At 67.5% G+C, this 56,915-nt stretch carries 53 protein-coding genes and 2 pseudogenes (2 of these 55 running past the window's edge); 27 read left to right on the forward strand and 28 right to left on the reverse strand.

Annotated elements, in window-relative coordinates:
- A protein-coding gene (locus tag O9271_RS14555; protein ID WP_298271130.1) for a M6 family metalloprotease domain-containing protein crosses the window boundary here: on the forward strand, positions 1–1,418 show its 3' portion. It extends 856 nt beyond the left edge of the window; 1,418 of the gene's 2,274 nt are visible here — the last part of the coding sequence; its start codon lies off the left edge, out of view; its stop codon occupies positions 1,416–1,418.
- Between the two features lie 102 nt (positions 1,419–1,520).
- Entirely contained in the window at positions 1,521–2,375 is an 855-nt protein-coding gene (locus tag O9271_RS14560; protein ID WP_298271133.1) for a hypothetical protein, read from the forward strand.
- Between the two features lie 31 nt (positions 2,376–2,406).
- Here the strand turns inward: O9271_RS14560 and O9271_RS14565 are convergent, their stop codons facing one another.
- Positions 2,407–3,681, reverse strand: coding sequence for a hypothetical protein (locus tag O9271_RS14565; protein ID WP_298271136.1), 1,275 nt, complete (start codon positions 3,679–3,681; stop codon positions 2,407–2,409).
- Between the two features lie 471 nt (positions 3,682–4,152).
- The gene (locus O9271_RS14570) at positions 4,153–4,806 is read right to left on the reverse strand and encodes a DUF642 domain-containing protein (protein ID WP_298271139.1); all 654 of its coding nucleotides are present in this window, start codon (positions 4,804–4,806) and stop codon (positions 4,153–4,155) included.
- 471 nt (positions 4,807–5,277) lie between these two features.
- On the opposite strand from O9271_RS14570, the gene O9271_RS14575 reads away from it, so the two are divergent.
- Complete coding sequence (locus O9271_RS14575) at positions 5,278–5,958, forward strand: PEP-CTERM sorting domain-containing protein (protein WP_298271141.1); 681 nt, start codon at positions 5,278–5,280, stop codon at positions 5,956–5,958.
- A gap of 49 nt (positions 5,959–6,007) precedes the next feature.
- On the opposite strand, the gene O9271_RS14580 is transcribed toward O9271_RS14575, so the two are convergent.
- A complete protein-coding gene (locus tag O9271_RS14580; RefSeq protein ID WP_298271144.1) occupies positions 6,008–8,728 on the reverse strand; it encodes a serine/threonine-protein kinase in 2,721 nt (906 codons plus the stop codon).
- An 834-nt stretch (positions 8,729–9,562) separates the two neighbouring features.
- Here O9271_RS14580 and O9271_RS14585 point away from each other — a divergent pair.
- The 3 genes from O9271_RS14585 (at position 9,563) to O9271_RS14595 (ending at position 13,128) form a co-directional block, all read left to right on the forward strand.
- Positions 9,563–10,786, forward strand: coding sequence for an alpha/beta fold hydrolase (locus O9271_RS14585; protein WP_298271147.1), 1,224 nt, complete (start codon positions 9,563–9,565; stop codon positions 10,784–10,786).
- 317 nt (positions 10,787–11,103) lie between these two features.
- On the forward strand, positions 11,104–12,078 hold the full coding sequence (locus O9271_RS14590; RefSeq protein ID WP_298271150.1) for an AraC family transcriptional regulator: 975 nt from the start codon (positions 11,104–11,106) through the stop codon (positions 12,076–12,078).
- 168 nt (positions 12,079–12,246) lie between these two features.
- Positions 12,247–13,128, forward strand: coding sequence for a hypothetical protein (locus O9271_RS14595; protein ID WP_298271153.1), 882 nt, complete (start codon positions 12,247–12,249; stop codon positions 13,126–13,128).
- 107 nt (positions 13,129–13,235) lie between these two features.
- Here the strand turns inward: O9271_RS14595 and O9271_RS14600 are convergent.
- The 4 genes and pseudogenes from O9271_RS14600 to O9271_RS18480 form a co-directional block, all read right to left on the reverse strand.
- A pseudogene (locus O9271_RS14600) lies at positions 13,236–13,573 on the reverse strand (IS30 family transposase); the annotation flags it as partial.
- A 112-nt stretch (positions 13,574–13,685) separates the two neighbouring features.
- On the reverse strand, positions 13,686–14,825 hold the full coding sequence (locus O9271_RS14605) for a cyanophycinase (RefSeq protein ID WP_298271156.1): 1,140 nt from the start codon (positions 14,823–14,825) through the stop codon (positions 13,686–13,688).
- 47 nt (positions 14,826–14,872) lie between these two features.
- A complete protein-coding gene (locus O9271_RS14610; RefSeq protein ID WP_298271158.1) occupies positions 14,873–17,818 on the reverse strand; it encodes a hypothetical protein in 2,946 nt (981 codons plus the stop codon).
- 448 nt (positions 17,819–18,266) lie between these two features.
- A pseudogene (locus O9271_RS18480) lies at positions 18,267–18,424 on the reverse strand (addiction module antidote protein, HigA family); the annotation flags it as partial.
- 73 nt (positions 18,425–18,497) lie between these two features.
- On the opposite strand from O9271_RS18480, the gene O9271_RS14615 reads away from it, so the two are divergent.
- Both O9271_RS14615 and O9271_RS14620 read left to right on the forward strand, forming a co-directional pair.
- Positions 18,498–19,271: a hypothetical protein gene (locus O9271_RS14615; RefSeq protein WP_298271160.1), complete on the forward strand. Its 774-nt coding sequence runs from the start codon at positions 18,498–18,500 to the stop codon at positions 19,269–19,271.
- Between the two features lie 145 nt (positions 19,272–19,416).
- Positions 19,417–20,493 carry a cytochrome P450 gene (locus O9271_RS14620; RefSeq protein WP_298271163.1) on the forward strand — a complete coding sequence of 359 codons (1,077 nt, stop codon included), beginning with the start codon at positions 19,417–19,419 and terminating at the stop codon, positions 20,491–20,493.
- Between the two features lie 152 nt (positions 20,494–20,645).
- Here the strand turns inward: O9271_RS14620 and O9271_RS14625 are convergent, their stop codons facing one another.
- The 9 genes from O9271_RS14625 to O9271_RS14665 form a co-directional block, all read right to left on the reverse strand.
- Positions 20,646–20,834, reverse strand: coding sequence for a hypothetical protein (locus O9271_RS14625; protein ID WP_298271166.1), 189 nt, complete (start codon positions 20,832–20,834; stop codon positions 20,646–20,648).
- An 81-nt stretch (positions 20,835–20,915) separates the two neighbouring features.
- Positions 20,916–21,449 carry a family 20 glycosylhydrolase gene (locus tag O9271_RS14630; protein ID WP_298271168.1) on the reverse strand — a complete coding sequence of 178 codons (534 nt, stop codon included), beginning with the start codon at positions 21,447–21,449 and terminating at the stop codon, positions 20,916–20,918.
- A complete protein-coding gene (locus tag O9271_RS14635) occupies positions 21,373–21,765 on the reverse strand; it encodes a hypothetical protein (protein ID WP_291267297.1) in 393 nt (130 codons plus the stop codon). The genes O9271_RS14630 and O9271_RS14635 overlap by 77 nt, the downstream gene beginning before the upstream one ends.
- Positions 21,766–21,921: 156 nt before the next feature.
- The gene (locus O9271_RS14640) at positions 21,922–22,110 is read right to left on the reverse strand and encodes a hypothetical protein (protein WP_298271170.1); all 189 of its coding nucleotides are present in this window, start codon (positions 22,108–22,110) and stop codon (positions 21,922–21,924) included.
- A 62-nt stretch (positions 22,111–22,172) separates the two neighbouring features.
- Entirely contained in the window at positions 22,173–23,195 is a 1,023-nt protein-coding gene (locus tag O9271_RS14645) for a hypothetical protein (RefSeq protein WP_298271173.1), read from the reverse strand.
- A 1,192-nt stretch (positions 23,196–24,387) separates the two neighbouring features.
- The gene (locus O9271_RS14650; RefSeq protein ID WP_298271176.1) at positions 24,388–25,674 is read right to left on the reverse strand and encodes a hypothetical protein; all 1,287 of its coding nucleotides are present in this window, start codon (positions 25,672–25,674) and stop codon (positions 24,388–24,390) included.
- 11 nt (positions 25,675–25,685) lie between these two features.
- Positions 25,686–27,812, reverse strand: coding sequence for a hypothetical protein (locus O9271_RS14655; protein ID WP_298271178.1), 2,127 nt, complete (start codon positions 27,810–27,812; stop codon positions 25,686–25,688).
- A 522-nt stretch (positions 27,813–28,334) separates the two neighbouring features.
- The gene (locus tag O9271_RS14660; protein WP_298271180.1) at positions 28,335–28,817 is read right to left on the reverse strand and encodes a DsrE family protein; all 483 of its coding nucleotides are present in this window, start codon (positions 28,815–28,817) and stop codon (positions 28,335–28,337) included.
- Position 28,818: 1 nt separating this feature from the next.
- On the reverse strand, positions 28,819–28,974 hold the full coding sequence (locus O9271_RS14665; RefSeq protein WP_298271182.1) for a DUF1059 domain-containing protein: 156 nt from the start codon (positions 28,972–28,974) through the stop codon (positions 28,819–28,821).
- Between the two features lie 452 nt (positions 28,975–29,426).
- On the opposite strand from O9271_RS14665, the gene O9271_RS14670 reads away from it, so the two are divergent.
- Positions 29,427–30,476 (forward strand): serine hydrolase domain-containing protein, encoded by a 1,050-nt coding sequence (locus tag O9271_RS14670; protein WP_298271184.1) that lies wholly within the window; start codon positions 29,427–29,429, stop codon positions 30,474–30,476.
- Positions 30,477–30,657: 181 nt separating this feature from the next.
- Complete coding sequence (locus O9271_RS14675; RefSeq protein WP_298271185.1) at positions 30,658–31,167, forward strand: hypothetical protein; 510 nt, start codon at positions 30,658–30,660, stop codon at positions 31,165–31,167.
- A gap of 27 nt (positions 31,168–31,194) precedes the next feature.
- Here the strand turns inward: O9271_RS14675 and O9271_RS14680 are convergent, their stop codons facing one another.
- Positions 31,195–31,857, reverse strand: a complete 663-nt coding sequence (locus O9271_RS14680; protein ID WP_298271187.1) for a TMEM175 family protein — start codon at positions 31,855–31,857, stop codon at positions 31,195–31,197.
- A gap of 211 nt (positions 31,858–32,068) precedes the next feature.
- Here O9271_RS14680 and O9271_RS14685 point away from each other — a divergent pair, with 211 nt between their 5' ends.
- The 7 genes from O9271_RS14685 to O9271_RS14715 all read left to right on the forward strand — a co-directional run bounded on the left by O9271_RS14685 (position 32,069) and on the right by O9271_RS14715 (position 40,639).
- Positions 32,069–33,889 (forward strand): GMC family oxidoreductase, encoded by a 1,821-nt coding sequence (locus O9271_RS14685; protein ID WP_298271190.1) that lies wholly within the window; start codon positions 32,069–32,071, stop codon positions 33,887–33,889.
- Positions 33,890–33,902: 13 nt separating this feature from the next.
- A complete protein-coding gene (locus tag O9271_RS14690) occupies positions 33,903–34,967 on the forward strand; it encodes a ferritin-like protein (protein ID WP_298271192.1) in 1,065 nt (354 codons plus the stop codon).
- Between the two features lie 2 nt (positions 34,968–34,969).
- Positions 34,970–35,449, forward strand: coding sequence for a hypothetical protein (locus tag O9271_RS14695; protein ID WP_298271195.1), 480 nt, complete (start codon positions 34,970–34,972; stop codon positions 35,447–35,449).
- Positions 35,450–35,466: 17 nt separating this feature from the next.
- Positions 35,467–36,363 carry a myo-inosose-2 dehydratase gene (gene iolE / locus O9271_RS14700; protein WP_298271198.1) on the forward strand — a complete coding sequence of 299 codons (897 nt, stop codon included), beginning with the start codon at positions 35,467–35,469 and terminating at the stop codon, positions 36,361–36,363.
- A gap of 261 nt (positions 36,364–36,624) precedes the next feature.
- A complete protein-coding gene (locus O9271_RS14705) occupies positions 36,625–37,062 on the forward strand; it encodes a PPC domain-containing DNA-binding protein (RefSeq protein WP_298271201.1) in 438 nt (145 codons plus the stop codon).
- Between the two features lie 17 nt (positions 37,063–37,079).
- Entirely contained in the window at positions 37,080–37,961 is an 882-nt protein-coding gene (locus tag O9271_RS14710) for a sugar phosphate isomerase/epimerase family protein (RefSeq protein WP_298271203.1), read from the forward strand.
- Positions 37,961–40,639 carry a hypothetical protein gene (locus O9271_RS14715; RefSeq protein WP_298271206.1) on the forward strand — a complete coding sequence of 893 codons (2,679 nt, stop codon included), beginning with the start codon at positions 37,961–37,963 and terminating at the stop codon, positions 40,637–40,639. The genes O9271_RS14710 and O9271_RS14715 overlap by 1 nt, the downstream gene beginning before the upstream one ends.
- A 150-nt stretch (positions 40,640–40,789) precedes the next feature.
- On the opposite strand, the gene O9271_RS14720 is transcribed toward O9271_RS14715, so the two are convergent.
- Positions 40,790–41,239 (reverse strand): cupin domain-containing protein, encoded by a 450-nt coding sequence (locus tag O9271_RS14720; RefSeq protein WP_298271210.1) that lies wholly within the window; start codon positions 41,237–41,239, stop codon positions 40,790–40,792.
- Positions 41,240–41,259: 20 nt separating this feature from the next.
- Positions 41,260–41,886, reverse strand: coding sequence for a DJ-1/PfpI family protein (locus O9271_RS14725; RefSeq protein ID WP_298271212.1), 627 nt, complete (start codon positions 41,884–41,886; stop codon positions 41,260–41,262).
- 169 nt (positions 41,887–42,055) lie between these two features.
- Here O9271_RS14725 and O9271_RS14730 point away from each other — a divergent pair, with 169 nt between their 5' ends.
- Positions 42,056–42,205 carry a hypothetical protein gene (locus O9271_RS14730; RefSeq protein WP_298271214.1) on the forward strand — a complete coding sequence of 50 codons (150 nt, stop codon included), beginning with the start codon at positions 42,056–42,058 and terminating at the stop codon, positions 42,203–42,205.
- On the opposite strand, the gene O9271_RS14735 is transcribed toward O9271_RS14730, so the two are convergent.
- The 7 genes from O9271_RS14735 to O9271_RS14765 form a co-directional block, all read right to left on the reverse strand.
- Complete coding sequence (locus O9271_RS14735) at positions 42,192–42,599, reverse strand: hypothetical protein (protein ID WP_298271217.1); 408 nt, start codon at positions 42,597–42,599, stop codon at positions 42,192–42,194. The two genes, O9271_RS14730 and O9271_RS14735, sit on opposite strands and share 14 nt — an antisense overlap.
- Before the next feature lie 292 nt (positions 42,600–42,891).
- Positions 42,892–43,239 carry a transposase gene (locus tag O9271_RS14740; protein ID WP_298271220.1) on the reverse strand — a complete coding sequence of 116 codons (348 nt, stop codon included), beginning with the start codon at positions 43,237–43,239 and terminating at the stop codon, positions 42,892–42,894.
- Positions 43,240–44,269: 1,030 nt separating this feature from the next.
- Complete coding sequence (locus tag O9271_RS14745; RefSeq protein WP_298271223.1) at positions 44,270–44,620, reverse strand: ArsC family reductase; 351 nt, start codon at positions 44,618–44,620, stop codon at positions 44,270–44,272.
- A 54-nt stretch (positions 44,621–44,674) separates the two neighbouring features.
- Positions 44,675–46,051 (reverse strand): pyridoxal-dependent decarboxylase, encoded by a 1,377-nt coding sequence (locus O9271_RS14750; protein WP_298271226.1) that lies wholly within the window; start codon positions 46,049–46,051, stop codon positions 44,675–44,677.
- Positions 46,052–46,378: 327 nt separating this feature from the next.
- Positions 46,379–47,476, reverse strand: coding sequence for a membrane dipeptidase (locus O9271_RS14755; protein WP_298271229.1), 1,098 nt, complete (start codon positions 47,474–47,476; stop codon positions 46,379–46,381).
- Between the two features lie 394 nt (positions 47,477–47,870).
- Positions 47,871–48,047 (reverse strand): hypothetical protein, encoded by a 177-nt coding sequence (locus O9271_RS14760; RefSeq protein ID WP_298271233.1) that lies wholly within the window; start codon positions 48,045–48,047, stop codon positions 47,871–47,873.
- 283 nt (positions 48,048–48,330) lie between these two features.
- Positions 48,331–48,519 (reverse strand): hypothetical protein, encoded by a 189-nt coding sequence (locus tag O9271_RS14765; protein WP_298271237.1) that lies wholly within the window; start codon positions 48,517–48,519, stop codon positions 48,331–48,333.
- A 47-nt stretch (positions 48,520–48,566) separates the two neighbouring features.
- Here O9271_RS14765 and O9271_RS14770 point away from each other — a divergent pair, with 47 nt between their 5' ends.
- From O9271_RS14770 to O9271_RS14795, 6 genes are all read left to right on the forward strand, one after another.
- Complete coding sequence (locus O9271_RS14770; protein WP_298271240.1) at positions 48,567–48,689, forward strand: hypothetical protein; 123 nt, start codon at positions 48,567–48,569, stop codon at positions 48,687–48,689.
- On the forward strand, positions 48,686–49,450 hold the full coding sequence (locus tag O9271_RS14775) for a transporter substrate-binding domain-containing protein (protein WP_298271243.1): 765 nt from the start codon (positions 48,686–48,688) through the stop codon (positions 49,448–49,450). Before O9271_RS14770 ends, O9271_RS14775 begins: the two co-directional genes overlap by 4 nt.
- Before the next feature lie 181 nt (positions 49,451–49,631).
- Complete coding sequence (locus tag O9271_RS14780; RefSeq protein WP_298271248.1) at positions 49,632–50,429, forward strand: carbon-nitrogen hydrolase family protein; 798 nt, start codon at positions 49,632–49,634, stop codon at positions 50,427–50,429.
- A 91-nt stretch (positions 50,430–50,520) separates the two neighbouring features.
- Complete coding sequence (locus O9271_RS14785) at positions 50,521–50,652, forward strand: hypothetical protein (protein WP_298271251.1); 132 nt, start codon at positions 50,521–50,523, stop codon at positions 50,650–50,652.
- Positions 50,653–50,708: 56 nt separating this feature from the next.
- Complete coding sequence (locus tag O9271_RS14790; protein WP_298271253.1) at positions 50,709–50,993, forward strand: hypothetical protein; 285 nt, start codon at positions 50,709–50,711, stop codon at positions 50,991–50,993.
- The gene (locus O9271_RS14795; protein WP_298271255.1) at positions 50,990–51,847 is read left to right on the forward strand and encodes a sterol desaturase family protein; all 858 of its coding nucleotides are present in this window, start codon (positions 50,990–50,992) and stop codon (positions 51,845–51,847) included. Before O9271_RS14790 ends, O9271_RS14795 begins: the two co-directional genes overlap by 4 nt.
- Positions 51,848–52,131: 284 nt before the next feature.
- Here O9271_RS14795 and O9271_RS14800 read toward each other — a convergent pair whose 3' ends face one another.
- A complete protein-coding gene (locus O9271_RS14800) occupies positions 52,132–52,938 on the reverse strand; it encodes a BTAD domain-containing protein (RefSeq protein WP_298271259.1) in 807 nt (268 codons plus the stop codon).
- Between the two features lie 649 nt (positions 52,939–53,587).
- Between O9271_RS14800 and O9271_RS14805 the strand changes: the two genes are divergently transcribed.
- The 3 genes from O9271_RS14805 (at position 53,588) to O9271_RS18485 (ending at position 56,497) form a co-directional block, all read left to right on the forward strand.
- A complete protein-coding gene (locus O9271_RS14805; RefSeq protein ID WP_298271281.1) occupies positions 53,588–54,340 on the forward strand; it encodes a transposase zinc-binding domain-containing protein in 753 nt (250 codons plus the stop codon).
- A gap of 783 nt (positions 54,341–55,123) precedes the next feature.
- Complete coding sequence (locus O9271_RS14810) at positions 55,124–55,270, forward strand: hypothetical protein (protein ID WP_298271262.1); 147 nt, start codon at positions 55,124–55,126, stop codon at positions 55,268–55,270.
- 969 nt (positions 55,271–56,239) lie between these two features.
- Positions 56,240–56,497 carry a hypothetical protein gene (locus tag O9271_RS18485; protein ID WP_343213923.1) on the forward strand — a complete coding sequence of 86 codons (258 nt, stop codon included), beginning with the start codon at positions 56,240–56,242 and terminating at the stop codon, positions 56,495–56,497.
- Here the strand turns inward: O9271_RS18485 and O9271_RS14815 are convergent.
- Positions 56,443–56,915 carry the 3' portion of a DinB family protein gene (locus tag O9271_RS14815; RefSeq protein ID WP_298271265.1) on the reverse strand. 115 nt of this gene lie beyond the right edge of the window, so only the last 473 of its 588 coding nucleotides appear in the window; its start codon lies beyond the right edge, outside the window; the stop codon is at positions 56,443–56,445. The genes O9271_RS18485 and O9271_RS14815 overlap by 55 nt on opposite strands.

Genomic DNA, 56,915 nt, shown 5'->3' on the forward strand with positions numbered 1-56,915 from the left:
CGGGCAGCACCGACATCACCGTTACGGCGCGCGGGAGCGGTGGCGGCTTCGTCGCGGCGGAGCTGACCACCACGATCCGCGTCACCGTTTCGGCGGCCATCAGTTCGATCACGATCGAGCCCGGCGCGCTGTCACTGGCCCGCGGTCTGGCGGCGCAGGCCACCGCGGTGCTCCGCAATGCGGCCGGCGCCATTCTCACCGACCAGGCCGTGCAATGGAGTTCGTCGGATACGAGTGTGGCGCGGGTGGATGCAAACGGGCTGGTGGCGAGCGGTCGCACCGGCAGCGCGGTCCTGGAGGCCATCAGTGGCGGCGTGCGCGGCTCGGCCACGGTGACCGTCACCGCGCCGCCGCCGAATGCCGCGTGCCGACTGCCGTCGCGCACCGGATCGGTGAGCTTCGGCTTCCCCCGCAACTCGGCGCGCCTGCGCAGCACCGGCACCGTGCGTGCCACGGTGCTCTTCGTCGACTTCAGCGATGCTCCAGCCACGCGCACGACGCAGAGCGTCCTCGACATCATTCAGCCCACGGCCGGCGCGTTTTTCGCGGCGCAGTCCTACGGGGCGATGTCGCTGGTGCTCGAACCGCAGCAGCGCTGGCTGCGCATGTCGAAGCCTTCCACGCAGTACGGATGGCCGAGCAACGTCACGTTTGAGGCCCATCGCCTGCTCCTGCAGGAAGCGGCCGATCTGGCGGCACCCTTCACCGACATGTCGGCGGCCGACCTGCTGGTCGTGATGACCAACCCGGATGCCGGCGCGATCACGTTCGGCCCCGCGTTCACACCGAACACCGGGAGCGGCATCCGCGTGCCGGGGCGGGCGACCACGATCGATAACGCCACGAATTCCGCCCGCGATCTCAGGACGTGGGGCGGCCTGTGGTTGTCGCACGAGATGGGGCATCTGCTGTCGCTGCCGGACCTGTACGACTACGCGCCACCGACGCCGGCGCAGACGCACCTCCACGTGGGGGAGTGGAGCATCATGGGGCTCATCAGCGGTCGCGGGGGCGAGTTCACGGCCTTCGAGCGCTGGCAGCTCGGCTGGCTTGCCGATGAGCAGCTGGTGTGTGCACCCGCAAGCACGTCGCTCGTCTCGCTCACCCCAATCACCCAGGCGGGCGGCACGAAGGCGGTGCTTGTGCCACTCTCGGCCACATCGGCGCTGGTGGTCGAGAGCCGACGCGCCACGGGGTTCGACGCGCGGCTGCCCCAGACGGGAGCGCTCACCTATCTCATCGACACGCAGGTAGCGAGTGGCCGAGGCACCATGCGCGTTCTCCCGATGGCCGACACGGATTTGGCGAAGCTCACGCGCGTGCTCGCCCCGGGCCAGAGCGTGACGCTGGGCGGGGCAAGCATCACCCTGGTATCGCGCACGGACGGGAGCGATGTGGTGCGGGTCGTACGCCCCTGACGGCAGCGCCATACAGGTTCGACCGTCTGGAATGAATGGCGCGCTGACGCGTGCGTGTCCGGCATGTCACGGGCACGCTAGCCACCGTGAACTTCTCCACACATGGCCCCTATCCTTCGTCTCGTCGCCGCTGCACTGGTGGTGTTGCCCATCGCCCTTTCGGCGCAACCCGCCCCGTCCCGTGCCGCGATCGCTGATCTCAAGCTATCGTATGCCGTTCCCGCTGGATGGACGGCGCCGCCGGAATCGCGGGCAGTGGTCGAACCGCTTGCCAGAGTGCATTTGTATCGTGCCGGGAGCGACCGGGCGCTGGCCCTCGTGGTGGCGGGATGGCGGGATGTCGACGCCTTGATGAATGCCGCCCTGGCAGATCTTCAATCGCTCAGCGGCGCAGCGCCGGCACCGGACGGCCCCGTGACGGACCGCCGCGTGGGGCGCTGGAACGGCCGGACGGCGTCGATTCGCCTGACAGGGGTAGGGGGAGTACCGCTCCGGTCGCGGATCGTGGCCTTCGTCACGGAGCACGGCAGTACCATGGCGCTGGTCACGGTGACCGATGCAACGACAGAGGCGGCGGTGCAGCAGGCGGCGGAACAACTCCTGGGGTCGGTGAGGGCCGCCCCCGTTACCACGGACGCAGCGGCGATGGCCCGCGTGGTCGGACGGTGGCGGTGGTTCACGAGTACCTCAGGGAGCTACGGCAGCGGGGGCAGCAATGCGGAGTCGACGCTACGTCTGGATGCCGACGGGCGTTACGAGCGGCGAACGACGAGCAGTACCTACGTGACTGGTGCGACGATCGCGCCGACGGACACCCGGGAGGCGGGGCGGTGGCGGGCGGTGTCACCCCGAATGCTGCTCCTGGAGCCGGCGGGCGGGGCAGCGGAGCTGCTGGTTTACGCGCTCGATGGGGGCCGACTGACGATCGACGGCAAGCGGTATCTGCCCGTCAGGTGAACGGGCGACCGCGGCGCATCATGGCAGGGAGTCAGCGCAGGCGCGCCTGTGTTTCGTTGATGAGATCCTTGTACTGCAGGAGGATGCGGTCCCACTCGCGGAAGAGCTCATCATCCTTCACGGTCGCACGACCGTCGTCGGCCTTCTCGCTTGCCAGCTTGATGGTGTACTTGAGCGGATTGGAGTCGGCAAGCTTCACGATCACGCGCGTGCGGATGACCTTGTCGCTGAAGCGGCGCACATTCCACCCGGTGCGCAAGTAGCCCGTCTCCTTGTCGGTCACTTCGAGTACATCGAAGCTGTTGGTGATGATCTGGCTGATCGTCTTCCACGCCTCGTCGGGCGTGCGCTTGCCAGCAACCTCGACGGTGAAGTTGACATTCGCCTGATCGCTTGCCAGCGAGAGATCCCATGCCTCGTCGCGCTCGAGCTTGACCATCTCGTCGAACGGGATGGGCTGCGCATTGTCCTGATTGCAATACTCCCGGCGCTGCGCGGAGAAGGCGGGCGCCTCGATGCGCACCTCCGCGCAGGTCCCCGTGCGGATCGCCACGTTGAACTGCCCGGTGCCGACCTTCCGACCACTAACGAAAATGTCCGCGGTTGCCGGCTCCGCCGATACGGCCACCATGCGATCGCGCAGTTCGATCTTGTCGGTAAGGGGCAGCGCGGCGAACGCCGGGCCCTCGCAGTACTGCTTCTCGACGGGCATGAAGCCGGGACGGACGGCACGCACGACGCTGCACTGTCCAGGCGGCACCGCGATCTCCGCTGCATTTTCACCGATGGACTTGCCGGCCACCTCGATGGTCGTGCCGGCAGGGGCAACGGTCAGCAGCACGGCCCGATCGGTGAGCTGGAACCGCTCGATGGTCGGCGGCTGGGTACCCTCAAGATTTTCGTAGCGCTTCACGATCCGGCGGTAGCCGGGCTTCGTGATCTCCAATGTGCGCGCCTTGTCACGCTCCACCTCGAGCACGAAGGATCGTCGCGGCTGCACAACGCCATCCACCCGGCCGTCGGCATCGAAGGGGTCGATGTTGATGGGGAAACGCCAGGTGGTCAGGGCGAACTTCAGCCCGCCGCTTTGCACGTCTGCCTTCGTGAAGACGCGCGTGACGGGGCGGTACCCCTCGGCGGTGATGAGAACACGAGTGCCCTCCTCCTTGACGATAACCGAGGCTGTTCCTCCCTGACCCAGCAGCGTACTGTCCCCGCGGGGATTGTAGCCATAGACCTTCGCCGTCGACGGCGTCACCGTGAGCAGCAACGGCTTTTGCGAGCACGCCGACAGGACAGCGCCCATCGTCAGCATACTGGACGCCGCGGCGAAACGGGAAGCGGATGCGCGGGGACGACGAAGAGCGGGCATGAGGTCTCGAGGTCGAGAAGGATTGACACGTGTATGGCAGGACTCGCGTCGAGTCTATGGAAGGGAGTCCGGCGCGGCAAGCATTTTCGTGGCGGGAAATGGGAAGTTCCCAGCCGATCGGCAGCTTGAAGCGCTGAAGGGCCAGCCCCTTGCCGCAAGGAGCGGGCGGAGGTGACTCCGTGTACCCCGACCGCAGACGTGGTCCAACTCCGATCTACGAGCGGACGTCGAGCCCCGGGCCGTTGGCCTGTCGTGCGCCGATGTCGTCCAGCACCGGCACGAGCGTGAGGTGACGTCCGCGATGAGCCACCACGCGGTCGGAGGTCGACGAGGGCTTCGCGCGTGAGGACGACCCGTCGATCGCCCCCGACCGGAATGCCTATCCTGCCGTCACTTCACGCTTTCTCAGGCCCTGCGACGAAGGCGGACGACTACACCGAGAGCCAGGAGGCCAGCACCCGTGAGGGCTGAGGTCGACGGCTCGGGGACGGAGGCAACCACCGAGATGTTGTCGAGGTGATCGCCGTGGGTGTTCTGCGTCCCAAGCGACTGGAATCCCAGCTTCGTCTGAGTGCCCGCGGCGACGAAGTTGTATGAGAACACGTTCCAGGTATACGGCGTGCGCATCTGGGGAGTCTGGAACAGGGGCACGTCATTGATGAGGAGGCCCAGTACGCTGAACTGGTCCCCGCCTCCACCATTTCGATGCGCCGCCGAGAAGGTCACGGTGTACTCGCGCCCCTGCTGGGTGTTCAGCGTCTGCCAGATCGTCGTGTTCGAGTTGGCATGGTGCACATCGAGCTCGAGGTGCTGCATCCCGTCGGCCGCGGCGAACGAGTCAAGTCCACGCCAGATCTCGAACTTGTTCGGATTCCCGTTGGATTCCCAGCCGGTGAGCGAGTTGACCCACAACCACGAGGAGGCAATCGTGTTCGCCTCAAAGCTGCAGTTCGCGACCAGATTACCGACGGCCGTCGTGCACGACTGCGCCTCGGCGATCGACGTCAGCGACAGGGAAGCGGCAGAGGCGAGTGCACACAACGTGCGGAAGCGGCGCATGGGCAGTGAGCTGATGGGCGGAGAGACGTGCGGCTGGCGCTCCGAGCCTCAACAGTCATGCCAATCGCACGGCCCTGCCGCACCCGCCGCGCGTGAGGCCCCGAGCATCACGCAGCGGGAAGTCCCTGGCGCTTCCTCCGGATGCGTCCGTTACACTTCGTCGTGTCCCACGGCTCGACGTCGGCCGGGTGTGCGCGACCCCAGGCAAGCACCACACACGAGAGGCGCTGCACATCTCCAACAGGAGCATGGCATGGGCGCAACGCCTGAGTGCCCGGTGTGCGGACGGCGGTCTGTTGATCGTTCCAGAAGGGACTCGCGGGGGATGGCGGTGGCGCGTCACGGGTCGTTCAAGCTGTACACCTGAGTCTGGTTTGGCATGGCCTTTGCAGAGGTACGATCGAGTTTGGCAGATCGTACGACGGGGTATGCCTCACGGCCCCGCCATTCCAATTCAGCTCAGGCGAGAATATGCGTTCCCTTCTTGTTGGTGCCTTGTGGCTTGCGGCGACCGCGTCCCCGGCGTTCGCGCAGGTCAGCTTTTCGTCATCCGCGGGAGCTCCCGACCCGGGGTTTGCCCCGAATCAGCAGCTGCTGGTGAACTTCAACAACCTGAATCCGGCCTCGTATCCCGGGGTCTCGCTCAGCGGCAACTACGCCATCCTGAACGGATCTCTCCCAGGCGCCGCGGCACCGGCCGGCGTGACGTCAGGGTTCTTCGCGGTGCCGAATGTGTCCGGGCCCAGCTACGGCACGGCCGTGATCGATTTTTCGACGTATCTCGGGGCGCGGTCGTTCAGCTCGCTGAGCTTCTATTGGGGCTCCATCGACAGCTACAACATGCTTGAGCTGCTCGACGCGAACGGCAAGGCGTTGAGTATCCTGGGCACCAGCAACGCGGGGTTCTTCACCGGCACCGATCTGGTCGTCCCCGCCAATGGCAATCAGACGAGCGCGCTCACCAACCGTCGCCTGTTCCTGAACCTCGAGGCCACGCCGACTTTTCGTGCGCTGCGATTGACGTCGAACGGACGGGCCTTCGAAATCGACGACATCGCCGGCGCCATGACGGTCCCGGAGCCGGGAACGCTGGGGCTTCTGGGCGCGGGGCTCATCGGCATGATGACGGGGGCACGGCGGCGCCGGCGTTGATCCGGTCGGCCACGACACGCGCCTGGTGCGTACGATTGGGTGCGCACTGTCAGGTGCGCACCATCCAGGTGCCCGACAGGCGTTCGAACAGGCTGCGCGAGGGGGTGCGCCACGCACTCCATAGCCAGAGCAGGATGGTGCCGACGACGAGCCCCATGACGTACAGGCTGGCCCGCGCCTGCATGCGCATCAACGACACGGCCCACAACCCGGCCATGGCGGGTGCCGCAATGAGGAGATGCCGCAGGCACAGGCGCCAACGCGTGGCGGGGGCGCCGCTGTCGTCGACGAGGTCGAGGCGCAGCAGGCGCAGCATCAGGCCACGTCGCCCGACCACGGCAATCGTCAGGGTGATCAGACTGGTCATCAGCGCCATCGCGAACATGAAGCCGAGGGCATTTCGCACCCCGAGGGTGATCATTCCGGGTGGCGTCGCGCGGAGCTCCGTGAGCAGGCGCCGGTCCGCCGCCACGCTGTCGCGAGGGACTGGGCGTGGGTGAGCCGCGAGGAGGGAGTCGAACACCCGCTGCTCCCGCACGGTGAGGCGTTTTCGAACTCCGGCCTGCAGCGCCGCGCGTGTTGAGTCGCCTCCGGCGGGGACCGCGACGCGCGCGGCCAGATAGGTGGCAAAGGCGTCGCGATCGTCGCGCGCCCCCGCGGCGGACGCCGAGGGCGTCGGATCCGCCGCGATCCACGTGGTGAAGTCCACCAGCGCGTCCCGGTCCCGCTCCTGCGTGGTTCTCGTGCCGATGAACCACGCGGTCACACATGCCAGAGACACGGCGCAGACCAGCGCGGTTCCCAACCGTCTCGCGCGAGAGACGGTGCCGGACACAACACCCGTCGCGGCGATGGCGTCGCGTACGGTGTCGGGCGTCGGGGCTCCCGTCGTGAGGGCGTCCAGGAGCGCGCGGGCCTTGGGCGGCAACTCCCGTAGCGTGTCCTCGCGCGGGGCGGCGAGAATGGCCTGAGCAAAGTGCCGGAAGGGATGGGGGCCGTCCGGATCGCCCCCACCATGAGTGGGGGACCCTCCGGCAAGTCGGAACGGCACCCAGAGCAACTGGTCGTCCGGGGCAATCAGCAGACGGGCGCTCGTACCGTCGGGCATCGGCGCTCCGGTACGCGCCGCCACCTCGGACGTCAGATCCAGGAGCCAGCGGCGGATGACCGGCCACGGGCACGGGCGCTGGAGACGCTCGCGCAGGGACTCACCGTCCACGGCCGCGTAGACGTCCCAGGATTCCGTGTCCGTGACGACGGTTTCCAGAAAGCGGGGTGCCGAAATGCGTGGCAGGCGAACGGCGTGCGCGGCGGAACCGACCAGCGGTGCGCCGCTCACCAGCCAGACGGACCGCCCGAGTCCCGGATCTCGAGCCAGCAGGACGGAATCCGGCGAGTCCAGCTGGGCGCTGACCTGATACTCCCCCACCATCACCATCGGTACCGGCCGGCTCGGCAGTCCTGACCTGGTGTGGTCATCACGCGTCCGTTCCGCCGTCCTGGGCCGGGTCGTAACCACCCGGGTGCCGGTCCAGCGATCATGTTCGGCGCGCCAGCCGTTGGCCGTGCGCGCCCGCAGGAACAGGAGGGCCGGCAGCACCCAGAACCACAGGCTATTATGCGTCTCAAGTTGTTCCGCTGACAGCACGCCACCCGCCAGCAGGAGCAGCATGAGCCAGGAATCCGCACTGACCACCGCGGCCCGCGCCAGCCCGGCTCGCCATCCCGCGCGTCCGCCCCCGTTGGCGATGACGCGAAGCTTCAGCAGTCGCTTGCCCGGCGTGAACCCGACGACGCCCTCCATGATGCCCAGGCCGAGTGCCGCGAGCAGCGGGAGACCGTTCGCTGTCACGGCCTGCCGCACCGCTCCGCCCGCGCCAGGCGCGAGGGTGAGCGGCGTGGCGAGGACGAGGTCAACCAGCACGACGTCGAGGAACGCGGCCGCAAAGCGGCGCACCGGCTCGGCCGACGTCCAACTCTGGGGCAACGCGGCCTCCAGCGCCGCCCGAAGCTGGGCGTACGATGCCCACCGCGCGTCGGGTTTTCGCGCCAGACAGGTCATCAGCGTCGCCTCCACCGCAGGGGGCACGCTGACGCCGTGGTGGGCGAGCGGCGTCGGATCCTCGCTGACGACCTGGGCGATGAGTCGCGCGGCGCTCGTGGCCGAATAGGGAAACGCACCGGTCAGCAGGTAGTAGAGCGTCGCCCCCACCGCATAGATGTCCGAGCGGACATCGAGCGCCTCGCCCAGCAGTTGCTCAGGCGACGAGCAGACCGGTGTGCCGATGAACAGCCCCGTTTGGGTGAGGCGCATCTCCCCAGCCGACTCCACCGGACGGGACAATCCGAAGTCGCCGACCTTCAGCTCGCCCCCGGCCCCCACGAAAATGTTCGACGGCTTGATGTCGCGATGGAGAATGCCCTGTCGCTCGGCCGCCTCGAGTCCGGCGATCACCTGCAGCATGTCCTGCACCGCCTCGACCCACGGCAAGGGTCCGCGTTGCGCGACCTTGTGCTCGAGGGTGCCGCCACCCACGAGCTCCATCGCGATCACCAGACGCCCGTCGATGTCCTCGGTGCGGTAGACGTACACGACGTGCGGATGGTCGATGGCGGCAGCCAGCTGGCCCTCCCGCAGGAAGCGCTGGCGATCGGCCTCCGCATCCAGTCCCTGTGCCAGCAGCTTCAGTGCGACGACACGCCCGGTCTCATGCTCGCGTGCCGCCCACACCACGCCCATGCCACCACGCCCCAACTCGTGGTCGAGCATGTAGCGGCCGATCACCGCACCCGCGCCGCAGGCGGTCCCGGTCCTGGCCGCGCTGTCGTGGTCCGGGCCGCGCGAGCCTGAGGGGTCAGTCGTCGAGGGCGTGGGCGACGGCTCGAGTGGTGGCATCCGGTGGTCGGGAGTAGGGACAGGGCACGGGCACGCCTGCGGTCAGGCGCTCAGGTCATGCCGCGACCTCCCCCGGTTTCACCGACGTCGAGCAGACAGGCAGACACAGCAGCAGATGGTTCCTGTCGAGTATATGGCGTGGTCTTCCGCGGCGCGAGCACCGGCGCGGGGCGGGCCGCTCCCGCCGGTCCGCGACATGAATGGCACCGACACGCGCTGTCCATTCCCCTGCGGAAGGTGCTGGTGTCCGCGGTAGTGAAGCGTGTGCGCCACGCGCCCGTGAATGAGAGCGCATTCAGCAGAAACATCACCAGAGAACTCCGCTTTGGGCGCCCGTGCTTGTTCGGGGTATTCCCCCCGTTGCATGCCTACCTCGCGTGAATCAACTACGCCCCACCGGCGCGGGGCCTGCATCAATTTTTGGCAAGAAAAGGCAGCAGATTGGCGAGCTCGGGTTTACCTCGCGCGCAGTGCGCCGGGTATCGCTTCAGTATGACTACTTCATCTCGTTCCCGCGCCAGACAGCTTGTGTCCAGCTTGGCCCTTGGGGCCGGCATAATCGCCTGCGACAACGATGGGGCCGTTGGCCCGACGCCCGACGGATCAGGACGGTTCGCCGCAACGGCGTGCCCACAGCCCCTTCCGCCGGGGCTCAGCGAAGGAACGACCGTGCGCTGCGGGACGCTTACGGTTCCCGAGAACCACGCGGTGCCCAACGGCAAGTCGATCCAGCTGTCCGTCCTCATCCTCAAGGGGGCGGCCACCGTGACCAAGGATCCCATTGTCCACTTGCAGGGAGGACCCGGCGGCACCTACAGCAGCTACGCCCAGGTCCTCGGCGGGGAGTTCGGCCTCGGGACCTCCAGGGCAACCGGCCGCGAGATCGTGTTCTTCGATCAACGCGGCACCGGCGCTTCGAAGCCGGCGCTCATGTGCAGAGCCAACGAGGAAGCCCCGGCATGCCTCAGTCGGCTGAAGGCAGCGAGCATCGATCTCGCGGCCTACAACTCCGAGGAGAGTGCGCGGGACGTGGAGATGCTGCGCACGGCGCTGGGCTACGAAAAACTCAACCTGTACGGCCAGTCATACGGTACAGTTTTGGCGCAGACGGTGATGCGGTTGTTCCCCGGCTCCGTGCGATCCACGATGATCGAGGGCGTTTCATCGGTTCCGTTCGACGCCCAACTCTCCAGCTCACCCAAGTCCCTCGAGTCGGCGCTCGGGCGCGTCTTCGAGGAATGTGCCGCCGACGCTGCCTGCAAGGCGGCGTACCCGTCGCCCTCCCGGGATCTCGATGACATCTTGCGCGCGCTGGAGGAGGCGGGCGCTGACCCGTCGGGGTTCGTGGGCATTCTCGGCACGCTGACCCAGTTCTCGCAGGGCAAGTCCTACATTCCATACATGCTGCGCGCCGCCGCGACGAATGACGAAGCGAAGTTCAATGCGCTCGCGCCGGTAGTTGAACAGGCCCAGGCTTGTTTAGCTGCGGTTCAGGAGACCCTCGCGCTGGGCGCCCTCATCGCGGTGAACTGCTATGATTACGGGCCGCTCGCCACGACCGCGCGGTGGAATGCCGTCAACGGCAGCGCGCGCCCGGCATTTCGCGCCGCCAACCCCCAACAGCCGCTGCCCTGTGAGCTGCTGCCGACGTCGAGGGTCTCCGATGCCCACCGGAGTCCGTTCGCCAGCAGCATTCCGACACTGCTAATAAGCGGCTCGGCCGATAGCAACACGCCCAAGGAGACCGCCGACGCGCTGGCGCCTTCGCTGAGCAAAGCCTACAAAGTGGTGGTTCCTGGCTGGGGGCACGTCATTCTGGCGTTCCAAGAGCCGTGCAGCACGAACATCTTTCGCGAGTTCGTCCGAGACCCGTCGCGGGCGCCGAACACATCGTGTCTCGCGAAAACCACGTTCCCAACGACTATTCGCTGACCCGTGCGCCAAGTCGCTGTGCCGCCAGTGCATCCCCCGGGACGCACTGGCCCCCCGGGAAGTCGCGACGGCAACTCAAGTTCGCTGACCCAGTGGTCGACCCTTCAAAGGCGGTGTGTCCGATGTGTCTCATTCGGACGTGTCGACTTGGTGCCACGTAGGTCCCGACGCAATGTTTTCACGTCGGGCTGTACAGGAGACGTTTGGGGCATGCTGGACGCTGCCACAGACGGCAGTTGCGTCGCCGCAACGCTGCAGGAAATTGCGCCGAGCCCAGCAGGATGCCCCGGGCGATGAGTCCCGCCAGCAGTGCGGTGGTGTCGATCGCCAAGTTCGCGTCGGTGCTGCGTGCCGCGGAAGCAGTCGATCTGGACATGACGGTCGAACGTACCACTCTTGGCATCGCCGCCGACATTGGCTCTGACGTCGTCGGCTTCTTGCCGGTCGAGGCGTACCTCGCCATGTGGGAGCGGCTGATGCGGCGGCACCGGAACCCTGCCTTGCCGATGCTGGTTGCGCGGGTGCCGGTGGAGACACATGGCCTCATCGGCTTCTTGGCGGTCACCAGCGAGACGCTGGGCGAATCGCTGGAACGCGCCATTCGCTTCCAGCGGCTGTGGGGAAGCCTGGACCAATGGTCGCTTCCGGAGTATCTGGGCGACCGGGTCATGCTTGGCTGGAGATCGAGCGGTCCGGCCTCGCGGCTCGGCGTTCGCGCCGCCGCCGAGTACGCTGCCGCCAGCATGTGGGTCGGGCTGCAGGCCGTTGTCGGTACGACACTGCTGGCCCGGCAGATCGCATTTTCGCACGCGATGCCTGCGGACGTGACGGCGCACGCGGCGGTATTCGGGGTCGCGCCGATATTCGGCGCCACGCGAACATCGATCGAGTTCGACCGGGCCGTTCTCGGAGCGTCGCTTCCCAAGGCCATCCCGCAGCTTTCGTCCTATCTCGAACGTCAATGTGTCTCGCTGCTCACCCACTCACCTTCCCCATCGCCGACGGTCATCCGGGCGAAGACCGTGCTTCGGCAGGCGATGCTGCACGGCGTCAAGCCGTCCGCTATGCTCCTCGCGAGGCAGCTCAACATGAGTCACCGCACCTTGCTGCGTCGGCTGGCGGACGAGGGGCAGACCTATCGCGGTACGCTCGATGAAGCCCGGCAGGATCTCCTCCGCGCCGATCGCGGCGAGATCCACGCGACGACGACGCAGCAGGCGGCGCTGCTCGGCTTCTCCAGCGTGAGCGCGTTCCATCGGGCTCGCCGCCGGTGGGTGGGCGGCGACAGTTAGCCCTCAGGGCCGGCGCGAGCCCGCACGACCGTTGGCCCCGACCGTCGTGTCCCGCCGGGATGCGCAGGTCCACGGGAAGTTCCCAGAGTCAATGGTTTGCCCCGACGTGATCTCTCGGGCTGATGCAGAAGCAGCATGCCATCTCTCAACCCTTCCCAATTTCATCGCATGAGCAACCCGGCGCGCAACACCCTGATCACAAGCGTGCTTCTCGTTGCTGGTGCCCGGCTCGAGGCGCAGCCCGCACGCGAGCCCAAGGCCGGGCAAGTACAGATCACGGTCGCGCACAGTTTGCTACCTATACAGCGTGAGGCGGCTCAGGTCGTGTTTCGCTACGTCGATGGCATGGCCAATGGGGCCTACCCAGTCGACACCATCTCCTCGAACTATCGGTTGAGCCAGCGGGCATTCGCTCAGGCCATCACCCTCGGAGTGCAGTACGCGGTGACCGATCACGTCAGGACATCGTTCAGCGTCCGGCCTTATCTCAACTCATTCCTGTCCAATAGGGCCAAGAACGGACAGGTGTATGGGGTGCAGTTCGATGTGGGAGCCGACTACATGCTTCGGTTCTCAGATGGTGTCGGTCTGGCCGTTGGCAGCGCCGTTTCCAGGGTGATTGGGGGCTATGGCATCACATCGGGGGGACCAAGAAACAAGGACTACCTGATGGTGGATCAGACCAAGCTTTACGATCAGGATATCGGGTTTCACGTCGTAGACCAGGCGTGGGCGGTAGCGCCACGTATCGGCCTGCATGTGCGCGCAAAGCACAACAGCGTCCTGTTTGCCAACACTGGCGTTCAGCTGGCATTTGCCCGAACTAGCCGCATCAACATCGCCGGTACCGTGAAAGAGGGCGATGAAAAGTGGACCAGCAGGACGTTCTCGGACCCCGACCTGTTGTTACGCGTCGATGACCAGAGAGTTGAGGACGGCATGAGCAACCAGCTGCCATACCGCTTTTCGGGAATGCAGCTTGATCTTGGGGCGGCCTTCACATTCAGGAGCAAGAAGGACCGTTCGGGAAATGCCGCTCAGGCGAAGTAGGTCTCGTTTCGGCGGCATCTACAGCCAGCCACCCGCCTGACCGATCCCCGCACCATGAGGTATGTGGCGTACGGATGATCTAGCACCAGCTTCAGTGCGAGGGCGTCACCGTGCCCCGCGAGCGGCGGACCGTGCTTGGTGTCGGTGACACGCATGCCCGGCGTATGCCCCGCCATGCGCGGGAGATGCAGCAAGAGCGTGAAGCAACTGGTCCGCTCCACGAGCGTGCCGATGGCCGAGCCCTCAAGGCGTGGCAGGCGAAGTGCCCGCCCGGTACGCAAGCACGCCGTGAGTTCCCCACGCAGCGCCCCCCGACCTTGGATGTACAGGGCTTGGTAAATCGCTTCCGCGCTTCCGCGCTACTGCGCATCGTGGGATCGTCGGGAACATCGAGCATCAGCCGGTACGCGATCGGCGCGCGGCTCCAGGCACGGCCCCAGCGGCGGTGCTGTCGTCGCCTCCGCATACATCGTGTTGCGCCGCCGGGGCTCCTCCTCGAATTCCTTCGTCCGGGTCGCCAGCGCGGCGACCAGGCGTCTGCACCCGGCCTGCCACCTTCAGTACATCACCCCGTTCGACGACGTCAGGACGCCGGCCCTTGCCGTGACGGAGTACACGGGGCCCGGGGCCGTCCAGCTGGCGGCATCGAAGGTGCCGCCGATTGGCACCCGCGCGACCGTCATGGCGTGGTAGGTGAGTGGGGCCGACAGCGTGCCACGGGGCGACGGCGGCGGGGTCAGCAGATACACGCCACCTCCCGCGCCGAACACGGTTGCCCGGTGATTCGCCGCGAGGCCAACGGCGGACCCTTCGTCAACGGCGAGCCCCCGCGGCGCGCGGGCACCATCGTCGGCCTGCAGCCGAGCCAGGAAGGTGTAGAGGCGCCCCATGCGATCGCGGGTCACGAAGTGCGGCTCGGCGATCACGTTGGCCAGCAGCGGGACGTCGAACAGGTCCTTCGCGAATGTGATCGAGCGGTCGTAGGGATTTGCCAGCGCCACGCCCGAGGTGGTGGACGTGAGCTGGGCGGAGTAGATGTGCCCCGCGAGGACGTTGAGCCCAGCGCTGGTCCCCCCGATCGGATAGCCCTGGGCAACCCGCGTGTTGACCGCGCGCTGGAGGCGTGTGCCGGTCCAGCGGTTCACATACGTGGACTGGTCACCGCCGGCGAGGAAGAGTACCTCGGCACGCGCGATGGCCGCCGCCACACTATCGCTGTTGGCGCCCTCGGTGGAGGTGATCACGTACGTCGCGACCGAATTGGCTCCCAGCCGTTCGAGGAAGCTGTTGTAGCCGTCGCTGCCGCTGGTGCGCAACACGACCACATCGCCGAAGTACGGCTGGCCCCCGCGGGTGATTCCGGCAACGCCGCCCTGGGCCAGAAGCCACGCCATGCCCACCGCGTCATCGGTGCCGCCACCGGCCAGATAGACACCACCGGCCGGCGAGGCGGTGGCATTGGGCGTGCCCGTCACGTACGCCGTGTAGCCGGTCGGCAGGGCGCCAATTGGTGACGTCGGCGGGGGCACCGGATCGCCGACACCGCCGCACGCCGCCAGCAGGAGCCCGAACGCCGCGCTCGCCACCATCATCTGCCCGCCGCGCGCGGGCACGCTGCGCATCAGGCGCGAGCAGCGGCACACGGCGAAGGCGGTCGGTGGCGTGCGGGCACCGCGATCGCGGGCGACGGCTGGCATGGTGGCAATCTTGCGGCCGAGAGCCCGCCCGACAAGAATCCGGCCGCCTATGGCATGCCGATCACGATCTGCGTCCGCCCCCCGCGCTGCGCCCCGTCCAGGCGATAGCTCCACCGCACCCCCACCGGGAGCTGCAGCACGGGGTGAAACCACGCGGCATCCATCCACAGCTCCGCTCCCACCGACCGGAAGGTCTCCGAGACGGAAGTGGCCACCCCCTGCGGGAAGGTGCGGGTGGTGGTGGTGGTCGCGTCCCCGAAGAGCGTCATGCGCAGTCGCCGCACTTGCAGCTGTCCCGACCCCAGCGTCCAGTCCGGGTACCACAGCGGCGCGTGGTATTCCGCGCTCAGCCGCGTCAGTTGCGGCGCCGTCACCGCCGTGTACCCCCGCGCGAAGGGGAGGCGCGTGGCAAAGCGATAGGGGCGTGGTCCCGTGGCGGTCTCCTGCAGCGATTGCCAATCACCGCCGGCGTCCAGCCGTACCCCGTGATTGGACGCCACCCCCGGGACGTACTGCTGCACCCGGCCGTACCACTGGGTCCCGTTGAAGGTCCCCCCCAGCGGCGTTTGGCGCATCATGGCCTCGAACGCCTGCCCCCGCTCCGGGATGATGTCGCGGATCCACTGCATGGTGCGCATGCCGCGCAGCTCCAGCGTGATTGGGCGCACGCTCCCGGCATCCGGCGCAAACCACCCGGGGAGGGTGCTGCGGCTCACGCGGCGCTCCTCCAGGCGCGCGCCCACCTGCAGCCGGGTGTCATAAGCCGAGCGGGTGAAGTCGAGAGGGATGTCCACCCCGGCGCCCACCGACTGCTCCTGCCACGTCCAGCTCCCCCCCTCCCGCTGGCCGGCGGGTGTGGTGGCGGCCGGGTAGTCGTCCCGCCGGCTCCGCTGGTCCACCCACGCCCGCACGATCGGGAGCCGCTCGGCGTACGTCACCCCCAGCTGCCCTCCCCACGCCTGCTCCTGGGTGTTGTAGCGCGCCCCCGCGTCGATGCCCACCGTCCCCAGCACGTTGCGCGAGTTCACCGTGGCCCCCAGATCCGGGCCCAAGGGGGGGAGTTCCACCGACACCCCCACGGGGTTCCACACGCCTTCAAAGCGGGAAAAGTTGCGCACCGGCAACGTCCGATCGGCCGCGATGGTGTCGGGGCGAAACGGCGCCCCCTCCTGCGCCGCCAACGCCGCCACGCGCGGACGGTCGGGGGGCGTCACCGACACTTCCCGCCACTGCGCGGGGTCCAGCTCCATCGTGGCGATGCGTCGGCCGCTGGCGGTGTGGTCGGTGAAGGCAAGGCGCCGTCCATCGGGCGACAGCACTGGGTCAATGGCCCCCACCGGCCGTTCGGTGACCTGAAACCACATGCCCGTGGCGGCGCGCCATGCCACCACCTGGTCGCGCCCCTCCACAGGAAGGTGGGCCACCACCAGCGTGTCATTCCCGAAGGGGGAAGACAGACCGTTGAAGGCCCACGGGGAGAGCGGGGTGCACGCGCCGCCGGCCACAGGGCAGCGCTCCACGCGCTGCCCTTGCCCGCGTCGGATGCGCACCAGCAGCAGGGCGCCGCCGTCGCGCGTGAAGCGCGGGGCAATCAACTGGTCGCCGGGGGGCGCCACTTCGCGTCGGCGTACCGCCCCGTCACGTCCCAGCAGCACCAGCGCCATGCCGCTGTCGGGGTGCTGCTGGATCGCGGCCAGCTGCGCCCCGTCGGGAGACACCGTCACCGCGCTGTACCGGGTGGTGTCCCCCACCTGCGTGGTCGCCCCCGTGGCCAGGTCGTGCAGCTGGATCACGTTGTAGCCGCGCAGGGCGTAGCGGGGGTCGGGGCGATACTCCACCCACGCCGCCACCCCACCGCCCACCGACAGCAGCGGAGGTTCCGCGGCGGGACCGAGAAGCCGGAGCCGCGTCGTGCCCGTCGCGGTGTGGCGCACCAGCTGTGGCCGGTCGGCCAGCCCCTGACGCATGGACAGCAGCGTGCTGTCCGACTCCCACTGCGGAAACAGGTCGTCGGTCCAGCTGGCCGGCGTGCGACCAACCCGGGCGGCCGGCGTGAGCGTGGCCGCCGCCGCGGCCGCCCGCACGCTGTCCTGCAGGGCGCGCAGCGCCACCTGGTGCAGGGCGCCCGCGCTCATCCCTGCCGTCTTGCGCAACCCCTGGGAGAGCTCCAGCGGCATGAAGGAACGACGCGTGGAGGCCCGCAGCGCGCGGTCCCAGACGTCGGGGCCGAACCGCTCGCGCCCGGCGATAATGAGGTGGTAGCCGTGCACGTAATGGTTGGGCCACTGCTGGGCGAAGGAGCCGCTCATCACCGTCATGAACGATGGCACCGGGCGCTCCAGCAGCTGCGCCCGGAAGTCGGCGTCGAACAGGGGAAGACGGCCGCGCCCGGAGGGGGTGAGCGCCGTCTCGGTGACGGTCGCGTCTCCCTCCCAGTACCAGGGGGGGATAGACAGGAAGGCCAGAGCGCCCCACACGGGTTCGCCGAAGAGGGCGCTCGCGATTCGCGTGAACCCCTGGCGCGCCGCGGAGAACTGCTTGACGTGCCGGTACTCGTGCACGGCCAGGAGCGTGAGCCAATCCCCGCTCCCCAGCAACCCGCTGGACTGGGGCGGCTGGAGGAAGAACTCCGAACGTCTGGGCATGAGCGAGACGAAGGCATTGGGCTGCGCCAGCTGGTGGCGGAGCACCACGTCGATGCGAGGCGCGCGTGCGCGCAGCGTGGTGGTGTCGCGCGCCGCCACCAGGTCGATGAGCGTCGCCAGTCGCTGCGCCTCGGGAACCAGGGCGTCGGGGGTGATCACGCGGGCGTTCCGCCCCTCCACCACGCGCCACCGCACGGTAGGAGCCCCTTGGGCTGGGCCCAACACGGGTGCCTCCTGGGCACCAAGCGCCGGCTCTGCCAGCGGGCTGGCCACCAGCAGCAGCATGGCAGTGACAACGGCCGTCGTGGTGTGTCCGCGCAACGGTCGGCGAGTGTGGGGTTGCGTCATGGAGCGTTGAGGGTGGGGAACGGCATCATCGGCAGTCCGCGTGGTCTACGGCCCATGCAGGGTGACGGTTTCGGCCGAGCACCGGGCCTCCCGGCGGATGGAACGCAGCCTGCGCCGGTGAGGGCGGGGCACTGCGCCCGGCGTTCGCAGTCGTCTGGCCGGCACAATCATGGCCTTGGCCCCGGGTGGCTGTCGGACACACGCGCATGGGCACGTCGCGCAGGTGCGACAACGCGTTAGCGCGGTCCGACGAGCATCGGCATGCATTGCATGAGGCCCACACATGCGATGGCCAGCGACATGGCCGTCCTGGAGTTCGGCGTTGCGGAAGTCTGGCAGGAGACGACGGCGCCGACCGACCGCTCGCCGGCATCACCTGCGCCCCCGTGATCGTACTCCTACACGGCGGCCAGACTGGCTATGCGGAAGCGGGGGAAGTTCAAGTGCAAGAGCTACCAGGGAGCTTGACGAGCCGCAGGGCCATCTCTGGACTGACGGCCCGCCGCTCACCCAGGAGTTCGTTCATGGACTGCCGTGCCCCCCCGCGGCCTCGGTCAAGGCCGTGACCGACAGGTTGTACTCGGGTAGGAAATCCTCGCGAACGATCTCGGCTCACCGCTCTATGTTCAACAGGTAGTCGACCCACCCCGCTTGAAATTCCTATCCGGCCACCTGCCCCATGACCCAGCCCGCCCTGTCGTCGCCTTCCCCGGTCGATCCGTCCGTCGCCATCGCCCAATTGGCGAGCCAGCTGCGCTGGCATCGGCGCCTGCTCGCCGTCTTCGGCCTCGTGCTCGCGGCGGGCATAATTGCCTTCGCCGTGCAGGAGTCGCAGGCAAGCGGCGGTACAGCGCGCTTCGACGAGCTGACCGTGCAGCGGCTCACGGTCGCTGGCCCCGACGGCGTCCGGCGCTACATCCTCAGCCACGACATGCCCAAGGTACCCTTCGCGGGCCGCGAGTGGGAGCGCACCGTCCCGCCGGGGATGGCCGGCCTCGTCATGCTCGACCCGAAGGGCAACGAGGTCGGCGGCTACGCGGCCAGTGACAGCCACGCGATGCTCTCGCTCGACTACCGCGACCATCCGCTCGAAGCGGTCGTGCTGGGCACGGGCAAAGCCGACGACGGCAGCCAGGCCGCGCAGATCCTGCTCAAGCAGCCGCCGACCGGTCCCGCGGTCGACATGGACGCCGTCGATCGCGGCGCCAAGAAGGCGGCGCAGGGCAGCGCCGACCCGAACGACCCCGACGTCCGCGAGCTCAAGCGCCACTACGCCATGCAGTCGGTGCGCGTGGCCCTGGCCGCGACGCCGAAGACGGCCGCGCTGGTGCTCAGCGACGCGCAGGGGCGCGAACGCATCCTGCTTCGGGTCGACGAGCACGACGACCCGGCGATCGTCGTGCTCGGCCCCGACGGCAAGGAGATCGCGCGCTTCCCCGAAGCGAAGAAGTGACCGCGGCGGGTGACCGGATCTACACCCCCAGCACACGGCAATCGCCGATGCCGGGCGCGGGGGGGACGGCGTCGTTCCGCTTCCTCGCAGGCGGCAGCCCATCGCGTGCCTTACCAGAATGCGCCCCCCGCGCGTTGTTTCGGGCATGACACACGCGCCAGTTGCGCCGCCGCTCTCTCCTCCCGGTCCGCGAAATCGCTACCCGGGCGAGCTCCTGCTGCGGTTCCGCGGCGCGTTCCTCGGCTTCATGGCGGCGGCGGTGGCCGAGTACGGCCCCGTCGTGGGCTTCAACCTCGCTGGAGCGCGCTGGGCGATCGTCAACGACCCGGAGCTCATTCGCGATATTCTCGTCACGCATCAGCGCTCGTTCGCGAAGGGCCGAGCGCTCGAGCGGGCGCAGCGCGTGGTCGGTACCGGCTTGCTGACGAGTGAGGGTGAGTTTCACCTCAGGCAGCGTCGGCTCGCGCAGCCGGCCTTCCATCGCGATCGCATCGCCGCGTACGCCGAACAGATGGTGGTGCTGGCGACACGTACGGCCCACGGCTGGCGGGATGGCGCCACCGTCGACATGCACGAGGAGATGATGCACCTCACGCTGGCCGTCGTGAGCAAGACGCTCTTCGATGCCAACGTGGATGCGGAGTCCGACGAGATCGGCGCGGCGGTCACGACGGTGCTCGAATCGTTTGCGCTGATCATGCTGCCGTTCCCGGGGCTCATCGAGCGATTGCCGCTGCCCTTCGCCCGTCGCTTTCGCAAGGCACGCGCACGGCTGGACGAGACGATCTACGGCATCATCGCTGCTCGTCGGGCCAGCGGCGAAGATCGTGGCGATCTGCTGTCGATGTTGTTGCACGCCACGGATGCCGAAGGCGACGGTACGGGCATGAGCGACAGGCAATTGCGCGACGAAGTGCTGACGATCTTTCTCGCCGGGCATCCGGAGGTGGCGGCGCGGTTGCAGGCGGAGGTGGATGCGTTGGGCCACGCGCCCACGGTTGCCGATCTGCCGCGATTGGGGTACACGCGGCAGGTGGTGGCAGAAACGATCCGTCTCTACCCGCCCGCGTATGCCATCGGTGCGCCGGTGAACAGCACACGGAGCGGCCCAAGTTCTCGTACTTCCCGCTTGGCGCGGGCACGCGCATTTGCGTTGCGGCCGGCCCACGGGCTGCGCATGGTGTTGCACCAGCGTGCGGCGTCTTCGTCCGTGTCACCGTGATCACGTCATTGGCTGCCGCCGACCAGCCATTCCCTCTTGTGTATTTCTGGTGGAGTGGGACACGACCATGACACCTCGCCCCTCGTTCTCCGATGTCGCCGTTGCCTGCGCGCTGCTCGTGGCCTCGTCGCTCGGCGCGCAGCCAAAACCGTTCACGTGGCGGACGGCATCGCGTCCACGGTGCGCTTCATGACGGGGCCGGCGATCGCCTGGCTCACCGAGAAACCGGCGATGCCGAGGGCGGCCCCGAGGAGGCCGCCCAGCAGAAAGGTGCGGGTCACCGACTTTGCGCGTGCGGGCACGAGCGCGTCGGTGGGGATGGGGGGAAGAAGGCGTTCCATACCACCCATACCGTGACGCCCCGCGATCCGGTGTCACGGACGCGGAGCGACGATAACAGGATCGATACGCGGCGTATCGCGTCAGGGCACCGGCGTTTTCGGGGTGTCCAGTTCCCGGTAATTCACATTCATGGCGCCCAGGCGTTGCCGGTGGACGGGGAGGCGCGCCATGAAGCTGCCCAAGTCCTGGCGGGCTTCTGGACTCCACAGCCCCTCGCTCAGGGCCGTGAGGCGGGGGTACGCCAGGGACTCGACATGCGTGGGCTCGAGGAGGTACTCCGTCGGGATCTGCACCGGACAGCCGAGGAAAGGCTTGGCCTGTTCCGGCGCCAGTACGGCCGCAATCCGCTCGAAGGCGGACGGGTCACGGAGAGCAGGGACGCGTTCTCGCCCTCGGTGCTGTCTCAGGTCATCCCCACGAGCAGCAGCGCCACCAACAGCACGGCCAGCCGTGCGCCGGCGCGCAGGCGGGTGGGGGCGGTCACAGTCGCCCGGCGGAGGACTGGTGGGATGAGCGCACTGCGGCAGCGGCCGCGCCCTACCGCCGCCCCGTGATGCGGATGGCGACCACGTTGCCCTTGCGCTGCGTCCCGGTGCCGAAGACCGCCCCCGCAACCTTGGCGCCGGCGCCGGGCTCGTTGATGCTGGGGAGGAGGATGCCATTGGCGCCCAGCTTGGCCGCCTTCTTGCGCATGGCCTGCAGCATGCCGCTCTGCGAGGTCAACTCCCCCGAGGCCGTCGCCTCGATGAGCGCCACGCGCGTGTACGCGAGGGTGTCGAGCTCCTCGCTGCTGGTGAAGATGCGCACGTTGGCGGGATCGAGCGCCGGGAGCGGAGGCGCGCTGGGATCCACCAGAACGGACTTGGTGCGCACGCAGGCCGCGAGCGCGAGCGACAGCGGGACGAGCAGCAGGGTGCGCGACACGGACACGGGACCTCCGGGGCTTGCCAAGGTGGGCGCCAGCGGACCCGCTGGCGGGGGGTAGGCTGGAACGCGCGGGAGGTGGACCCCCACGCCGTCATGGCTACCACCCGTGTTCTTCCGAGGTTCCGCTTCCGCTGTTATCGCTTCCGCCCCCCCCGCCCCCTACCGCTCCCGCCCCAGCGAATCCAGCACCGCCTTCGCCTCCGCGAAGTACTGCCGCAGCCGCGGGATGTCGCTCCCGCTGTACCCCACCTCCAGCCGCTCCGTGGCATTCGCATGCGCCCGCTGCAGGTCGGCCACGGCGGCGCGGCGCGCCACCGGGTTGGTGCTGGGGGCAGCAGCATGTCTCACCACAAGCTGAGGGCCGTCACCGACGCGTCGAGGCGACCGAGGCAAGACGCACGCTACCGCAGCTAATCGGCGGTTTGCAGGGTCACCGCGTAACCTTGATTTGACACCCGCCCCTTCGCCCAGCCGAGGGTTCCCGGTGAGTTCCACGAATACCCATTGATGGCAAAGCGCATGCCGGCCCGATTGACCGGCAGCCCGATACTGGCCGGAGATCGAGCGTCCCCCGCCTCCTCCGTTGCACTCCAGAAGCCAACCACAAAGACCGAGGCGACAATCCGGAAGAGTTCGATCTGGTCGCCTTGGCAGGGGATGAAGCGATCGAACGCGGGGGTGTACAGCGAACCACTGGGGCACACTGCAGCGCTGGTCACGGTAAGCGACGAGGATATGCCGCCGATTGTTCCGGCGTCTGCCACGACGGAAGCGCCGTACGGCGTCTGGATCGAGGCCTCGCGCACATTCGGCACATCGAAGCGTGCAGAACGCGTGGTTACGACATGGCAGCTCGAGAAACTTCCCGCCTCCGTCTCCAGACTGATCCCGTCGGAGAGCGCGGTCTGACGGACCACGCCGCACTCCGATGCGTTATCGCTTTCGAAGGCCGTGATGGCCGTCGTCCGGCGTACCGGCAGCGGGGTAAGGGCTCGTGTGGGCACAACTACGGCGGTAGCCGAGATGTAATGCCGTTTGGGAACAGCCCGGAAGCGAAATCCGGGCATGAGGCCGTTCAATTGCGCGGCCAACGAGGACAGGTCGACGCCCGCCCGCGTCAGCACCCGGGCGTAGGCGTCGGCGTACTTGCTCTGGAATGCCGTGATGGCGGCCGCGCGGGCCTGCGGGGAGGCGATCCTTCGGATCGCCTCGAGCTCGGTTCGGAGGGCCTCACGGAGCTTCGGATCCTCATCGAGGACCGCCTTGATCTTCGCGGCGGCGGCCGACAAGAGCGCCTGAATCTGGGCCTGCGCGGCTTCGGTTGGCAGGGATACCGGCGGCACCGACGGGGCCGCCGGCGGACGCCGCGCTGGGGACAACAGTCCGACGCTCACGATGGCCGCGAGGACGCTGACGCGATTCACCATCCACATGGGAACCACCACGTTTCAGTTGGGGAGGCGCATAGCCCGGCGTGCGCCGGGTATGCTGACGGTGTAGGTACCCCGCCGCGCGAGGATCGCCGGGGCTCACGGGAACGGTCGGCGCAGCCACGACACCAACGCGTAGCGCGGCCGGCCAAAGATGCCGACCAAGGCGATTCCGCGCCCGTCGCAGCCATGTCCCCCGCGCTGAACGCGGCTGTCGACCGCATCCGCACCGTGGCGTGGTGAGGCGGATCACCCACGGTGCTACCTCGGTACAGGGTGACGTCAGGGACAGATGAGCTGACCGTTCACCATCCGGCAGCGCGGTGTGGGGGGCTTTGGAGGGGGGCAAGGAAACGGCTTCCCATTCATCGTGCACTGTTTCGGGGGAGGCGGTGGGGTGCCGTCATCATTCCGGATGTAGCCCCGATTTATGCACCGCTCAAGACATTCCACGTTGCGATCCGCCGCGTTAGGGGAACCCCGGTCGAAAGAGATCCGGAAGACCTCGGTAGGTTCCGCTTCGGTATCTCCGCAGATGGTGACGTCGATGTAGGTAGGGTTGGGGGCGCCGACCGGAATAGTGAAAGCCCTGTTGGTGACCGCAATGAAATCGACAGCTGGACCACAGGTCGTCCCACCGACGGCAGTCGGGACGTTTGGGTGGTTCTGATCCGGAGCGACGGTGTACGTAACGGTGGTGGGTCTAGTCAACTGTTCATGGGTTATCTCAAACCGGGCAACCCGGGTTCCGCTATTGCCTTCATCCACCGTTACGTCTGGCGGGAATTGATTCGAAAACCACACCATTGGCAGCTGCCGCACCGCCGCCGTGCTGAGGAAACAGCCGACGACCGCGAGGAGAATAGGAAAGCGGCGCATGGTACGATTCACTCCATGGGTGTGAGTTGGCCTTCGCGACGAACTTCAGGGACAGATGAGCTGACCGTTCACCTTCTTGCAGATTGGAGCGGGGAGTTTGCCCGATGGGAGACTGCCCGGTGGACCCTACGCGAACCTGCCGGACATGGTGGTGAGCAAACGGTGACGGGCGACGACGCCGGAGCGGCGACGTTCACGCCCGCGACTGCAAGGCACTCGTGGAATGGCACCGCCTGCCACATCAGCGTGCGGCGCCACGTCCGACTTGGCAACCCTGCGCGTACGGCCGTCTCCACCGCCTGCAGCACGAAGGGGCCTATGGCTGGTCAAGCCGCCGCCACACGCTGCGCGCCAGTTCCCGGCCGGACAGATCGAAGGCGCGGACGCGCCATCGCAGCGGGGCGCCGCTGGCCTTCTTCGCGAAGAATGGCGGCGGCGCATACGTGGCGTTGTCGCCGGCCACGAGTGCCTGGTACACCGCGGTCCCGTTCTGGGTGGTGACCTCCAGGCGGTACGTTGCCGTCGCCGCGATCGGGACCCAGGCGAAGTTCCAGGGGCCGGACGGCACGATGGCGTTCGGCGCCGGCGCGAGAAGCGACACGCTACCGAGGCGATCGGGTGAATTCGGTTCCTCGATGGCCGCCGCGTCGGCCGTCGACGCCCGGCCCACGACATAGCGCAACACCGGCAGCGGAAACCCCGCCACCGCGGCACTGGCCACCGGCCCGCTGGAAATTCCCGAGGGATCGGTCACGCCATCGCGATCGTCACCGGCCTCGATCCGCAGCAGCAGGAGATATACGCCATCTACATCGCGCGGCAGACGCGCCGGATCGGGCCCGGCCAGTCGCACCCGTCCCGCCGGCGGGAGAAACTCGTTGAAGCGGCCGACCTGCATGTAGCGCCGCTGGCTGGCGCGTTCGTCAAGGGGGAGGCTCGCCTCCGTGAGCAAGTCGGTAGGGGTCGGTGCATCCTCACCCGGGCGTACCACTTCCCAGCGGCCAACCAGCCGGCCGGTGCCGGTGTAGCGGACGTCCGCCCACCAGGCGGGTGGGACGGCCTCGGTCGACAGGACTGGTACGGCACTGCTGCTCGCGAAGGTCAGGCGAACGTCGGTCAGCGAGAGGGGCGTGGTGGCGCCCCCCTGCGTCAGGCGACAGATGACGGACACATATACGTCGGGGCCACCGGTGCGGTCGACGAAGCGCCGCACGTAGTAAAACTCCGAGGACCGCCCTCGCGCCGCATCCTGGTAGGCGCGACGGGTGACCGATGCCGGGATGCTCATCACGTCGGTGAAGGCGCGCCCTCCTCGGACGGCAAGGTCGTAGCGAAGCGGCAGCTGACCGTACAGGGTACCGGGGGCGCAGCGGAGGCCGCGCGCAGGTCGCGCGGACACGAGTGCGCCGCACCAGAAGGCCTCGGTAGCCGTCTGGTCGGCCGTCAGGCCGTCGAACGTGAGGAAGACGGTCGTGGCCGACTGCGCCGCGACGTTGACGCCGGTGGGGCGCACCGTCTGCGCCCGGGCCGGGTGTTCCGGCGCGACCATGGCGCCGATGGCGGCGGTGAACAGGGCACGCAGGGAAGAGCGGAGCCGCAGCATGGAAGGCCCGGTCAAAAAATGCGCGCGCTCGCCCCAGCGGAGAAACTCCGCTGGGGCGTAGTACGCTCGAGCAGGTCACCGAGCCGCATGAACATCCGGGTCCGCGCGACGCGCGCGAAGACGCGCAACTCGGGCGCGGTCGGGGAGCGTCGCAGCCGCAGGACCTGCGATAGCTCGGCGCGGAACTCGTCATTGCGGCCACGGCGCGTCGCGGCCCGGTCATCGGAGAGGATGGTAGACCATGCCCCGTTGAGGGCCGTCGAGGTGAACGGCCGCCAGTCGCCCTGCAGCGCCACCCGACGGGAGTGGGCGTGCGTCTGCGTTTCCACAGCGTGCTGCCGCTCGTCCGACAGGTCGAGGCCAAGCGACCATTTGGGTGAGGGCGCCGCACTGATCGTGATGGCCTGCACCATGGACCGGAAATCGGAGGACGCCCGGCGCTCCTGCCGGTTGTCCACGACCGACCGATTGAGACGCCACGCCACCTGCAACCACTCCCGCTGCCACGCGGCACTGAGCATGCCGTTGGTGTTCCACTGGTCCGGGCGCTGGACCGGTGACCGGAACCCGGCACTGTCCGGCGGGGGATCACCGACCTGCCCGCTCCCCTGCCAGGACGCCGTCACGGTGGGCAGCCACCATGCGGTGGGCCTCCCGAACACCGTCGCGACCGGCACGGTGGCACTGGTCGATCGGGTGCGCGAGCGGGTCGTCAACAGGTTGGCCAGCTTGGCGAGATTGTCGCGCCCCTGGCTCACGCTGCCCTGCCATTGGACCGGGCCAAACGCCGCGGTGGCATCGAGCGCATCCTGCTTCTGGTCCGCCTGCAGGAACGCCGCAACACTGCGATAGAGCGGATCGGTACGCTGGTGTCGCGCCGCGAGCTGCAGCGACGTGACCACGCCGAAGAGGGCGCGCTGACGCAGGGCCTCCACCGACAGTTCGGCGAACTGGGCCCAGCGCGCGGTCTCCTCCACCGCCACGATGGCCGCCGTGCCGCTCAGCAGTGGATCGACCGGGTTGGTGAATCGGCTACGCGCGAGCCCCAGGGCCAGCCGTGCGCGTTGGGACGGCAAGGCGGCCGACAGGGAAGCGCCAAGGCCGCGGCTGCGCTCGCGATCGGTGACGGCCTGTTGCGAGAAGGCGGGAAGGGGTTGGAGCGATCCATCCATGGCGGTGAGTTCGGCCCGAAGCAGTCCAGGCTGCTTCGGCAGGGCCTCGAGCGCGACGCTCGCCACCTGCAGGCGGTGCGACGGGCGCGCGAGGCCGAGGGGATCATTCCAGCCGACGAGTTCCGATCCCGACACCGATGCCATCGTGACCTCGGCGCGCTGGCCGAGGGGGGCTCGCGCACTGAGACCGCGACTGCGAAACTGGTTGGCAAGCAGCCGGTCGTTGCCAACCTGCACATGGCCGGCGGTAAGCGCCCCCCGCCGGTGCGCGAGTTGCACACTGTACGACGCCAGGTCCACGCTCGGTGCCTCCGCCCCCAGCTGATTGGTACGCAGGCGGAGGGGCTGACGGGCGTTTGCCACGACCAGCGACTGCCACTCCGCTCGCCAGCCGCCGCGCCGGGCGATCCCTGAGAGCCCCCCGTTCCACGCGAGATCCTGAAAGGGGAGCGGTCTCGCCCCGGGCCCTGGCGCGACGCCCGTCTGCGCCAGTTGCCCCTCGCTCTGCGCGGCGAGCCGCGGCTGCCACCCGGTGCTGTCGAATCCCACGCGCGTCCGGCGCCGCAGCGCGAACGTTCCGCGCTCACGCCATGCCCCATCCGTGCCGACGAGGTACACCGCGACGGACATCGGTCCATCCGGCAGTGCTTCGCGGGCCAGCGACAGGGTGACCATCGTGCCACGCTGAACGAGCAGTGCGCTTAAGTCGATCGCGTCGAGTACAACGGCCAGCCGCCCATCGCCGGCGGTCAGCGGCCGCGAGAGGGTGAACGTCAACGTCGGGCGGAACGGCTGCGGCTGGGTCTCGTCCCATCCGGGCCGCACCCGCACCTCCGCTGGCGCGTCGACCGGCGCTTCCTGTGCCGACGCTCGCGCGGCACCCAGCGGGAGGCCGGCGCCAGCGGAAGCGGTCAGCACCAGGAACGGCCCCAGCACGGCGCCGATTTCGGACCGACGCCCCCTCATCGAGCCACCGCGGCCACGGTGGTGCGATCTGCCCTGCCAGGCACGAGCGCGCCGGGCGTGACCACATTGCGCTCGGTCGGGTCGCCGATCATGACGGAAGCCAGCCGCGTGGTACTCGGAACTGGCAGATCCGTCGGGACCGTTGGGCTGAGGGCGGGGAGGAGCCGGCCATCCGGATGCGGAAGTCGCGAAGTGATGGCGAAGCGGTCCCGCGCCGGACCCTTGCAGCGGCTCGTGCGGAGGTGGGCATTCGCCGAAGTGATGGGACGTCGGTACCGGCAGTGGTGCACGCAGTGGTGCACGCGCACCGCCCGTGGTTCACGTAACGCGACATTCTCAGCCGATTGTACCTGCAAGGCGGCCATCTGGGAATGGTTCGCGGAAAGCTGTGGTGAACGTGGGGCTCGCCGTTCCCTCACTCGGCGACGAGGGAGAATGGACTGTGGGTGGTACCGGGAACGCGGGGTTGGAGCTGCGCACGTTCACGAGCAAGCCATCTGACCGGGCGCAGGGCTGGACGGCTCAATACGTGATCACGCGATCGTGCTCGAGCGCGAGCGTCACCAGCTGCGGCGGCCCACCGAATTCCGCCGGCTTCCCGGCAAGGTCGGCCTCCGTGACGCCACGGGCCTTGGCCGACCCGCTGGACACATAGAGGCGGCCACCCTTCGCCACGAAGCCGTCGAAGAGCGTCTGGAGCGTGCCCGTGCCCAGCCCCACGAGCGACGCCAGCACCCCGTCGCGGATCAGCTGCACTCCGTCGCCGGCGAGAAAGATCGTCACCCGGTGTCCCTCGTCGAGGGCCGCCTTGGCCACGCTGAACCCCAGGGCGGCGCGGGTCGGGTCGTTGGGACCCGCGGTGATGTGCACAAGCAGGCTGCCGGAGCGCATGGCGGCGGCGGAGGGGGGCGGGGCGGGACGCTGCCCTACGGCCGACGCGGCCGGCGCGAGGGGCAGACTGGCGAACAGTAGGGCGGCGACCACCCGACGGGGCGACGCACCCATGTCAGTCAGGCTCCGCCATCGACAGGATCTGGTCCGGGGTCAGCGTCAGTTTGTGGACCGACGTGGCGTGAGCCTGCACGTCGGCGATCAGCTGCGCATCCGTGCCGGCTCGGATCACGGTCCCGCAGTCACAGCACACTTTCTTGGCACCGCTCATACGTCTGCTCTCCGACAGGGGGAAATGGCTAGAGGCTTTCCCCGGCAATGCTACCGGGACACCTTGGCGAGCACTTGGAATTTCCTTGGTGCGGTGCCCGCGACGCGCGGACGCGCCGGCGCCAAGGATTTACCAAGGGGCGTCCAGTGTCTGTCCCTTAATGCGCCAATGGCGGCATGGCATCATGGTCGCGGCGCCAGCCTCGAGCGTACGCCGCGCGGTGACCGATTCGGCGATCTGATGGCGCATCATTCATCCCAACTTTGGGAAGGGATTCGGCGTGTACAAGGCCGGTCTGTTGGTGTTCCTTGGTTCGAGCGACACTATCGATTCGTGGGCAACGGGAATTTGATGACCAGCCGACTCACACTGGCCGAAGCAGTCGAGGTAGCGGAGCCGCCCGGTCGAGGGATGGACTGGCGACGCCCGCCCGCCTGATCGACACCCTGCTGGTGCGTCCCTCACTGTACGCCGACATGCCGATGACCGGCATCCCGGTCGCCGCCCTCGCCAGCTTCGACCAGCGCATTCCGGCGCTGATGCGACAGTTCGGTATTCCCGGCGCCACGTTGCGCCTGGTCGAGCAGGGGCGCCTCTCACTCGACGCGCCAGCCTTCGCGCTGCTCCCGGACCTGCCGGCGCCGGCCGGCACGTCGCCCGATCCGCGCCTCGCGTCCATCACGGTTCGCGACCTGCTGCAGCACTCCGGCGGCTGGAATTCCAGTGTGTCCGGCGATCCGCAATTCCAGAACATCCAGATCGCCACCGCGCTCGGCATCACCGGGCCGGCCTCGGCATCGGACATCATCCGCTACATGCGCGGCCGGCCGCTCGACTTCGCACCAGGCACGAACTACGCCTACTCCAACTTCGGCTACAACGTCCTTGGACGCATCGTCGAGCGGGTCAGCGGCCAGACGTACGAGGCGTACGTCCGCAGCGTGCTCGCCCCCGCCGGCATCACCCGCATGGTGCTGGGCCGCACGCGCCCAAGCGATCGGATGGCCGATGAGCCGGTGTACTACGACCGATTCAGCACGACGTCGGTCTTCCCTGGTGCCGGTACGGTACGGTTTCCCGATGGTGGGTTCTCCGTGGAAGCGTTCGATGCACACGGCGGATGGATCGCGTCGGCGGTGGATCTGGCCCGCTTCATGAGCGCGATCGACCGCGATCCGCAGCGTCCGGACCTGCTCACGCCGACGAGCCTCGACGCGATGCTGGCCCGACCCGCCCTCAGCACGTGGACCAGCGCCGCGGCGTTCTATGCGCTGGGCATGTTCCATCGCCCGAGTCCGGGGAACTGGTGGCACGACGGCTCCATGGCCGGCACGCAGACGTGGCTGGCGCGCTACAACGGCGGAGTGACCATCGCGCTCCTGTTCAATGCCCGCGATGTCACCGGAGCGGGATTCGGTCAGCAGGTAGACCCCACGGTAAGCGCGGCGCTCAACAGCGTAACGGCGTGGCCGACGAACAATTTCTTCTCGCTGTTTCGCTAGCGGTCGGTATTGGAGTTCCCTGACATTCGGAGCGCGTGCTAAGGGGTCCCCATCAACCGTGACGCCCGGCGGCACGCTCACGGGCACCGTGCGCGAGCAGATCCCCGTCGAGCCGTACGTGTAAGCGCGCCTGGAAACCCCGAATGGTGAGCTCTGGGCGGCGGTGAATTAAGCGTCGATCGTGACGGGTTCGTCGATCACAGTGTACAACGCGCTGCCAATGGGCCGGTTCGCGTCCAAGACGCTTAATCGAACCTTTGAGCGGATCTACCTTGGGACGCTCGAACCGTCGCTCGGCATGATTAACGGTGCGCCGGCAACGGCCGGCGGCTCGGGCACCTCCAGCGCAGCGGACGGCACGCCACCCGCGCCCGATGCCAAGGTCGGCCAGATTGCGCGCGCCAGCGGCGCTGCTGCGCGTTCGATCGGCGACGTCTGGACGCAGAAGCGCCACTTGGCCGGTGACACCGTGACAATCCGTGGTGTCGTGGTCAAGTACAACCCCGGCGTGATGGGGAAGAACTGGATCCACCTGCAAGACGGCGGCGGCGACGTCGCGCGCGGGACGAACGACGCCGCCGCGCTGGGCGACACCGGGACGATCACCGGGACGGCACGCACCAACCGGGATGTCGGTGCGGGTTACCCGTTCGCGGTGATCGTGGAGGAAGCGCGGGTTAGCAAGACGTAGTGCGATCGCGCTCCGCTTACGACGCGATCATTCCGAACGCTCCTCGGAGAGCAGGTCACTCGTGGTCGCCTCTCTCCCCCGCATTCGCCTAGCCACACCCATTGCCAGCAGCGGCTCCAGCCCCCACACTGCCACGGCGGCGACCTCATCCACGGTAAGCAGCAACATGGTGCACGCCGAAAACGTCGGCAGGATGCGCGCGTGATAGGACCAGTGCCAGTTGAGGTCCCCGAGCGGGAGCTGCCGACGCAGCTCGTGCGCTGTGCGCGCGTGATGGGCGAAGAACCCCAGGCTCAACCCGGTCATCCCCATGAGCGCGGCGAAGACGAGCACCGCGACCGATTCGAACTCATAGCGGCCGATCAGCGAGGCGGCGAAGGGGACCAGCGACACAAGTGCCAGCACCACGAAGTTCCGGACCATGGTCCCCACGTGACACCGCGCCAGACTCGCCACGATCGCGTGGTGTGCGATCCAGAAGCGCGCCACAAGAACGACGCTGATCAGCCACGCGATCAGGTTCGGGATCTGCGACTCGAGGTCGGCGATGAGCATCCGTGACTGATCGGCACCCCGCGCGACATCGGGCATCTTGAGATCGAGCACGAGGAGCGTCAGCACGATCGAGAAGACACCGTCGGACAGTGCACCGAGACGCTCGGTGGGATAGGTCGATCTTGGAGTCGTCATCGATGTGTTACCTCACGGATGCGCTGCTGTTTCGGGCCCCCGCAATGACTGCGAGTCCGACCTCTTCGATAGGGTCGCGGGCGCTCGGAACCATCCTTGCGGCCGCATCGGACGAATGGTTAGTTAGCGGCTCGCTCAACCGTGGACAACTTGCATGAGTCATCTGCACCGCCGAATCGTACAGACCGACCACGCCACCGCCGCCACGACCGTGTACGATGCCGTCGTCGTCGGATCGGGCGTCAGCGGGTCGATCATCGCCAACGAGCTGGCCCAGCAAGGGTACAGCGTGCTGGTCCTCGAGGCCGGCGCCGGTAATGACTTCACCATCGCCGACTACGAGACCAGTCTCAAGCGTTTCTACACGTCGGCGACGAAGGACAACAATTCACCGTACGCGGCCAACGCGAACGCGCCCATGCCGCGCGGACCCGATACGGTCAAGTTGCTGCCGGGCCGTCCCCATACCGCTGGCTATATCGTGCAGAACGGGCCGCTGGAACTCGACAGCACGTATACGCGCGTCGTCGGCGGCACCACGCGGCACTGGGAGGGCAAGGCCCTCCGCATGCTCCCCGAAGACTTCACGATGCGCACCCGGCACGGCCAAGGCCTCGACTGGCCCATCAGCTACGACTCGCTGCTGCCGTACTACGCGCGCGCCGAAGCCGAACTCGGCGTGTCGGCCGATGTGGAAGACCAGGGCTACCTCGGGATCAGCTTCGAACCGGGGTATGTGTATCCGATGCGCAAGATCCCGGTATCCTACCTCGACCAGGTTATTGCCCGTCGGGTCGACGGCGCGGAGGTCGTGATCGACGGTGAGACCTTTTGCATGGCGGTGCGCAGCACACCACAGGCGCGGAACGGTGCTCCGAACCCCGACTATGACCACGGCAAGGGCTACATCGCCGCCAGCGCCGTCAGTACGCACCAGGACGAGATGGGGCAGCGGTGTCAGGGCAACAACAATTGCGTGCCCATCTGCCCCGTCCAAGCGAAATATGACGCGCGCCGCACCCTCGTGAAGGCGCTCGAGTCGGGGCGCGTCCACCTGCTACCGCAGACCGTCGGGTCGCGCGTCGTCATCGATCCCGACAACGGTCGCGTGACGGGCATCGAGTACCAGGCGTACCACGACCTGTCGTCGCCTGAGCACGTCACTGGCACCGTGCGCGGCCGCGTCTTCGTGCTCGCCACTAACGCGGTCGAGAACGCCCGCTTGATGCTCGCCTCCGGCCTCCCGGGGCGCAGTGGGCTCGTGGGGCGCAACCTGATGGATCACGCCTATCTGCTCACGTGGGCGCTCATGCCCGAGGTTGTTGGCACGTGGCGGGGGTCCCAGTGCACCTCGGGCATAGAGGATCTGCGCGGCGGGACGTTCCGTCGCCGCCAGGCCGCGTTCCGCGTCGGCATCCACAACGACGGCTGGGGTTGGGCCACGGGAGCGCCCTATACCGATCTCCTCACGCTGGTCGACGACCAGAACAAGTTCGGCATGTCGCTGCAGCGCGGGTTGGTGGACCGCTTGTCGCGCCAGCTCCTCCTCGACTTTATGGTCGAGGTGCTCCCCGATCCGGCCAATCGCATTACCGTGGACCCCGATCACCGCGACCAACTCGGCAACATGCGCCCGGTGATGTCGTACCGGCTCAACGACTATGTGCTCGACGGCGTCGCCTTCGCCCGCCAGTTGTCGCGCCGCATCTATCAGCGGCTCGGAGCGGAGGACCACACCACGTACTCGCCACTGGAGCCGGGGTGGGTGGATTACCAGGGCAAGGGCTACGTCATCCGCGGTGGAAACCACTGGGCGGGCACGCATCTCATGGGTTCCAGCGCATCGAACTCGGTGGTCGACCACACCCAACGCTCGTGGGATCACGCGAACCTATACCTCGTCGGCTCCGGCAGCATGCCCTCGATCGGAACGGCGAACACCACTCTGACCCTGTCGGCGCTCTGTTTCAGGAGCGCCGAACACATCGCCAAGGAATTAGGCGCCTCCCTCGCCGCCGTGTCGGCAAGCTGACCGGGCATTGACCATGGGCCTCACACGCATCACCAACGTTGAAGCGTTGCGCGCGCACCTGTATGCCGCGCTGCAACTGGAACATGCGACCATCCCGCCGTACCTCACGGCGCTCTACTCCATCCACCCTGGCACCAATACCGAGGCGTTGCACATCGTTCGCGCCGTCGTCGTCGAGGAGATGCTGCACCTCACCCTGGCCGCCAATATCCTCAACGCCGTGGGCGGCACGGTGGACCTCACGCAGCCCGGTTTTGTCCCAACCTACCCCGCGTACCTGCCCGACGGTGAGACCGACTTCGCGGTCGGCCTCGGCCGCTTCTCGAAGGACGCGGTCGAGACGTTCCTGAAGATCGAGCGGCCGGGGCATGCGGGGGACACCCGACCGCGGACGGTGCGACGGACGACCGAGGCGGGCAAGCGCACCCTGCCCGCGTCTCACGCGGGCGAGGATGAGCACTTCTACAGCATAGGCGAGTTCTACGAAGAGATCAGCCAAAGTCTCGGCGCGTTGCACGAGGAGATGGCCGCGCGTGGCGAGACGTTGTTCTCTGGTGATCCAGCGCGACAAGTGGTGCCCGAGTACTACTACTCGGGCGGCGGTGAGGTCATTGCCGTGACCGACCTCGCCTCGGCGCAGGCAGCGATCCGGCTCATCTCGGAGCAAGGAGAAGGCATGGGCAAGGCCATCTTCGACTACGAGGGTGAACTGTCGCACTACTTCCGATTCGAGCAATTGGTGCTCGGGCGCTACTACCAGACCGGCGACGCGGCAGGTCACCCCACCGGTGCCCCGGTAGCCGTGGACTGGGACGCCGTATACCCGCTCAAGGCCAATGCCCGAGTCTCCGACTACCCCGAAGGCTCGGACCTGCGCGCCGCCGCCGAGGAATTCAATCGCACGTACAAGACGTTCCTGGCGCTGCTTACCCGTGCCTACGGGGGCGAGCCCCAGCTGCTGATCCCAGCGGTGGGTGACATGTTCCGCATCAAGGAGCTCTGCCTGCGACTCATGCGAAACCCGATCGACGACGATGGGGGCGTGCACGCCGCGCCGACCTTCGAGATGGAGGGGTGAGCATGAGCACTGGCGAGCATGCCTTCCAAGACTTCCTCGCGCTGTCGTCACTCCTGACCGGGTTCACAAGGTTCCGCCTGCAGGGGACCGGACAGGCCGACCTGTATTTCACCACGGTACTCGCCGTCGTCGGCGAGAAGACGATGAACGAGCTGTTGCAGGCCCATGCGGTCATTGCCGCGCACGGCGCCACCGACGAAACGGCGCTCGAGTCGCTACTGCGCCGTGATATCCTGAGCCACGAGAAGCTCGGCCCCGTCGCCCGCAACATCATCAAGCTGTGGTTCATCGGGACGTGGTACGAGTTGCCAGCCGAGTGGCGCGATGTGTTCGGCGCCCCCGCGCGCGACGGGACATTCGTCCCAGCCCCCAGCGCGTACGTCGAGGGATTGTTGTGGCCGACCATCGGGGCCAACCCGGCCGGCGCAAAAGGACCTGGCTATGGTACCTGGGCCGAGCCGCCTCGGATTCCGCATCACTGACGTCAACTGAGAGTCACATGTTCGATCAATCGAAGGTATTCCTCGGCATCACGCCGACGGTCTGGACCAACGACGACTTCCAGTCGCTGGGCGACGACATCGGCTTCGAACAGTGCATCAGCGAGATGGCGCTGGCCGGCTTCCAGGGATGCAGCGTTGGCCACAAGTTCCCGAAGGATCCGGTGACGCTCAAGGCCGCGCTCGACCTGCGTGGCCTGCGTGTGTCGGAGCCGTGGGCCAGCACATACTTCACGATCGCCGACATGGAAGCGCGCACCATGGCGAGCTTTCAGGAACAGCTGGCCTTCATCAAGGCGATGGGCGGCACCGACATCGTCGTCGCCGAGCTTGGCCGTGCGGTGCACCAGCAGCCGGTGTCGCTCCTGCCGAACCGGCCCGTGATGAACGATGCCGAGTGGCGGCTGCTCACGGAGGGCCTCAATCGCCTGGGGCGCATCGCCCGCGATGAGGGAATGCGCCTCTGCTACCATCATCACCTCGGCACCGTGGTGCAGTCGCGTGCCGACGTGGATCGCCTCATGGCGGAGACCGATCCCGAGGTGGTCTTCCTTCTCCTCGACACCGGGCATCTGCTCGTGGCAGGCGACGACCCCCTGGCCATGACTCGCGCCCACGCCAATCGCATCAAGCACGTGCACCTCAAGGACATCCGACTGGACGTGTGGCACGCGGTGCAGGCGCGACACGGCAGTTTTTTCGAAGGAGTGATGGCGGGCTTCTTCACCGTACCTGGAGATGGAGTGATCGACTTCCGCCCAATCCTCCAGACGTTGTCCGACCACGGCTACGAAGGGTGGCTCATGGTCGAGGCGGAGCAGGACGCGACGCAGGCGCACCCGCTCACCTACGCGCTCAAGGCGCGAGCCTACCTGCGCGATGTCATCGGCTGGTAGACGCCGTCCACTTCTACCGGAGACGCACCATCGCGCAGACCATTGAGATCGTGCGGTTCATCTTGGCGGAAGGAACGGACCGAGAGGAGTTCATCCGTGCGAAGGTCGTGGTGAGTGGTCATGGCCCCACGGCGCGTCGGCACACGGACAGGTTCTGCCGGATCCCGTCGCGCATCGGCGGCATGACGCCAGTGCAGATGCTCAACCAAGCCGAATTCGAGAAGACGCTCGCGGACGGCTGAATCCCTTTGCAGAGGCGCGATGCATCACCGGGTGGTAAACAACGACAATGGCCGTCGCACGGTTGTGGCGCGGCTGGAGATGGGGGAAGAAGCCGTCGCAACGTTGACGGCGCTGGCGCACGAGCTGCAATTGGGGGCGAGCAGCATCATGGGCGTGGGCGGCTTCGAGCGTCTCACCGTGGGGTTCTTCGACTTTGCGAACCGGACGTTCCACAAGAACGAAGTGGACGAGCAGGTGGAACTCCTGTCGATGCTTGGCAACGTCGCCGAGACGGCTGACGGCCAGCCGTCGCTGCACATTCACGTGGTCGTAGGTCGCATCGATGCCAGCACCCGCGGTGGGCACCTGGTGGAAGGCATCGTGCGTCCCACCATGGAAGTGGTGATCGAGGAAAGCCCCGGGCACCTCAAGCGCACCCACGATGACCAGACCGGCCTCACTCTGTTGAGGCCCTGAGCCAAGGAGTACGCCTCGTGCGATTCGGGATCAATTCGCTCAACTTCACCGACACCTTTCTCGAGCAGGACCTTCCGTTGCTCGACCACACGCGTGCCCTCGGGTTCGACGTGCTGGAGATCACCCCGGTCGACCCCGACCGCTTTCCCGCGCGCCAGGTAAGGGAGGCGGCCGCCAACGCCGGGGTGGCGGTGAATGCGAATTTCGCGTTGCTGGAGTCGGGCAACCCCGTGTCGCCGGATGCCGCGTCGCGGCAGCGCGCGGTCGATCTGTCGAAGCAGGTCATCGACCTGTGTGCCGAGGCCGATGTCGAGATCTATTGTGGCGCGAACTACTGCTCGTGGCGCTGTTTCACGGGAAAGAGTCGGACGGCGGATGAGTGGTTGTGGGGCGTGGAGACGTTCCGACGCATCTGCGAGTACGCGCAGACGGCGGCGCCCGGACTGGTCCTCGCCGTCGAGACGTTGAACCGTTTCGAGTCGTACTTCCTTAACACCGCCGCCGACGCGCGTCGATTCGTCGACGAGGTGGGCCTGCCGAACGCGATGGTCCACCTAGACACGTTTCACATGATCCGCGAAGAGGACGATATGCGCGCCGCCATTCTCAGCTGCGGCGACAAGCTCGGCTACTTCCACGCCTGCGGCAGCCAGCGAGGCATTCCCGGTCGCGATCTGGTCCCCTGGGACACCGCGCTCACGGCGCTCCGCGACACCGGCTACCGCAACACCATCACCATCGAGTCGTTCCACCCCGACAAGAGCCTCGCGCCGCTCGTTGCCGTCTGGCGCCACTTCGCGGATTCGCCGGAACAGCTCGCCGTTGAAGGACTCGACTTTGTCCGGCGCAAGGTGGCCGAGGTGTACGGTCCCTCGTTTCTCACGCCGGGGCGCTCATAATGACGGGACCGACGGATCTGGAGCGCACGCGGCTGGCCGAGGCGGCCAACGGTACCCCGTGGCGCAAGTGGGGTCCCTATCTGAGCGAGCGCCAGTGGGGCACCGTCCGCGAGGACTACAGCCCCGGTGGCACCGCGTGGGACTTCTTCAGCCACGACGAGGCGCGGAGCCGCGCATACCGTTGGGGCGAGGACGGCATCGCCGGCTTCAGCGACGATCAGCAACAGCTATGCCTCGCGCTCTCGCTCTGGAACGGCCGTGATCCGATCCTCAAAGAGCGACTGTTCGGACTGACGAACGCGGAAGGCAACCACGGTGAGGACGTCAAGGAGTTGTACTACTACCTCGACGCGACGCCGACGCATTCGTACATGCGCATGCTCTACAAGTATCCGCAGCGCGCGTTCCCCTACCAGGAGCTTGTCGAGGGTAATCGGAACCGCGGACGGCATGACCGCGAGTTCGAGCTCATCGACACGGGCATCTTCGACGACGACCGCTACTTCGACGTCGTGGTGGAGTACGCGAAGGCGGGCCCGGAGCAGATTCTCATGAAGGTGACCGCTTGCAATCGCGGGCCGGACGAGGCCGAGCTGCACCTGCTGCCGCACGCGTGGTTTCGGAACACTTGGGCGTGGAACACCGGCGGCGCAAGGCCCTCGCTGACGGCCACCACCGACGGGCGGCTCGCGGCGGAACACCCGCTGCTCGGATCGCTCGTCGTGGAGTTCGATCAGGCGCCGGCACTGTACTTCTGCGAGAACGAGACCAACACAGCGCGGCTGTACGGTCAACCCGTCGACGGGCCCGTGAAGGACGCCATCCATGAGCGCGTGGTACACGGGCGGGAGGACGCGGTCGCCGCGCAGCCGCATGGCACAAAGGCCGCCGCGCATTATCACGCCGTGGTGCCAGCAGGCGGGAGTATGGTGGTTCGGGCGCTCGTGCATCCCGCGTCGTCGCCGGTCACGTTCACCGACTTCGACGCCGTGTTCGCGGCGCGTCTCGCCGAAGCCGACGCATTCTACGACGCGCTGCAGCGCGACATCGACAGCGCGGCCGAACGCAGCGTACAGCGCCAGTCGCTGGCCGGGATGCTGTGGTCCAAGCAATACTTCGGCTACGACGTACGCCGTTGGCTCGACGGCGACTCCGCCCAGCCGACACCGCCGGCCGAGCGCAAGGGTGGCCGCAACAGCCAATGGAAGCACTTCGTGGCCAGCGACGTGATCGCCATGCCCGACAAGTGGGAATACCCGTGGTTCGCGTCATGGGACCTCGCCTTCCACTGCATTCCCCTGGCCATGGTCGATGCGGAGTTTGCCAAGGATCAGCTTCAGCTCCTGACGCATGACTGGTACATGCACCCCAACGGGCAGCTGCCGGCCTACGAATGGGCGTTCGGCGACGTGAATCCGCCCGTGCATGCGTGGTCGACCTGGCGGGTGTTCCAGGCCGACCGGCTGCAGCGCGGTGACGCTGGCGACCTCGAATTCCTGGAGCGCGTGTTCATCAAGCTCCTTCTGAACTTCACGTGGTGGGTCAATCGCAAGGACCAGCTGGGCAACAACATCTTCCAGGGCGGGTTTCTCGGATTGGACAACATCGGCGTGTTCGACCGCAGCGCGCCGTTGCCGACAGGCGGCTACCTGGACCAGTCCGATGGCACGTCCTGGATGGCCATGTACAGCCTGAACATGATGCGGATCGCGCTCGAGTTGTCGCAGCACGACGAGGGATACGAGGATATCGCGAGCAAATTCTTCGAGCACTTCCTGATGATCGTCGAGGCGATGGATTCCCTCGGCGAAGAGGGATTATGGGATAACGACGAACAGTTCTTCTATGATTGGCTCGATGTTCCCGTCGGGGACGAAGGACGCCGCAAGATCCCGCTGCGCCTCCGGAGCATGGTCGGGCTCATCCCGCTCTTTGCGGTACAGGTGCTCGATCCGCGGTTGCTCCGGCGGCTCCCCTCGTTCGCGGCGCGACTCGACTGGCTCGCGGTCCATCGCCCTGAGCTCGCGGCGCGCGTGGCGCGCTGGGACGTTCCAGAAGAGGGTGAGCGCCAGCTGATGTCGATCGTCGATGCCGATCAGCTACGCTCGATCCTCGAGTACATGCTCGACGAGTCGGAGTTCCTGTCGCCGCACGGTGTGCGCGCGCTCTCGCGAAGACACCGCGACGAGCCGTTCTCGTTGGAGTGGAGCGGTCAGCGGTACGAAGTGCGCTATACGCCCGGCGAGTCGGACTCGGGGCTCTTCGGCGGCAATTCGAACTGGCGCGGTCCCATCTGGATGCCGGTGAACTTCCTGCTGATCGAGTCGCTACACAAGTATCACCACTACTACGGCGATTCCTTCACTGTGGAGTGCCCCACGGGGTCGGGGCAGCAGATGACCCTGCTCGAGGTGGCAGACGAGCTGTCGGCGCGGCTGACCCGGATCTTCCTGCCGGGGCCAGACGGTATGCGCCCCGTGCATGGCGACTCGGAGAAGCAGCAACGCGATCCCGCGTTCGAGGACCTCGTGTTGTTTTACGAGTATTTCGATGGCGACAGCGGACGCGGCATCGGTGCATCGCACCAGACCGGGTGGACCGGTCTGATCGCCAAACTCATCCACCCGCACCGCCCCCCCCACGAGGCCCACCTCGCCGGCTCGGGCGAACGCGACTGACCCGGCCTGGAAAGGGCACCCTCGGGGGTGATACGGCGCCTCGTAGTGGGCGCCGCTCGTCAGCGGGTCGCCGCCGCCCCGACCAGGCTCGACCACCTGCAGACGAAGACCGGCGTCGCCCTGCAGCAGACGTTCGCTGGCCGCTGATCGCTACACATTGGGATAGGTCGTCATCACGTCGCCCGGCTCAGGGACGACGACCACCCGGCTCGGCGTCGGCGGCCCGTGCAGAACCTCGTCGAACCCGCTGATGACAGTGGTGCTCGGAAAGAAGCCGAGCACCTTGAGCGTGTCCGTGCCAACGTTCTTGATCACCTGCCGCTCCAGCGCCGGGATCACGACTAGCCCGCCCTTGCCGAACGTTTTCGTCTCGTCGCCGATGGTGACCTCCGCGGTGCCCTCGACGATGAAAATGTTCTCCTCCACCGTGTGGTTGTGTCCGGGGCAGGTGTGGCCGGTCGGCACCTCGAAGTAGACGATCGTCGACCCCTGCGCTCCCGTCCCAGAGTGGATGAACCAGTTGGCGTCGACGCGGAACTCGGGTTTGCCGTCGAACCCGCACTGCGTCAGGTCGAGGTCGTTGATGTTTGCTGCCAGCATGAGCGTCTCCTGTCTCTTCGCTATCGGGGCGTGATGGGATTGCGGTGGTATTCGATGAAATGCGCCGTCTCGTCGGCGACATCCTTTCCATACAGCTCCTCGACCAGATGGAAGGCGAGGTCGATGCCGCAGGCAATACCGCCCGAGTGCTTCATGGCGCCGTGGTCGACGAGGCGGACCTCGCGATCGACGGTCAGCGTCGGGTCCATCGCCGCCAGGTAGTCGAACGCCGCCCAGTGGGTAGTGATGCGGCGCCCCCCCTTGGTCAGTCCGGCTGCAGTCAGCAGGATGGCGCCAGTGCACACCGACAACGTGTGCGAGGCTTGGCCCGCCATCCGCGCGATCCACTCGATCGTCTCCTGATCCTTGGCCTTGGCGATGGCGCCGAGCCCACCGATGACGAGCAAAATGTCGATCTTCGGCGCGCTCGCGAATGTGTAGTTCGGCATCACCATGAACCGGCCCGTGAGGGCGACCGGGTCGCTCGTCTTGGCGATGGTGAACGGGTTGAACGGGGCGCTCTCGCTGTCCTCGCGCGACTTCATTCCGGGCACGAGCCGGACGCGAGAGAACACCTCGAACGGCCCGGCAAGGTCGAGGACATCGACGTTGTCGTAAATCAGGATGCCGACGTTCAGCTTGTCCACGGGCGCCTCCTTGTCAGCGCGCGAGCGTCTCCGAGTCGGTCCAGAGGTCGCGCTAGACGCAGAGCGCGCGCGAGATAGAAATCTCAATCTGGCTGGGTCAACTGCCCGCGATAGTGTACCGTGCGATCGCCGATCTCGCCAGTGCTGAGTGGCGCGAAGCGCGTGTCGCGTGGCGCGCAACATCGCGGTGACCACGAACGATTCCGCAGCGTTGGGCGACACCGTGACGATCACCCGTACGGTACGCACCAACCGGCATGTCGGGGCGGGTTCCACGTTCGCCGTGTTCGTGGAGGAGGCGAGGGTCAAGGTGCGTTAGGCGGAACGGCGCCAATGTGGAAGCTCCCGGTACGCGCCGTGCACGGTCCGCTTGCGAGATCCGTGCGCGTGAGCGAGATGCGATACCTGCCGGTGCGGCCACCGAAGCCGTCAAGCGTGATGGACTCGGCCAGCACGGCAGCGGTGGCGTTGTCGGCTACCGGAATCGGACGATCGTAACTGAGCACGAGGCCGTCACGCGAGGCGCGAGTGAGCCCAAACGCCTCGTCTGCGCCGCTCAGCACACGAACGGCGAGCCCGCTCAATCCGCCGTGTTCGATGTGCTCCAGTGTGATGGCAACACGAAGCCGGCTCGAACCCGACGCGCAGTCGCGTGCGACATCGTACACCTCGCAGCCGACCGATACGGGCGCATGCGAGACGAATACACCCATGATCGGCGTGATCGCCGACCGCGCGAGCACCGACAGACGGGCGGCGGCGTGCCCTCTGCGTCGCGCGCGCGCCTCGTGGGTCGTGAGAACGGCGGTTCCAGTGGGGGGGCGATGCCGGCGGGGACCGATCTGACGCGCCGGTGGGACTGCCGTGCGCGGCGCGGGTCCGGAGATGCGCGAGGATCCGGTCGTGCACCGACGCCTGGGTGATGAACGCGACGACCCACATGGGGCCATGGCGGGTCGGGCACGCGAGCGGGTCGACCTCGAAGAGCTGCTGCCGGAGGGCCCCTCATCGGCGGGTGGCCTCGGTCGGCGCGAGTCGTGGGGCGGGGATGATCAGGGGTGGCATCTCGACTGATGCGGGCGCGGCCTGACGCCGCATGCCGCGCGGGCGGTTGGCATGCCAGCCATAATGCCGCGTCGTGATGTGCCCCGTCTCCGGAATGTGCACGAACACTCGCGCCAGGAACTCGAGCGGCTCGGCGGTCTCGGTGCCCGCCGTCGGGCCGTCCGACTTGCCGGACCGGTACGTCATGGCCTCGGCGGCGCAGTCGTAGGTCAACCGTTCGAGCGCGACCGGAGTGCGGGCGCGGTACCGGGCCAGTCGGGTGGCGAACGCGCGATCGTCCTCCGGCACCCAGACGGAGGACGATCCCCACGGCGAGGTCGCGCTCGCCCGTCAGCGTGCGAATGGCGGCCGTGACGGTGCAGGCCGCGACGCGGGCGATCTCGCCGAGGAGACGTCGCCGGTACAGACGGGAGGCGCGGAGCCGCATGGGCATGGTGAGCACCCCCTGCCGGTGCGGCACGGGCGCGAGGAGCGTGGTGTCGAGCCACTGCGTCCAGCTGGCGAGCCGCTTCGCGCGGCAACTCGAACAGAGGAAGCGGCACTTACACGAGAACGCGAGCAGGGATTCGTGTGCACCGTCGTCGCAGCGGATGCGGGCGACGCCGTACGCGAAGCGCTCGTCGTAGACCGTTGGCAGGCCGTGCAGATGATCCGACACCAACTGAAAGAGCGGCGGACGCCTGGGGCGACGGGAACTGATCAGTGCCCGCGTGAGCCATCGCAAGGCGCGACGTCGTTATGTCCAAGCTCTCGCAGCCATCCACCCGCAAGACGACGCCAACGCGGGGGCGGGCTGATCTGAGCCGTCTTCGCCGGGCCACCGACTCGGAGATCACGCGTACGTCGCCGCCCGCCCTGCCCGATTTGCCTGAGTGCCTCTGGCAGGATGTCCGAGTGGTGTCTCCGGTGACCAAGCAGGCGATCTCGATCCGTCTCGATCAGGACGCGCTCGATTCCTTTCGGGCGTCCGGCCCGCGGTATCAATCGCATGTGCCCGCGGTTCGTCGCCAGTACGTCGAGCATGTCGCCGCGGCGATGCCGCCACCTCGCAAGCGCGTGGTCTATCGGAACGTTGCAGCTGGCAGCGCGGTGCGGTACGCGGCAGGCGGTCGGCTTCACCATCCACACGTCGTGACAGTTCCTCACTCCCGCGACGCATTATGTCCAAGCCTCGTGTCGACAGTGTCCGCATCGAATGGGCCATGGCAGACGAACGCACGGTGCGCGTCGTGGTGCGCGGTCCTCCCCGAGGTAATCCTGCAACTGCACCGCGCACGCTATGCGCTCGTCGAAGCACTACGACAAGATCAGCAGACGATCATGGCAGCGCCGCCTCGTAGGCTGCCGCACTGAAACCCACCAGCGGCGCTTCAATCGCTCCCGTCAATACCGGACGTTTGATCAGACTCGGGTTGGCGACCATCAGGGCCATCGCTTTGCTCTCATCCAGGTCGACCTTGTCGGCATCGGCCAGCGCGCGGAATGTCGTGCCCGCGCGGTTGAGGAGTTTCTCCCAGCCAACGCACGTCGCCCACGCGCGGAGCGTCGCCGCATCAATCCCCGCGATCTTGTAGTCGTGAAACGCATACGCGACGCCGCGTGCATCGAGCCAGGCGCGGGCCTTCTTTACGGTGTCGCAGTTGCGGATACCGTACAGGATGATGGTCATGGCGTGGGAGGTACCATCGTGCGCTGCCACGGGCAGGTCATCCGACGCGTCTCCTCAGCGTAAGCCACGCAACGCCGCGGCCGCCGCGGCTACGGTCCGCACGACATCGCCACTGTTGGTATTCCAGCCACACACGCTGATGCGCATCACCCGCTGTCCATCCCACGTGCCGCCACTCATGAAGGCTTCGCCGCTGGCATTGATCGCGGCGATCACCGCGTCGCTGATGTTGCTGCCATCATGCGCGTTGAACTGGATCAGCCCCTGGTTCATCGTCGGCCGCGCGACGCCGGTCGCCCCCGGTAACGCGGCCATGCCGTCATAGATGGCGGCGGCATGATCGCAGCATCGCTCGATCATGGCCGCGAGACCGTCGCGGCCCAGCTCCATCAACGCCGCCAGAGCCGGCAAGGCGCGGGCTCGGCGCGACCATTCCGGGGTGAAATCCATCGGATCACGGACATCGCCGCCCGTCGTCAGATACGCCGCCGTCATCCGCATCGCCGCGCTGTGCGCACGCGGATCACGAGTGATGGCCATGCCGCAATCGTAGGGCGTGTTCAGCCATTTATGGCCATCGGTCGCCCAGCTATCGGCCCGTTCCACCCCGGCCACAAGCAAGGCGAGCCGCGGGCTGGCATTGGCCCACAGTCCGAAGGCGCCGTCGACGTGGACCCACGCGCCCGCCGCCTGCGCGATCGGACACAGCGTCGCAAAATCATCGCAGGCACCGATATTCAGGTCACCGGCATTGAGGATGACAATGGTCGGTGCGTCGGGGGCGAGTGCCAGCGCAGTACGCAGCACGTCGGGTGAGACGCGGCCGGGTCGGTTGCCGCCAAGCGGAACCACGCAGTCGCTGCCCAGCCCGAGCAGGCGGAGCGCCCGCGTCACCGAGGAATGGTGATGCGCGTTGGCGAGTACACGGACGACCGGGGCACCTTGCAGTCCCTTGGCTTCGACGTCCCAGCCGTGGCGCGCCAGCACCGCATGACGCGCGGCAGCGAGTGCGGTGACATGCGCCATTTGGCAGCCGGTGACAAAGGCATAGCTGCAATCGGACGGCAGCCGCAGCGCCTCCAGCAAGAACCGCCCGGCGACTTCCTCCAGCACGGCGCCGGCGGGACTGGTCGATGCCAGCACGGCATTCTGATCCCACGCCGAACACATGATGTCGGTAGCCAGCGCGGCGGGGAGCGCCCCGCCCTTCACCCAGGCGAAAAAGCGGCCGCCGGCATTGCCCGTCAATCCCGGCTCAGCCGCTGCAGCAATCGCGCGGACGACTTCGGTGGTGGGCAGGCCATGCTCCGGAAGATGCGTCGGCAGTGGTGCGCGCATTTCGCCGGGCGTACCGCGCGAGGCGACGGGGCGGGTGTCGAGCGAGGCCAGATAGCGGCGAGCTTCGGCAAACGCGATATCGAGGGCGTCCATGGTGAGAGGGTAATGAGCGGACCTCATCACGTCCATGTTGTCCCGGCGTCGGCGTACGGCAGCCACTCGGTCCTCTCAAGTGCACGCCCTGCAATGCCGCTGCCACACAGACGCCAGTCACGGCACGGGTCGTGGGCCAGGTGTTCGACAGCATCGCTGCTGCCCTGCTCCGCGTGGAGCCCCCGCCCCCGTGCGCGTCATTGGCATCGGGCTCAACAAGCGCAGTGTGCTGCTGGATATGGTGCGCGTGGTTGCGGTATGGACCAAACGAGGGTTGGGGAACGTGGCGGTGTTTGGCCCGCAAACGCAGAGAAAAACCGGCGAACGCTACCCAATGACCTGCGACAACACACGTTGCATGTTGCCGCCAGCTACCTTGGCCACATCAGTGGCTGAGAGCCCCTTGGCTCGGAGCGCGGTCAGCCAATCCGGTAGCTGCGTGTAGTCACCAAGCACGGGCTTGAGGTTGCCATCCATGTCGGTGCCCAGGCCCACGTGGTCTACGCCGACGGTGTCGATGAGCCGCACCGTGTTCGCGACGAACTCGTCGAAGCTGGCGTTGAAGCCGCTGGGCCACGCCCCGATCACCCCGCCGGTGCCGGCTACGAGCTTCGCATGCTCAACACCGATGGCGCGCGCTGCGAGCAGACGCGCGTCATCCAACTTGAGAATGCTGTGCGAGAGGATGAGCGGCGCCGAGGTCTGCGAAGCCACATCGCGCACGGTCTCGAACGAGGCGTGCGCCACATCGATTACGATGCCCTTCGCGGTCAGCCGCTTGACGACCGCCTTTCCGGCCGCCGACAGTCCGCCGTGCTGACTCGGCTGCGTTTGCAGATCGCCCAGCACGTTGGGTACATAGTGCACCAGTTGCAGTGAGCGCACGCCGTCGTCGTAGAGTTGATCGACACGTCCCGCGTCTCCTTCCAGGAACTCGCCTCCTTCACAGGCGAGGTATGCCGCCACCGCGTGCTCACGGTGGGCACGCTGCAGGTCCGACGTGCGCGTGGCGAGGAATGCGGCCGTCGTCCGCATGAGCGCCGTCAGGTCGGCGAGCTGTCGCCGATACTCGCGCGCCGCATCCCCCTTCGCGTATCCACCGTGCGTGACCACGCCGTTGGGCGTCAGTTCGATCAGCGGACCGTCGGCCACCAGGCTGAAGAAGGCGCCCGTCAGTCCGCCCGCCTGCATACCGGCGACGGTCCGCCGGTGCGCTTCGTCTCCCAGGTACTCCGGTCTCCCCTTCTGAAAGGTGGCGCCGGGGTGCGCGTGAAGATCGAAGACGATCGGCGCGGGTTGCCGCTCGTGCGTGGCGTTCGAGACCGCGCACTCGACGGATCGCTGCGCCTTTGCCGCCCGAGCCAGCAATGAGACGCCGGCGGTGGCCAGCGCACTGTCGTGAAGGAAGCGGCGGCGATTGATCATGTCCCAATGTTCAACCACCGGAGCGGGCGAGCAAGCCTCACACCATGCGCTGTCGGTGCAGCGTATCAGCGACGCTGGAAGAGTGACCCGATGGACTTCTTGACTCCCGCCGTCAGTTCGGGCGTAAACTCACCAACAACGGCGCTCGCATAGCCAACCGCGTAGGCCGAGAGTGAAGCGCGTGCAGCACGGGAGACCGATCGCTGGCTGCTGTGCAGCGTAAGCTCCCTCCCGAATCCACTGGCGGCCGACCCGAGTATCCGACCAGCGGACAGACCGGTTCGTACGTGCTCCGCCTGCGTGCACGGAGCATCGCAGTGACACGCCAGCAGATTCTCTTTGTCAGCCAGCCCTGTTCTTGGAAGGAATCCGGATGGACGCGGACCCTTGAGCATCAGGTATGGCGGTCGCCGCCTTCCTGATGCGGGCTGAGCCAGGCCTGATAGCGCGCACCGATCTCGGCGCCTCGCGCCGGTTGCAGTTGCGGCGGGGGCTCGGTGACAAGGGCCTGCGGCGCCATGGCGAGGGCCGCGATCGGAACCCAAGCCCGGAGATTGAACGGGGGGAACATGCGTGATCTCCGGATGTGAGCCAGGCGGGATGCCTGACCGCCCACATCATGGCATACACAATGTCACGGTGACACGATGCACACTACGAGAACCCCTGGCACGCGGTCTCAGGGATCGGGCGGCGCGGCCACCGGCGTGAACGTCGGCGCGATCGATTGCACGCTGCCCAACATCACCCCGGCCACCATGTTCACGCCCACGTCGAGCGGCATCGGCTCGAAGCGCTTGAGCCGGATCCCCGACGCGATGTCACGCCGGACGACCTCGAAGAACAGATGCGACTCAGCGACATCGGGCCACGCGCAGGGCCGGATCGGGCTCTTCGGTGACCAGCGGGTCCAACACCAGGCCGAGTTCGGGGGCGAGGTCCTGCGCCTGCTGGGTGGCAAGCCCGGCATCCAGCAGCCGCGCACGCATCGACTCGCGGCGCTGGGCCGCCACCCGCGGTCGGTGATCGGGACTGGCCGCCATGGGATGTCAGAGCGCTGGGGATTCAATTCGGGGCGGTGGAGTACGGCATGACCGGCCACCGCGCGAGCACCGTCCGGCTGCGCGCCGTCGGGCATTCCGATGTGTCGGAGGGAGCGGTCACGGCCATGGCGCCCCGGTCGTACGTCAGCCGTCCCAGCGCGACGACATGAGTCAACGCAAAGTCCGACACGCGCGTTCCTACGGATGCGTCCTGTTGCCGAAGCGATCGACCGTCAGCGGCGCGCACCACATCGGACGACCGCTCGCCACAGAAGCTGGCGTCAGCAGTTCCAACAGGGGAGGACGAATCACGCTGTCTCTGATCCCTGCAGTTTGCGTCACGGCGTGTCTGGCTGGTTGCGCGTCCGCGCCTAGCGTTCCTTCCGCAGCGCGCAATGAACTGGCACCAACCGGGAAGCTGCGTGTCGGGTTGATTCTCTCCAATCAGGTGTTGGTGAGCAGGGATTCGAAGACCGGAGAGCTTCAGGGCGTGACCGTCATCCTGGGGAAGAAGCTCGCTGGACGGCTCGGCGTACCGTTCGAGCCGGTGGGCTATCCCAATCCGGCGGCGCTGGTGAAGAGCTTCGGCGGACACGAATGGGATATCGCCTGTCTTGCTTTCGATCCGGCGCGCGCGCACGAGGTCAACTTCTCGCTACCCTACATGGTCGTCGACAACACCTACCGCTCGGAGCGGGCGGACGCCTATGCAGAAAACGCCCACATGCTCAGCCTCTATTCCGAACGGCTTCCCGGGTCCCGCGTGCTCGCGGGGCGCTATACCGTGATTCAACATGCGATGGCGACGCCAGAGAAAAGCGCAGCCGCAGCGCAGTACGTCAGAGAGTTCGTCGTGGAATCCATAGGCGATGGGACCATCCGAGACACCATCGCAAACGCAAAGTTGCGCCGCGCTCGTGTCGGTCCTTGAATCGCGTCCCAGTGACCTTCTACGGCCCGGGCGTGAGGGCTGACCTCTTGTCGCACCGGATCTGCGGCAGCAGGCGGTGTCCAGTTCTGACGGTACGCGATTTCCAACGTTTGGCCACAGGAGTCCCATCGATGGCAACGCTCTGCAGCATCAAGGCGCCGCACCCCGGCGACGTACCGGCATGACCACCGTCCGCATCGCCCTGGCGAGCGTCCGCGTCCCGGCGACTCCGGAGGAGTCAGTGCGCCTGGCGACTTCGGCGGTCGCCGAGGCCGGACGACAGGGCGCACTCGTCGTCTGCTTTCCGGAGTGTTTCGTTCCCGGTTATCGGTGGCCAGGTACTACCGCCCCGCCGCCAGATCCCGCGTTCCTGGAACGGGCGTGGGCGGATGTGGCGGTCGCCGCCAAGGCTGCGGGCATCACCGTGATCCTGGGGACGGAACGTGTGACTGACCGTGGACTGCAAATCACAGCCTGCGTCATCAGTCCCGACGGCACCGTCGCGGGGTGGCAGGACAAAGGGCAGCTCGACCCGTCGGAAGAATCCATCTATCCGGCATTCGCCACCGAGCGTCGCGTCTTCACGGCCGGCCCACTCACGTTCGGGATCGTGATCTGCCACGAAGGTTGGCGGTATCCGGAAACGGTGCGGTGGGCGGCGCGGCGCGGCGCACAGGTCGTGTTTCACCCACACGCACACATCGCCGAGCCCGGGAGCTATCGTCCCGTCACATTCGCGGATCCCGCCAACACGTTCCACGAGAAGGCGATCCTGTGTCGCGCGGCCGAGAACACCTGCTACTTCGCGTCGGTGAACGGCGCGAGTGACGGATCAGGAATCACGTCGGCCGTCGCACGCCCGGACGGTACGTTGCAGTGCTATCAGCCATACGGGAAAGAGGGCTTGCTCGTGGCCGACCTTGATCTCAGCGTGGCCACCGGACTCCTTGCCTCGCGGTGCCGGACCTCGCCGATGTAGGCAGGTCTTGTTGTCGCCACGAAGACTTTGTTGCAAAAGGAGAGCAGCCAGGCCGACGCTGCCGGCATGGTCGCGTCGCTCCGCGCGCGCGGTGTCGTCTTCGAGCAGTATCCTTTTTCAGGATGGCGACGACATCTGGGATGCCCCAGGCGGCGCACGCATTGCGTGGTTCAAGGATCCAGATGGCAACCTGCTCTCCCTGACCGAGGGGCGCGCCGCATAGCGACGCCGGCGGCGTGGGGCGGAGACCGATTGCCTGGGCGGACACATCCGCACCACGTGCACGTTCGCGCTCGGACCCGCGACGTACGACCAGGAACCCCGCGACAGACGAGCGACCAGCAGGACCTGTTCCTCATCACACCATGCGTACTGCTCCCGAGCTATCCCGACATCGGCGCGCCCTTCGGACGCATCATGCGCCTGGACCTGACACCGGACTCCCTACTGGCAATCGTGGTCCGTGATTCGCTGCAGTTCGAGCCGGGCAGCGGAGTCGGCGAAGGCGAGGGGTCACGGCGGGGAGATGAGGGGCAGACGACGATGCAATCCATCGCCACATGACAATCGACTTGCAGAACGCCCAATTGCTGGCCGTCACCGTCATTTTCGCGCTCTTCGCCGGCGCGGAGCTGCTGCTGGGCCATTTCTTTCCGCACTCGGCTTCCGCCGAGGACAATCGGCTCGACGTGGCGGTCGTGCTCACCTTCCCGATCATCTCGGGGACGGTCTTTACGGCGTCCAAGGCCCTCTGCGCGTGGGTAATGCCGGAGCTGCGCGACGCGTGGGCCGACTGGCCCTGGTGGCAGATGGTCATCGTGCTGCTTCTCGCGGATGATCTCACGCAGTACTGGTGGCATCGCCTCTCGCACACCTCGGTCATGTGGCCGCTGCATCGTGCCCATCACTCGGCGGCCTACATGAGCGTGCGCGTGGTGTATCGCAATAACGCGTTCTACTACGCCCTGTCGCCCGGTCTGTGGTTCAGCGGTGCCCTGCTGTATCTGGGCTTCGGCTGGGTGTTCGTAGGCTACAGCGTGGTGAAGCTTACCGTGATCATCGGCGCGCACTCGGCGGTGCGATGGGACCAGTGGCCGTATGCATGGCGTCCGCTGCGCCCGCTGGCGTGGCTGAAGGAGCGCACGATCTCCACGCCGGCCACGCACTTCGCCCATCACGCCCTCACGCAGGACGACGGCATCGGCCACTACAGGGGCAACTACGGCAATCTGCTGTTCTTCTGGGACGTGCTCTTCGGTACGGCGCGCATCACGCGGCAGTATCTGCCGGCCTACGGGCTCAACGACGACCGTCGGCACGGCGCCGAGCGCTGGTACCACCAGCTGTTGTTCCCGGTCTTCCGTTCACGTCGGGCCGAGACGGTGCTCGGATACGAGAAGCACACACCGATCGACTGACGAGGGAGCCGCGACAGCAGCGGCGGGGCCCGCGAGTTGGGGCACGTCACACGCAGTCCACGCGCGCCTGCCGACACTGCCTGCGGCGCCACCATGGCCGCCGCGGGGACGAGCCGTTCCACCTGCGTGCGCGCGAACGCGACCTGCCGTGCCGTGCTGTTGCGCTATCCCTCCGCAGCCTCGGCGGTGCAGACGCCGCGGGCGGCGAATCGCCCACGATCAGTGGGCGTCGGACGTGGCGGAGGTAGGCGAGGCCTTGGTCCCGCCCGCGGGGGACCGCCCCGTCAGACCAACCGGAGCACCGCCTCGTAGGCGGCCATGGTCTGCGGCGAGGGATCGACGCCCAGTTCCTCGGCAATCAGGCGCCGGCAGGCTTCGTAGGCCATCAGCGCCTCAGCGGTGTTTCCCATAGCCGCGTGGGCGCGCATCACGAGGCGGTGACCGGCCTCACGGAACGGCTGCAGGGTGAGCATTTCGTGGCCGTTCTGCAGGGCCAGTGCGGGCTCCTCGTTGGTGAGATACACCGTGCCGCGCACGTCGAGCGCCCGGAGGCGGATCTCGCGCAGGCGGTCCCGCCATGCGTCCACCCACGCTCCCTCCTCGCCGGGGAAGAAGGGGCGGCGCGCGATATGATGCGCGACCGCACTCGGTCCGTAGGCCATCGGAATGCGCCCCAATCGAATGGCGGCTTCGGCCTCGTGCACCGCTTCGGCCGCTGCTTCCAGGTCGACCCAGAGCGGTACCGGCGCGCGCAGCTCGTAGGTGCCGCGTGCGCCGATGAGCGCGTCCGCCCAGCCGGCGCCGAGCGGCGTCAACATGGCGCGCAGCCTGGAGATGATGGCGTTGAGGGCGCTGTCGGAGGCGCGGGGCGGCCGCTGCGGCCAGAGGATGTCGGCCAGTTCGCTTCGGGCCATCGGGCGCCCTCGCTCGAGCACCAGCGATGCGAACGCCAACCGGGCCTGCTGGCTGGGAAAGCCGGAGGTCGTGATCCAGCCGACCGCGCTCTCCAGCGTCAGATGCCCCGCGAGGTAGATGCGAACGGCGGGAAGCGGGCGGCTCGCCGTCTCGGTCACCATGGCCGGAGTCGCCACCAGCGTTCTCTCCAAGAAATCACCCAGTGTTCGCCAAATTGCCGTAGCAACATAGCGCGTGTCTACGCAGACGGCGCCTTCGCTGGCGCGCGACGACCGCGAGACCGCCCAGTCCCATGGCCATCAGCGCGTGCCTGGACACCGGTCGTTGTGTCGAGATCCAGCGGCATCCACGGCGACGATGTCCAAGACCGGCACGTTTCCCGAAAACGGCATGACGATCAATCCACGTCGTCCCAGCTCAGCGCCTACTGCATGCTCGGCGAGCTGTCCCGTACGTGCGAAGCGGCCAACTGACCGCCCTTCTGCTCACAAGACTCCGGCCGCTTTCTCAGCAGCAACCGGCGTCAGGCGCCCGATTCCTGCGCGAGGATCCGGGCGATCTGCCGACGATGCGCGAGATCGTGCCCGGCGATGATCCTGACCATTTCTCGCAACGATTCTGGGCCGCGATCCCCGTGGATCCCGACGCGGTCCCACGTGGCACCACTGACCCGCGCCCAGAGGCGAAGATGCCGGTCACGCAGCGCGCTTCCGAAAATGCCCGTCTGCAGCGAGCACCGTTAGGCCCGCGGCGTCTACAAGCCCCGGCGCCCCAGGGCGTCGCCGCTCTTTCGATTGCTTTCGGATCACCTGCACCGCCTGCACCCTGCAGACGGTCTACGACGAGCGCTTCGCGCGCGAGTACGGCCCGTGGCGCCCCGTGGTCGCGCAGGTCGCGGACACGTTCCTCGAATGCGGCGTGCTCGACCACGGCTTCGCGCGCATCCGGTGCGACGCGTGCACGCACGAGTATCTGCTCGCGTTCTCGTGCAAGTGCCGCTACTTCTGCCCCAGCGGTCACGCCAAGCGGCTCGCCATCTGGACGCGGTGGCTCGACACCACGTGGCTCGCGCCGGTGCCGCACCGGCAGGTGGTGCTCACCATCCCCAGGCGGCTCCGCGCCTACGGTCTGTACCGCCGCCGCCTGCTCGGCGAGATCGCCCGCGCCGCCGCCCGCACCGTCACTGCCGCCATTCGCACACTGACCGGCGAGCGCGACCTCGCCGTGGGGATCGTCGCGTGCCTGCAGACGCACGGCTCCCGGGCGAACTGGCATCCGCACCGGCACCTCCTCGTGACCGACGGCGGCTTTCGGCCCGACGGGTCGTTCGTCACGTGGCTCACCCACGACACGGCGCGGTTGACCGAGGCGTTTCGCCGCGCCGTGCTGCGGTTGTTCGTGCGGCTCGAACTCTTCGACAAAGACCAGGCCGCGGGCATGCTGACGTGGCCGCATTCCGGGTTCCACGGGCACACCGCCGTGTGGGAGGCCCCCTTCGGGTCCCCGTGGACGATCGCGCGTTCGCCACCCGCCTCGCGCGCTCCTGCGCCCGGAATCCCGTCGCGCTGGAGCGGCTGACCTACGACCGCGCCGACAAGGCGGTGACGTACCGGTCGGACACGTCCGAGGGCCCGACGGCGGGCACCGAAACCGCCGACCCGCTCGAGTTCCTGGCCCGGGTGCTGGTGCACATCCCCGACCAGGGCCACGTCACCACGCGGGACTCTGGCTGGTATGCCAACCGTCCGCGTGGGATGCGACGTCAGGCTGAGCCCGCCGCGCTCGAGGCGCCGCCCGTGATCATCCCCGCGCCCCGACTCGCGCCGACCGAGGCCAGCCGCCGGTGGGCGAAGGCCCTACGGCGGCGCTCCTCCAGCAGATCGTTGAGGTGGACCCGCTGGCGTGCCCGTCCTGCCACGGCGCGATGCGGATCGTCGCCTATATCAGCCAGACGTCGGTGATCGACCCAATCCTCACCCACCTCCGGACCCGCGCCGCCCGTGAGGCGCACGCCGGGCCACGGAGCCCCCCATCGACGCGGGCCCCCGCGAGCCGGGGCACGGCACGCGCCCCACGCCGTTCCGCCGACGCGCCGCGTGTCACCGGAGTACGGCCCCGAGGCCCCGCCACCACGCGGGGACCGCCGGCGTGGGCGGCGGTCTCACCTCGGCGGTCCCGCGGCCCCGCCGGCCCCGGGTCACCCGTCCGGACCGCAGACCGAACGGCCCGCGAGGCGCACCGGCGCGGTGGCCGTCGCGCCGAAGCCCTCTCACCGGTGCGCTCGAGGCAGGGGACCAGGGCCTGTACTCCGCCCACCTCGATTGAATTTCCTATCCTCGGCGTGACCACGATCTCATGGCGATGGAAGATGAATTCGCGACGCACACCATCGCGAGTGTTTTCGACGCGGCGTGGCTCCTCACGGAGATTGAGGAGCACGTGATGCTGTGTGAACCCGTGCTCCGGCATCTCGGCAGCCGGCGCTTCGAAGTACTCGAGTGTCAGTAGGCTCGATGCCGCGGCGGAGACGGCACCGGTGCTCTCCAGCAGGGGCGCGGAGGGATAGATCTCCTGGTACCGCATCATCGCCGCCGTCGATGCACGGACGGTCCACGGCAGACTCGACGCTGCCGCACGCGGGCGCGTGCAGCGTCCCGCGCCGGGGTGCGCGCTTCTGGCACCAAGAATCCACCCTGAACCGCGAGACCACGCGGCGCGAGCGTTCGAAGTGCGGAGCCGCACGTTGCGGCGGCGCGCGGAACGCCAACGGTCTCGCCTTCGAGGAGGCTGAAGACCGTCGAGATGCTCAGGGTCGTTCGGATTCGCATTGACGTGTCCGGTGCGCCGAACGCTGCGCGTTCAGCTGCAAGCACAATTCCGTGAGTTGCGGTTGTGGGGCCTTGGCAAACCTTGCGGGAAGATGGAGCCGAGGCCCCATCACCGCTACCGCACCACGCGCGCGTCGGCTGCAAGGGTCGCTGCGCGGCGCCGGACCGCACGAGGCGTTCCACGGTCTCGCGATGGAGCATCGGGACGCGCCACGTACACTCCGCAAGAGACGCGTGGTGCGAAACGCCCTGCAGCCGGAATTTCCGCGCGTTTCGATGCTGCGCGTGTCGATCCGAGTTCCGAGACGGCTGTCTGCCAGAAGACGATCCACCAGCACCAAGAGATCACGAGCGCGCTCGCCCACAGTGGAATACGTCCGCTGCCCACGCGGACTCCGCGCTTCCGGCACGCGCGGGGTACCACACGCGAGTCACCAACGGGCGTCCGACGCGGCCATCCCAGTCGGTGCGACTGGAATACACATAGTGCCGCGTGATGCGACCGACCGGCGGAACGCGGACCTCTGCGTTGGAGCATGCCGTCGGCGGTCTGTTTGGTCCCTCGTCGAAATCCGCCATGGCCCGCTACAGGCCGGTCGATGCCCGATAACGCAATGACCAGACGGGCGCACCCGCCTACGCCCCGGCGATGCTCCTGCGGGTCGTGCTCTTCGCCCAGTCCCGTGGGCTGGCGAGCAGCCGGGCGATCGCCCGGGCGTGTGAAGAGCACATGGCCTTCATCGCAATGCGTCCACGCATCGGAGTGGTACCCACGCGGAATTCGAGCGGCAGGCCGAGAAGATGGAGCGGGCGGCGGACGCGATGCTGGCGCGCCATCGGCAGCAAGCGGCGTCAGGTGGTGCCCGTCGGTGCACTCGCGAAGCGGCGCTGCACGTTCTCCAAATGATGCCGATTGTGATAGAGCGTGAACAGCAGCATTTCGCGGACGGTCAGGCGGCCGATGAGCGGATGCGGCAGTCGGTGCGCATCCAGCGTGGGTTCCGGCCACCGCGTGATCGCGGCGCACAACGTGGCGACAGCCGAGGCGTGTAAGGCCATGATGCGCGCGCGGGCGACGTCTGGATCGCTCGGCACTGGCTGAGCGCGCGGGGCAAAGCGGCCCGCGCTCGCCCCGCGCGCGAGACGCGCCCGATAGATCTCGCGCACGGACGCGTAGGAGCGCGATGGGGCACGGGCGTTGCCAAACGCGAGCCGCAAGACGAGGCGGGGCACCCGCAACCCTTGGGTCACGCTGTGCATCGACTTGGTGAGATGCCGGACATTGTCGGCCGGCGACCACGCGTCGCCAATCGGTGCGAGGAAGG

It is taken from the genome of Gemmatimonas sp. (genome assembly GCF_027531815.1).
In the GTDB taxonomy this organism is placed as follows: Bacteria; Gemmatimonadota; Gemmatimonadetes; order Gemmatimonadales; family Gemmatimonadaceae; genus Gemmatimonas.

Excerpts from the sequence above, each read along its gene's own strand:
- O9271_RS14560 (WP_298271133.1), top strand. The coding sequence starts at position 1,521 with ATGGCCCCTATCCTTCGTCTCGTCGCCGCTGCACTGGTGGTGTTGCCC.
- O9271_RS14565 (WP_298271136.1), bottom strand. The coding sequence starts at position 3,681 with ATGGGCGCTGTCCTGTCGGCGTGCTCGCAAAAGCCGTTGCTGCTCACG.
- O9271_RS14570 (WP_298271139.1), bottom strand. The coding sequence starts at position 4,806 with ATGCGCCGCTTCCGCACGTTGTGTGCACTCGCCTCTGCCGCTTCCCTG.
- O9271_RS14575 (WP_298271141.1), top strand. The coding sequence starts at position 5,278 with ATGCGTTCCCTTCTTGTTGGTGCCTTGTGGCTTGCGGCGACCGCGTCC.
- O9271_RS14580 (WP_298271144.1), bottom strand. The coding sequence starts at position 8,728 with ATGCTCGACCACGAGTTGGGGCGTGGTGGCATGGGCGTGGTGTGGGCG.
- O9271_RS14595 (WP_298271153.1), top strand. The coding sequence starts at position 12,247 with ATGAGCAACCCGGCGCGCAACACCCTGATCACAAGCGTGCTTCTCGTT.
- O9271_RS14605 (WP_298271156.1), bottom strand. The coding sequence starts at position 14,825 with ATGCCAGCCGTCGCCCGCGATCGCGGTGCCCGCACGCCACCGACCGCC.
- O9271_RS14610 (WP_298271158.1), bottom strand. The coding sequence starts at position 17,818 with ATGACGCAACCCCACACTCGCCGACCGTTGCGCGGACACACCACGACG.
- O9271_RS14615 (WP_298271160.1), top strand. The coding sequence starts at position 18,498 with ATGACCCAGCCCGCCCTGTCGTCGCCTTCCCCGGTCGATCCGTCCGTC.
- O9271_RS14620 (WP_298271163.1), top strand. The coding sequence starts at position 19,417 with ATGACACACGCGCCAGTTGCGCCGCCGCTCTCTCCTCCCGGTCCGCGA.
- O9271_RS14625 (WP_298271166.1), bottom strand. The coding sequence starts at position 20,834 with ATGGAACGCCTTCTTCCCCCCATCCCCACCGACGCGCTCGTGCCCGCA.
- O9271_RS14645 (WP_298271173.1), bottom strand. The coding sequence starts at position 23,195 with ATGTGGATGGTGAATCGCGTCAGCGTCCTCGCGGCCATCGTGAGCGTC.
- O9271_RS14650 (WP_298271176.1), bottom strand. The coding sequence starts at position 25,674 with ATGCTGCGGCTCCGCTCTTCCCTGCGTGCCCTGTTCACCGCCGCCATC.
- O9271_RS14655 (WP_298271178.1), bottom strand. The coding sequence starts at position 27,812 with ATGAGGGGGCGTCGGTCCGAAATCGGCGCCGTGCTGGGGCCGTTCCTG.
- O9271_RS14660 (WP_298271180.1), bottom strand. The coding sequence starts at position 28,817 with ATGGGTGCGTCGCCCCGTCGGGTGGTCGCCGCCCTACTGTTCGCCAGT.
- O9271_RS14665 (WP_298271182.1), bottom strand. The coding sequence starts at position 28,974 with ATGAGCGGTGCCAAGAAAGTGTGCTGTGACTGCGGGACCGTGATCCGA.
- O9271_RS14680 (WP_298271187.1), bottom strand. The coding sequence starts at position 31,857 with ATGACGACTCCAAGATCGACCTATCCCACCGAGCGTCTCGGTGCACTG.
- O9271_RS14690 (WP_298271192.1), top strand. The coding sequence starts at position 33,903 with ATGGGCCTCACACGCATCACCAACGTTGAAGCGTTGCGCGCGCACCTG.
- O9271_RS14695 (WP_298271195.1), top strand. The coding sequence starts at position 34,970 with ATGAGCACTGGCGAGCATGCCTTCCAAGACTTCCTCGCGCTGTCGTCA.
- iolE (WP_298271198.1), top strand. The coding sequence starts at position 35,467 with ATGTTCGATCAATCGAAGGTATTCCTCGGCATCACGCCGACGGTCTGG.
- O9271_RS14705 (WP_298271201.1), top strand. The coding sequence starts at position 36,625 with ATGCATCACCGGGTGGTAAACAACGACAATGGCCGTCGCACGGTTGTG.
- O9271_RS14715 (WP_298271206.1), top strand. The coding sequence starts at position 37,961 with ATGACGGGACCGACGGATCTGGAGCGCACGCGGCTGGCCGAGGCGGCC.
- O9271_RS14720 (WP_298271210.1), bottom strand. The coding sequence starts at position 41,239 with ATGCTGGCAGCAAACATCAACGACCTCGACCTGACGCAGTGCGGGTTC.
- O9271_RS14735 (WP_298271217.1), bottom strand. The coding sequence starts at position 42,599 with ATGGGTGTATTCGTCTCGCATGCGCCCGTATCGGTCGGCTGCGAGGTG.
- O9271_RS14745 (WP_298271223.1), bottom strand. The coding sequence starts at position 44,620 with ATGACCATCATCCTGTACGGTATCCGCAACTGCGACACCGTAAAGAAG.
- O9271_RS14750 (WP_298271226.1), bottom strand. The coding sequence starts at position 46,051 with ATGGACGCCCTCGATATCGCGTTTGCCGAAGCTCGCCGCTATCTGGCC.
- O9271_RS14755 (WP_298271229.1), bottom strand. The coding sequence starts at position 47,476 with ATGATCAATCGCCGCCGCTTCCTTCACGACAGTGCGCTGGCCACCGCC.
- O9271_RS14760 (WP_298271233.1), bottom strand. The coding sequence starts at position 48,047 with ATGTTCCCCCCGTTCAATCTCCGGGCTTGGGTTCCGATCGCGGCCCTC.
- O9271_RS14765 (WP_298271237.1), bottom strand. The coding sequence starts at position 48,519 with ATGGCGGCCAGTCCCGATCACCGACCGCGGGTGGCGGCCCAGCGCCGC.
- O9271_RS14770 (WP_298271240.1), top strand. The coding sequence starts at position 48,567 with ATGACCGGCCACCGCGCGAGCACCGTCCGGCTGCGCGCCGTCGGGCAT.
- O9271_RS14775 (WP_298271243.1), top strand. The coding sequence starts at position 48,686 with ATGAGTCAACGCAAAGTCCGACACGCGCGTTCCTACGGATGCGTCCTG.
- O9271_RS14780 (WP_298271248.1), top strand. The coding sequence starts at position 49,632 with ATGACCACCGTCCGCATCGCCCTGGCGAGCGTCCGCGTCCCGGCGACT.
- O9271_RS14795 (WP_298271255.1), top strand. The coding sequence starts at position 50,990 with ATGACAATCGACTTGCAGAACGCCCAATTGCTGGCCGTCACCGTCATT.
- O9271_RS14810 (WP_298271262.1), top strand. The coding sequence starts at position 55,124 with ATGGAAGATGAATTCGCGACGCACACCATCGCGAGTGTTTTCGACGCG.
- O9271_RS18485 (WP_343213923.1), top strand. The coding sequence starts at position 56,240 with ATGCTCCTGCGGGTCGTGCTCTTCGCCCAGTCCCGTGGGCTGGCGAGC.